Source organism: Hymenobacter saemangeumensis (genome assembly GCF_039541835.1).
In the GTDB taxonomy this organism is placed as follows: Bacteria; Bacteroidota; Bacteroidia; order Cytophagales; family Hymenobacteraceae; genus Hymenobacter; species Hymenobacter saemangeumensis.
In genome coordinates, this window is sequence record NZ_BAABGZ010000018.1 from 115344 (window position 1) to 171798 (window position 56455).

The 56455-nt window shown below is 58.8% G+C and carries 51 protein-coding genes and 2 pseudogenes (2 of these 53 only partly in view); 25 read left to right on the plus strand and 28 right to left on the minus strand.

The features are described from left to right. The 3 genes from ABD919_RS09520 to ABD919_RS09530 form a co-directional block, all read right to left on the minus strand. On the minus strand, positions 1 to 14 hold the beginning of the coding sequence (locus ABD919_RS09520; protein WP_345235765.1) for a DoxX family protein. 925 nt of this gene lie to the left of the window's left edge; only the first 14 of its 939 coding nucleotides appear in the window; it begins with the start codon at positions 12 to 14; the stop codon falls past the left edge of the window. 27 nt (positions 15 to 41) lie between these two features. After that, a complete protein-coding gene (locus tag ABD919_RS09525) occupies positions 42 to 1196 on the minus strand; it encodes a carboxypeptidase-like regulatory domain-containing protein (protein WP_345235766.1) in 1155 nt (384 codons plus the stop codon). A gap of 185 nt (positions 1197 to 1381) precedes the next feature. Next, the gene (locus ABD919_RS09530) at positions 1382 to 3382 is read right to left on the minus strand and encodes a prenyltransferase/squalene oxidase repeat-containing protein (protein WP_345235767.1); all 2001 of its coding nucleotides are present in this window, start codon (positions 3380 to 3382) and stop codon (positions 1382 to 1384) included. 1194 nt (positions 3383 to 4576) lie between these two features. On the opposite strand from ABD919_RS09530, the gene ABD919_RS09535 reads away from it, so the two are divergent. After that, positions 4577 to 4783: a hypothetical protein gene (locus ABD919_RS09535; protein WP_345235768.1), complete on the plus strand. Its 207-nt coding sequence runs from the start codon at positions 4577 to 4579 to the stop codon at positions 4781 to 4783. A gap of 210 nt (positions 4784 to 4993) precedes the next feature. Beyond that, positions 4994 to 5230 carry a hypothetical protein gene (locus ABD919_RS09540; protein ID WP_345235769.1) on the plus strand — a complete coding sequence of 79 codons (237 nt, stop codon included), beginning with the start codon at positions 4994 to 4996 and terminating at the stop codon, positions 5228 to 5230. A 137-nt stretch (positions 5231 to 5367) separates the two neighbouring features. On the opposite strand, the pseudogene ABD919_RS09545 reads toward ABD919_RS09540, so the two are convergent. After that, positions 5368 to 5533: pseudogene (locus ABD919_RS09545) on the minus strand (transposase); the annotation flags it as partial. Between the two features lie 1004 nt (positions 5534 to 6537). On the opposite strand from ABD919_RS09545, the gene ABD919_RS09550 reads away from it, so the two are divergent. From ABD919_RS09550 to ABD919_RS09555, 3 genes are all read left to right on the plus strand, one after another. Next, positions 6538 to 7812: a hypothetical protein gene (locus tag ABD919_RS09550; protein WP_345235770.1), complete on the plus strand. Its 1275-nt coding sequence runs from the start codon at positions 6538 to 6540 to the stop codon at positions 7810 to 7812. An 87-nt stretch (positions 7813 to 7899) separates the two neighbouring features. Next, complete coding sequence (locus ABD919_RS23960; protein WP_425556403.1) at positions 7900 to 8130, plus strand: helix-turn-helix transcriptional regulator; 231 nt, start codon at positions 7900 to 7902, stop codon at positions 8128 to 8130. 275 nt (positions 8131 to 8405) lie between these two features. After that, on the plus strand, positions 8406 to 9152 hold the full coding sequence (locus ABD919_RS09555) for a M28 family peptidase (RefSeq protein WP_345235771.1): 747 nt from the start codon (positions 8406 to 8408) through the stop codon (positions 9150 to 9152). Between the two features lie 303 nt (positions 9153 to 9455). Here ABD919_RS09555 and ABD919_RS09560 read toward each other — a convergent pair. The 7 genes and pseudogenes from ABD919_RS09560 to ABD919_RS09590 form a co-directional block, all read right to left on the minus strand. After that, positions 9456 to 10201, minus strand: a pseudogene (locus ABD919_RS09560) (IS5 family transposase). 62 nt (positions 10202 to 10263) lie between these two features. Beyond that, entirely contained in the window at positions 10264 to 10626 is a 363-nt protein-coding gene (locus tag ABD919_RS09565; RefSeq protein ID WP_345235772.1) for a hypothetical protein, read from the minus strand. 96 nt (positions 10627 to 10722) lie between these two features. Further along, positions 10723 to 11919, minus strand: coding sequence for a hypothetical protein (locus ABD919_RS09570; protein WP_345235773.1), 1197 nt, complete (start codon positions 11917 to 11919; stop codon positions 10723 to 10725). A gap of 86 nt (positions 11920 to 12005) precedes the next feature. Continuing rightward, positions 12006 to 12830 carry a type 1 glutamine amidotransferase gene (locus ABD919_RS09575; protein ID WP_345235774.1) on the minus strand — a complete coding sequence of 275 codons (825 nt, stop codon included), beginning with the start codon at positions 12828 to 12830 and terminating at the stop codon, positions 12006 to 12008. A gap of 133 nt (positions 12831 to 12963) precedes the next feature. Further along, positions 12964 to 14061, minus strand: a complete 1098-nt coding sequence (locus ABD919_RS09580) for a carboxylate-amine ligase (RefSeq protein WP_345235775.1) — start codon at positions 14059 to 14061, stop codon at positions 12964 to 12966. 52 nt (positions 14062 to 14113) lie between these two features. Then, positions 14114 to 15229 (minus strand): ATP-grasp domain-containing protein, encoded by a 1116-nt coding sequence (locus ABD919_RS09585; RefSeq protein ID WP_345235776.1) that lies wholly within the window; start codon positions 15227 to 15229, stop codon positions 14114 to 14116. 201 nt (positions 15230 to 15430) lie between these two features. After that, positions 15431 to 16135, minus strand: coding sequence for an alpha/beta fold hydrolase (locus ABD919_RS09590; protein WP_345235838.1), 705 nt, complete (start codon positions 16133 to 16135; stop codon positions 15431 to 15433). A gap of 169 nt (positions 16136 to 16304) precedes the next feature. Between ABD919_RS09590 and ABD919_RS09595 the strand changes: the two genes are divergently transcribed. Continuing rightward, entirely contained in the window at positions 16305 to 17825 is a 1521-nt protein-coding gene (locus ABD919_RS09595; protein ID WP_345235777.1) for a DinB family protein, read from the plus strand. A 419-nt stretch (positions 17826 to 18244) separates the two neighbouring features. Here ABD919_RS09595 and ABD919_RS09600 read toward each other — a convergent pair whose 3' ends face one another. After that, entirely contained in the window at positions 18245 to 18880 is a 636-nt protein-coding gene (locus ABD919_RS09600; RefSeq protein WP_345235778.1) for an AlbA family DNA-binding domain-containing protein, read from the minus strand. Between the two features lie 133 nt (positions 18881 to 19013). Then, positions 19014 to 19433: a DUF3127 domain-containing protein gene (locus tag ABD919_RS09605; RefSeq protein WP_345235779.1), complete on the minus strand. Its 420-nt coding sequence runs from the start codon at positions 19431 to 19433 to the stop codon at positions 19014 to 19016. A gap of 373 nt (positions 19434 to 19806) precedes the next feature. Here ABD919_RS09605 and ABD919_RS09610 point away from each other — a divergent pair, with 373 nt between their 5' ends. Continuing rightward, a complete protein-coding gene (locus ABD919_RS09610; protein ID WP_345235780.1) occupies positions 19807 to 20787 on the plus strand; it encodes an isoaspartyl peptidase/L-asparaginase family protein in 981 nt (326 codons plus the stop codon). A gap of 207 nt (positions 20788 to 20994) precedes the next feature. On the opposite strand, the gene ABD919_RS09615 is transcribed toward ABD919_RS09610, so the two are convergent. Together ABD919_RS09615 and ABD919_RS09620 are read right to left on the minus strand one after the other, a co-directional pair. Next, positions 20995 to 21912, minus strand: coding sequence for a cyanophycinase (locus tag ABD919_RS09615; protein WP_345235781.1), 918 nt, complete (start codon positions 21910 to 21912; stop codon positions 20995 to 20997). 60 nt (positions 21913 to 21972) lie between these two features. Beyond that, positions 21973 to 23793: a M1 family metallopeptidase gene (locus ABD919_RS09620; protein ID WP_345235782.1), complete on the minus strand. Its 1821-nt coding sequence runs from the start codon at positions 23791 to 23793 to the stop codon at positions 21973 to 21975. Between the two features lie 293 nt (positions 23794 to 24086). On the opposite strand from ABD919_RS09620, the gene ABD919_RS09625 reads away from it, so the two are divergent. The 3 genes from ABD919_RS09625 (at position 24087) to ABD919_RS09630 (ending at position 27855) form a co-directional block, all read left to right on the plus strand. Next, positions 24087 to 25862, plus strand: coding sequence for a L,D-transpeptidase family protein (locus ABD919_RS09625; RefSeq protein WP_345235783.1), 1776 nt, complete (start codon positions 24087 to 24089; stop codon positions 25860 to 25862). A 271-nt stretch (positions 25863 to 26133) separates the two neighbouring features. After that, positions 26134 to 26784, plus strand: coding sequence for a helix-turn-helix domain-containing protein (locus ABD919_RS23965; protein ID WP_425556404.1), 651 nt, complete (start codon positions 26134 to 26136; stop codon positions 26782 to 26784). A gap of 897 nt (positions 26785 to 27681) precedes the next feature. Beyond that, the gene (locus ABD919_RS09630; protein WP_345235784.1) at positions 27682 to 27855 is read left to right on the plus strand and encodes a hypothetical protein; all 174 of its coding nucleotides are present in this window, start codon (positions 27682 to 27684) and stop codon (positions 27853 to 27855) included. A gap of 101 nt (positions 27856 to 27956) precedes the next feature. Here ABD919_RS09630 and ABD919_RS09635 read toward each other — a convergent pair whose 3' ends face one another. Together ABD919_RS09635 and ABD919_RS09640 are read right to left on the minus strand one after the other, a co-directional pair. Next, positions 27957 to 28445: a hypothetical protein gene (locus tag ABD919_RS09635; protein ID WP_345235785.1), complete on the minus strand. Its 489-nt coding sequence runs from the start codon at positions 28443 to 28445 to the stop codon at positions 27957 to 27959. Positions 28446 to 28568: 123 nt separating this feature from the next. After that, positions 28569 to 30035 carry a DEAD/DEAH box helicase gene (locus tag ABD919_RS09640; RefSeq protein ID WP_345235786.1) on the minus strand — a complete coding sequence of 489 codons (1467 nt, stop codon included), beginning with the start codon at positions 30033 to 30035 and terminating at the stop codon, positions 28569 to 28571. A gap of 205 nt (positions 30036 to 30240) precedes the next feature. Here ABD919_RS09640 and ABD919_RS09645 point away from each other — a divergent pair, with 205 nt between their 5' ends. Beyond that, positions 30241 to 30753: an NUDIX domain-containing protein gene (locus tag ABD919_RS09645; protein ID WP_345235787.1), complete on the plus strand. Its 513-nt coding sequence runs from the start codon at positions 30241 to 30243 to the stop codon at positions 30751 to 30753. A 306-nt stretch (positions 30754 to 31059) separates the two neighbouring features. Here the strand turns inward: ABD919_RS09645 and ABD919_RS09650 are convergent, their stop codons facing one another. From ABD919_RS09650 to ABD919_RS09660, 3 genes are all read right to left on the minus strand, one after another. Then, the gene (locus ABD919_RS09650) at positions 31060 to 31683 is read right to left on the minus strand and encodes a carboxypeptidase-like regulatory domain-containing protein (RefSeq protein WP_345235788.1); all 624 of its coding nucleotides are present in this window, start codon (positions 31681 to 31683) and stop codon (positions 31060 to 31062) included. 78 nt (positions 31684 to 31761) lie between these two features. Continuing rightward, complete coding sequence (locus tag ABD919_RS09655) at positions 31762 to 32886, minus strand: hypothetical protein (protein ID WP_345235789.1); 1125 nt, start codon at positions 32884 to 32886, stop codon at positions 31762 to 31764. Between the two features lie 146 nt (positions 32887 to 33032). Further along, a complete protein-coding gene (locus tag ABD919_RS09660) occupies positions 33033 to 33629 on the minus strand; it encodes a hypothetical protein (RefSeq protein ID WP_345235790.1) in 597 nt (198 codons plus the stop codon). Between the two features lie 509 nt (positions 33630 to 34138). On the opposite strand from ABD919_RS09660, the gene ABD919_RS09665 reads away from it, so the two are divergent. The 3 genes from ABD919_RS09665 (at position 34139) to ABD919_RS09675 (ending at position 37821) form a co-directional block, all read left to right on the plus strand. After that, positions 34139 to 35038, plus strand: a complete 900-nt coding sequence (locus ABD919_RS09665) for a UDP-2,3-diacylglucosamine diphosphatase (protein ID WP_345235791.1) — start codon at positions 34139 to 34141, stop codon at positions 35036 to 35038. A gap of 136 nt (positions 35039 to 35174) precedes the next feature. Further along, positions 35175 to 36308 (plus strand): glycosyltransferase family protein, encoded by a 1134-nt coding sequence (locus ABD919_RS09670; protein WP_345235792.1) that lies wholly within the window; start codon positions 35175 to 35177, stop codon positions 36306 to 36308. Positions 36309 to 36378: 70 nt separating this feature from the next. Further along, positions 36379 to 37821 (plus strand): GH1 family beta-glucosidase, encoded by a 1443-nt coding sequence (locus ABD919_RS09675; protein ID WP_345235793.1) that lies wholly within the window; start codon positions 36379 to 36381, stop codon positions 37819 to 37821. 71 nt (positions 37822 to 37892) lie between these two features. Here the strand turns inward: ABD919_RS09675 and ABD919_RS09680 are convergent, their stop codons facing one another. Beyond that, a complete protein-coding gene (locus ABD919_RS09680) occupies positions 37893 to 38519 on the minus strand; it encodes a hypothetical protein (protein ID WP_345235794.1) in 627 nt (208 codons plus the stop codon). A 123-nt stretch (positions 38520 to 38642) separates the two neighbouring features. Here ABD919_RS09680 and ABD919_RS09685 point away from each other — a divergent pair, with 123 nt between their 5' ends. Further along, a complete protein-coding gene (locus ABD919_RS09685) occupies positions 38643 to 40181 on the plus strand; it encodes a 3' terminal RNA ribose 2'-O-methyltransferase Hen1 (protein ID WP_345235795.1) in 1539 nt (512 codons plus the stop codon). Between the two features lie 59 nt (positions 40182 to 40240). Here ABD919_RS09685 and ABD919_RS09690 read toward each other — a convergent pair whose 3' ends face one another. Continuing rightward, positions 40241 to 40789 (minus strand): hypothetical protein, encoded by a 549-nt coding sequence (locus ABD919_RS09690; protein WP_345235796.1) that lies wholly within the window; start codon positions 40787 to 40789, stop codon positions 40241 to 40243. Positions 40790 to 40859: 70 nt separating this feature from the next. Here ABD919_RS09690 and ABD919_RS09695 point away from each other — a divergent pair, with 70 nt between their 5' ends. Further along, positions 40860 to 43604, plus strand: coding sequence for a polynucleotide kinase-phosphatase (locus ABD919_RS09695; RefSeq protein WP_345235797.1), 2745 nt, complete (start codon positions 40860 to 40862; stop codon positions 43602 to 43604). 34 nt (positions 43605 to 43638) lie between these two features. On the opposite strand, the gene ABD919_RS09700 is transcribed toward ABD919_RS09695, so the two are convergent. From ABD919_RS09700 to ABD919_RS09710, 3 genes are read right to left on the minus strand one after another with little or no spacing between them, the layout of a single operon-like run. Then, complete coding sequence (locus ABD919_RS09700; RefSeq protein ID WP_345235798.1) at positions 43639 to 44133, minus strand: hypothetical protein; 495 nt, start codon at positions 44131 to 44133, stop codon at positions 43639 to 43641. A gap of 50 nt (positions 44134 to 44183) precedes the next feature. Then, positions 44184 to 44498 (minus strand): helix-turn-helix transcriptional regulator, encoded by a 315-nt coding sequence (locus tag ABD919_RS09705; RefSeq protein WP_425556405.1) that lies wholly within the window; start codon positions 44496 to 44498, stop codon positions 44184 to 44186. A 20-nt stretch (positions 44499 to 44518) separates the two neighbouring features. Next, entirely contained in the window at positions 44519 to 44860 is a 342-nt protein-coding gene (locus ABD919_RS09710) for a type II toxin-antitoxin system RelE/ParE family toxin (RefSeq protein WP_345235800.1), read from the minus strand. Positions 44861 to 44916: 56 nt separating this feature from the next. Here ABD919_RS09710 and ABD919_RS09715 point away from each other — a divergent pair, with 56 nt between their 5' ends. The 4 genes from ABD919_RS09715 to ABD919_RS09730 all read left to right on the plus strand — a co-directional run bounded on the left by ABD919_RS09715 (position 44917) and on the right by ABD919_RS09730 (position 48456). After that, a complete protein-coding gene (locus ABD919_RS09715; protein WP_345235801.1) occupies positions 44917 to 45678 on the plus strand; it encodes a nucleotidyltransferase domain-containing protein in 762 nt (253 codons plus the stop codon). Positions 45679 to 45765: 87 nt separating this feature from the next. Then, on the plus strand, positions 45766 to 46851 hold the full coding sequence (locus ABD919_RS09720; protein WP_345235802.1) for a nucleotidyltransferase domain-containing protein: 1086 nt from the start codon (positions 45766 to 45768) through the stop codon (positions 46849 to 46851). A gap of 28 nt (positions 46852 to 46879) precedes the next feature. Then, positions 46880 to 47860, plus strand: coding sequence for an ADP-ribosylglycohydrolase family protein (locus ABD919_RS09725; RefSeq protein ID WP_345235803.1), 981 nt, complete (start codon positions 46880 to 46882; stop codon positions 47858 to 47860). 41 nt (positions 47861 to 47901) lie between these two features. After that, complete coding sequence (locus tag ABD919_RS09730; protein WP_345235804.1) at positions 47902 to 48456, plus strand: protein-tyrosine phosphatase family protein; 555 nt, start codon at positions 47902 to 47904, stop codon at positions 48454 to 48456. Positions 48457 to 48463: 7 nt separating this feature from the next. On the opposite strand, the gene ABD919_RS09735 is transcribed toward ABD919_RS09730, so the two are convergent. Together ABD919_RS09735 and ABD919_RS09740 are read right to left on the minus strand one after the other, a co-directional pair. Further along, entirely contained in the window at positions 48464 to 49000 is a 537-nt protein-coding gene (locus ABD919_RS09735; RefSeq protein ID WP_345235805.1) for an RNA polymerase sigma factor, read from the minus strand. A 273-nt stretch (positions 49001 to 49273) separates the two neighbouring features. Next, positions 49274 to 50173: a hypothetical protein gene (locus tag ABD919_RS09740; protein ID WP_345235806.1), complete on the minus strand. Its 900-nt coding sequence runs from the start codon at positions 50171 to 50173 to the stop codon at positions 49274 to 49276. Positions 50174 to 50708: 535 nt separating this feature from the next. Between ABD919_RS09740 and ABD919_RS09745 the strand changes: the two genes are divergently transcribed. Together ABD919_RS09745 and ABD919_RS09750 are read left to right on the plus strand one after the other, a co-directional pair. Further along, the gene (locus ABD919_RS09745) at positions 50709 to 53747 is read left to right on the plus strand and encodes a PAS domain-containing protein (protein WP_345235807.1); all 3039 of its coding nucleotides are present in this window, start codon (positions 50709 to 50711) and stop codon (positions 53745 to 53747) included. A 38-nt stretch (positions 53748 to 53785) separates the two neighbouring features. Beyond that, complete coding sequence (locus ABD919_RS09750) at positions 53786 to 54196, plus strand: response regulator (RefSeq protein WP_345235808.1); 411 nt, start codon at positions 53786 to 53788, stop codon at positions 54194 to 54196. Positions 54197 to 54440: 244 nt separating this feature from the next. Here the strand turns inward: ABD919_RS09750 and ABD919_RS09755 are convergent, their stop codons facing one another. Next, entirely contained in the window at positions 54441 to 55220 is a 780-nt protein-coding gene (locus ABD919_RS09755) for a S24 family peptidase (RefSeq protein ID WP_345235809.1), read from the minus strand. Between the two features lie 205 nt (positions 55221 to 55425). On the opposite strand from ABD919_RS09755, the gene ABD919_RS09760 reads away from it, so the two are divergent. The 3 genes in view from ABD919_RS09760 to ABD919_RS09770 are tightly spaced (at most 12 nt apart) and all read left to right on the plus strand, a layout consistent with a single transcriptional unit that may run on beyond the window. Beyond that, complete coding sequence (locus tag ABD919_RS09760) at positions 55426 to 55695, plus strand: hypothetical protein (RefSeq protein WP_345235810.1); 270 nt, start codon at positions 55426 to 55428, stop codon at positions 55693 to 55695. 2 nt (positions 55696 to 55697) lie between these two features. Next, entirely contained in the window at positions 55698 to 56006 is a 309-nt protein-coding gene (locus ABD919_RS09765; RefSeq protein ID WP_345235811.1) for a helix-turn-helix domain-containing protein, read from the plus strand. A gap of 12 nt (positions 56007 to 56018) precedes the next feature. After that, on the plus strand, positions 56019 to 56455 hold the 5' portion of the coding sequence (locus tag ABD919_RS09770) for a hypothetical protein (protein WP_345235812.1). 154 nt of this gene lie beyond the right edge of the window; 437 of the gene's 591 nt are visible here — the first part of the coding sequence; the start codon lies at positions 56019 to 56021; its stop codon lies off the right edge, out of view.

Consider the following 56455-nt stretch of genomic DNA (forward strand, 5'->3'; position numbering starts at 1 on the left):
GCGAAACGCTTCATAGGTATTAGGTTGACCAATAAATTAGCCTAGTGCGTAAGCAGCGTGCCAAAAGCACCCTTTTGCTCAAACGCTTGGATTACTCCCTCTTCCAAAGGGGTTCGCTTGACAATAGAATTTTCTGCCCAAAAGGTGGGGTTGTAAGTTGTTCGCTTAATGGATACTAAATCAGATTTGTTGGCTTTGTCTACAGCAGAGGAGTAAGCAATCCCCGAAGGAACGGGCTGTCCATCGTAAAAAACCGTTAAGGAGTTTACTTGCAGGTTAACGTCATCTTTTTTGGGCCGAGCAATAACTGCTTGATAACGAACGCTGACATAATTGAGAATGGGGGCCCCTTTTTCGGAAGCTTGAAATACCATCTCAAAGAATGTGCGCTGGTCTTTAAACTGTGTAGAAGCGCTGTTTGAAGAAATTCGCACCCCTTCTGTTTCCATTTGAAACCGTAGAATTTGGTGGGTGATTGCGTCAATGGTGATGCTGCCCCGGTGATGGTTTGGGTTGATGCCCGGTTTACTGGCAAACTCTACTTCTACGAGTTGTTGCGTGCCATTTTCTGTCACCCCAACTAAGTTGAGTGAATAGTACCGCTCTACGTTAGGGCCTATCATCCAAATAGAACGACTGGTATCTGCCTGTGCATCGTATACGCCATAGAGTCGGGTATTAAGCGAAAAGTTATTTAGTTTAACTAAAGCTTTTTTCTCTGCATACCGACCTTGGGCTAAGGAAGTGCCTTCCACACCGGCATTGTTGGTTTTAGTGTTCCAAATCATTTCCAACACTTCGGTAGCATCCCCGTTGTGACGGGTTATCTGTCGATAGAAAGCCCGTCCATACGTTTTTTGCGAATAAAGTTGGCGTGATTTGTTATAAGCCTGCAGTAACAGGTCCGCTAAGTAGCTGCCAACGTGTATTTCGGGTAGAACCACAGATGCTGGAGTAAGCGAAATACGCAATACCGCAGCCGAGGTCACCACAATGGTATCGCGCCGATGACCTAGTTCGGAAACGAGTAATTTGCTTGACACAGGGACTTTCTGCAAAACAAACTCACCCTCCGCATTACATGTGGTGCCTATGCTGGTATTCAGCAACGACACACTTGCGTACGGGATAGGCTTATTCGTAACGGCATCAACTACTTTGCCTTCTAACTTCTGCCCCTGAGCCAAACGACTCAAACAAATTAGGAGGAATAGAATATGGTATCTTCTCATAAAAATTTGTCAAGCGTTTTACAGTTATTAAATTCAAATTCAGTAAGAGAGGCAAAAGTACGGAATGAAAATCAGAAGATTTGAGAATAAGAAAAATCAGTGAATTTTCTCATGAACTCAGAAGTTAACTTATTGTAAATATAAATAATTTATCCTGGCAGGCTCCTGCGATAAGCTGAAATTGCTTTCATCGCAATTACCGTTGAAAAAACGCGCATTTCATCTTCCACAATGATATTTGTTCCGCTGCTCGACAGACGCCAAGTGCTTACCTCCTTTTGCGGCTGCTGCACCTCCGGCGACGGGATTTGCATCAAGGCACTACTGCTCCAAGAGCCGTCCGTATGCTGATGCCGTAGAAGCCAATTGCAGGCTTTATCAGCCTGGGGTCGATAGCGGGCAAATAGTTCGGCGTCGCTGCAAATGGTGTCCAGCACCAGACCTGTATAATAGGCGCTCGAAGCCACAGGTGCCGGCAAGGCAGTTCCGAAACCGCCGTCCGCTAATTGTAGGTTGAGTAAGGCTTCGACGGCACTGTTAATCACATCAGCATACGCACCTGGGACGCTTTCCAAAAGCAGTCCTTTAATAATATATGTGGTACTATAAATTGGGGAGGTCCACCAATACGCCCCCCACATTCCTTCCGGGTTGCGCGCGTGCAACAAAAACTTCCGCACCTCGGATTGGCTTTCGGGATAGTCGTTGGTTCTGGCAAGAAAGTAGTAGGCCATAGCGCTAACGCAGGTATGATTCTGTAGCCACCCCGTCAAATTCGACTTTGACTTATCCAGCGATTGGTAAAGTTTCTGGTGGTCTGTATATGTACTGAACCCTCCGTCCTTGCGTTGATTGGCCACCCATGACGTGGCCTGTGGATACATTGGCTGACAGCTTAGATCAAGGGCAAGCAGCGCCGTAGTAGTGGAATCAACATCTGCAATCCAATCCGTGTTGTAGCCCCACCCACTGCCCTTTTGGTGGGAGTTCTGTAAAAAACGTGCCGCTTTAATTTTTGCTTGGCCACTGCAGGAGGGAATGTCAGCAATATGGGCTAGTACATAACCTGTGACCCATGAATTGCTAAGTCCCGCATTAGTATGAAAATCCTGCCAACTTCCATCCTCATTCTGGCTGTCGGTGATAAACGTCTCCGCCAAGCGAAGGCAACACGCCAGTTCGTTCGCCGCGTACGGCGCACCTTTAGCCGTGGCGTACCGCAGGGTAGTAGAAAAGCGGGACTTTGAAATTGCTCGCTTTACATGCGCTTCGTAGTAGAGACGCAAGTACATTATTGCCTTGTTTTGTCGAACTATGGTTTCCTGCCAAGCGTGTAGACCTAAAGCCTGCGCTATTTCCAAGGCCTGCGAAAAACAAGTATTTGATTGTTTCAACAATTTGTTTGCCACACCACTTAGGTGAAGATAACTGTGGCGTTTGGCTAATGGCCAATTATTAAGCTCGTACTGTTGCCTGCTTGCATGCTCATTTAAAGCCATGTGTGCCCAATTTATTTGAGCATTCTCAGCATCCTTGCGATAATCTTTTACATCATCCAAGAGTTGAAAACCTACGGAGAAATGGCGGTGTGCCTTCAATAATTGTTCGTATACCGACAGATATTTTTCTTCAGTAAGAACATGCAAAGAGTCAATAGCTATTTTGCCAAATGCTGACTTCTGTTCAGCGTGGGTTTCGTAAGCTGGCAGCGGTATAGTAATAGGATTTGCCTTGTCCTGAGCGACAGCATTAAGGTATTCATCCCTTCGGTTACCCCAATAACACCAAAAAATCGAATCAAGTGGGAATAAAGAAGAAAGCAACTTTATGGCCTCTTCCTGACAAATGCTGCTGACAAGGGGTGCATATGGTCGTTTAGTAGGGTGGGTAGAATCAACAATGTCATCTAATTCGATCAATGACCGATAATAGAAAAAGCCGGCTAGGCACAGTTTTTCGAGCTTCTCTGGCTCATGATATTGAAATGCCTCGTTAAACAAGAGCGGATAGTACAAATAGGCTGGCAGCGCCTTGGATATGAAGTGCTCATCGGTTACTAAATGCTTGAAAAAATTATTCAATGCCATTTTTCCCACATAAGCTATGAACTTATTTTTCCAGATGGTAAGTAGCGGCGCAGTAGCTTCCATGGATAATATAGGTTTTGTAAATAATGTAGCCCCTATGAACAATACATAGCACAATCATTAACTTTCTAGAGTGCAGGCTTAGTATTAGTTACTAGGTGCAAAAAGGGGAAGTGCACCAGAGTACACTTCCCCATACAGTGAACATACGGTTGACTACCAGTCGAAAGTGTGCGATACTGTAGCTGAGCAGGTACCGTTGCTGTTCACAGTAGCGCTGCAGGTTGTTTGCATTTCCAAACGCTCCTCGAGTTCCTCAATGCGGAAGAGGTCAATAGCTTGTTCGTTGAAATTATCCATGTTATTCGCGCCTATTGGCTTAAAGCAGTATGACATTACACTGCATTGTTTCAGGCTCTGCAAACCTACAGTAAGAATGGAGTGATGCATATTGAAAAAACGATAAATCGAAAAAGCGATTTTTTTACGTCGGTATGGATAAAGGCTTGTCTGATGTGTGTTATCGTGCTTTATATGCTGGCTATGGCAGACCACGCGCGTTGCTCGCCGACGACTGGCCCCGACGACTGTTAAGAGGTTACGGCCTACGCCTTTATTCTTGCATTCAGTACGGGGATGGCTACAGCACCCATATATGTGTACACAAAGCCGTGACACTGTGCCGTTACCCGTGGAGCTTCACGCTGATAATGACGCGCTCACCCGTAATGAGCCGTTCCATTCCCTGGCGCCAACAATGCCACAGTTCCCGACCATCGCCTACTTCGCCCCTAAGCGGATGCCTGAGCAACAGTGTAACCACTAGTGGCATTTATTTCTCTATAATTATTGATATAGGTTTTATATATTTATAAAAACCAATGCTTCCCAAAGTTGGACAGTAAATGGCGGGTATCTTAGTCAATGCCATGAACTCGTAACGTACGCGTCGTCGCTGCATTGTTGCGTTTAAAACAGCAGGGCGCTCGCCGCTCTGCTGAGCGGCACCCGCTGGCCGGGTTGGCCACGCGCTACCAGTTATCGGTGGAACAATTCCTTCGCTGAAAGCAGAAACTGCGCCAGCAGGCGGCGCAGGTCTTCACTGAGCCTGGTGCGGCCGTAGCAGCTGCACCCGACGTGGAGCCGCTTTACCCCACCATTGGCCGGCTGCAAATGGAGAACCAGTTGCTAAAAAACGCTGCCGCCATGTTCGTAGCCTAGCAACGCGCCCTGCTGCGGGCCAGTGCCGAAGGTTCAGTGCAGGCCCGCTGCCGGGTCCTGGGACTGGCCCGCAGCAGCTACTACGACCAGCCACGGGGCGAAAGCGCCCTGAGCCTGCTGCTCATGCAGCGGCTGGACGAGGAGTTCACGCGCCACATCTTCAAGGGCGTGGTCGGCATGCGCGACTACCTGCGCCAGCAGGGCCACGCCGTCAATGAAAAGCGCGTGCGCGTGCGCGTGTAGGGCATCAGGCCCTACCCGTAGCTGTAGCGGGACCGGCCCGCTACGGCCCGAATGAAGTGTGGAGCACCGGTATCAACTTTATGCCCCTGGCCCAGGGTTTCATCTACTTGGTGGCCGTGCTCGACCGACACGTGCGCCACGTGCTCAGCTGGGAACTCTCCAACACGCTCGTTGTGGGTTTTGCCTTATGGCCCTCGACCAGGCCTGTGCGTGGCAACGGCCCCATTCATCTACTACTCCTACCAGGGCAGTCAGTTTACCAGCCAGTCGTTCGAGCAGGCCTTGTTATACGCCGGCTTCCGCATTAGCCGCGACGGGCACAGCCGTGCCACCGAAAAGGCCTTCATTGAGTGCCTGTGGCGCTCAGTCAAACGGAAATGCGTCTACCTCAATCCCTCTACCTACGGCCAGTACCTCTACCAGAAGTTGTACGCCTACTTTACCTAGTACAATCACCACCGCCCTCAACCGGCCCTGAAGGGGCTAACTCCTGCCCAAGTCTTCGCCAAAACTCATGCCTTCAACCCTACTCAATTTGCTTAACATACCCCGCCTAAGCTGTCCAGTTTTTTGGGAGTAGTACACTGCAAGGTCGCTTTCGAGTAGGCATGCACGATTTCCACGCACACCTGCCCGCCGCGTTTGATCAGGCCAAAGACAATGGTTTTGCTGCCCGCCCGCGCCCGCGCTTGCCGCGCACCCGCCGTGGGCCGAAGTAGGACTCGTCCACTTCGACGTACCCTGCAACTCGACTGGCATCTGCAGTGAGCCCTTCAAGTGCTGGCGCAGGCGTTGGTACAGGCGCGTGGTGCCGACCCGGCGGGCTGTCAAACCCAGGGCAAACAGGCTCACGAGTTGCCGAAATTTAGCCTCCGAAATTTTTGCACTTTTGTAGTGCTAATTAAGTTTATAGATATCAAACGATTAGAATCAAATCTAAGACATTTGCTTTACTCGCCCCATTTAGAATTAGGTCTACCCATTAGGTAAGTATCCCTCAGCTTTGTAAGTTTGCCTGTACCAACAAACCCTCTCTTTCAAGGATTTGTTAGCTTCTGCTTTGTAGCAGACGCGGCGTTTCCACTTGCTCTCGTTCTACCCCCGTTTGCATGAATTGTTATTTAAGTTGTGGCGTTGCCACAATTCTACGAATCCCGCTGGCACACCCGGTCGTGCACCAGTTGTTTCATCCGATTCGCATATCGCCAAGGAAGGCCCGCCCAGCCACTACCCAAGTAGTCTGGCTTCGCTACTGTTCCGCCTTTACCAACAGCGGCAGAAATATTTTGAGACAGTCCGCTGCCTACTTTAGCATTGGCTCCTTAACTAGGATAACCGATTTATAGCTCCTGGAGCTACAAGTGCCCCTGTCATAACCTGTCATAATAGGGGAGGGACTAGCAGGTATCCGCTTCTGCATTTCTTTCACTGGTCAATCGAAAACCAACTGTCTTCACGGCAGGTGGTCTAGTTGGTGGATATCCCTACAGGTAAGGTTTGAGACTAGATATTCAAGCATAAAGCAGTTCAACTTCTTTTGTTTATCTAGCGCATAGCTCCTTGCTCGCTCACTAAATCTAATCGGCTGCAATTCAGCATAGCGCTCTGTCCAGTAGAGGGGTGCATAGCATTACCGAACAGGAGTGCATCAGAGTTGACTCTTTAGCTTTAACTCGTTGCCGAGTATTACTTGGTTTCAATAAAGCATATCATGCTCTTTATAATTTAAAGTGCCTCTGTGAAACGTCTTTTATATGAAGGTTGACGAATACGCGATACCCGTTATTTCCCCTGATGTGGAAATAGTTCCTTTTGACAAGACGACCTATCTGGTTTTGCAGCACCTGTATAAGCATCAGCTTCGCATCAGCTCTCAGTTGTACCGAGTGCTGGAACTGGTTGATGGTCGGCGCAACCTACACGAGATTGCGAGTGAATTAAACAAAGAGACTCATCTGATCGAGCCAAATGGTTTATTAGAATTATTGTACACCGGTCGTTTGACTCAGTGCGGAGTCATTCAGACCAGCAACCCGGTTGCGCCCCGCGTCAGCACCTCTTATTTGAAGCTTCGCTTGACCTTAATAAAGTCTCGTCACATAATGCCGCTGGCGAGGTTGTGCAGCTTCCTTTTTACACCTAGATTCTTTTACATTTCCGGTGGGCTGATGCTAATCGGCCTCGGCTGGGCGTTTCTACACTTTGTCAACTTTCGCTCATTTTCCGTTCTCATCGGCAGCAATTCTGTTAACTCATTTAGCATTGCCTTTCTATATGGCATGTTTTACCTCAGTACCCTTCTGCACGAGTTAGGCCACGCGAGCGCCTGTCGGCGGTTTGGAGCAACCCCGGGGGATATAGGGTTTGGCTTTTATCTCGTCATGCCAGTGTTCTATGCTGACGTGAGCGATGCGTGGCGCGTGCCGGCTCCCCAACGGGTCATCATTGATCTAGCGGGGCTCTACATGGAAATCTTGCTGTGCACAGTGCTTTGCGGTGTCTTCTTGCTTTACGGCAATATCGCCTTGCTGTACATGTGCCTTATTCTACTGCTGCGAACTTATGGTAATTTGAATCCTTTTTTGCGCATGGACGGATATTGGGCGCTAGCGGACGCTCTAGGAAGGCCAAATCTGCGCCAAGATTCAATTCGGAAGCTTTTATCTTGTTGGCATTGGTTGAGAAAGCGGGAGGCGTCTCCATTTCAAAAGCTTTCCGACTACTTGCTATTTCTTTATGCGCTCTGTTCCCAGCTTATGATAGTAGCCTTGCTTACGACAGTGTTGTTTTTCAATACCAAGTCAGTTCTATTGCTGCCTTCCCTAGTATGGAGCATTGGCGTTAAAATAATCCGCAGTTACCCCGATATTAACCTTACTTGGTTATATACCGCAATATTAGAGCTTATACCTCCCATTCTATTTTATGTTCTTTTAATCAATTTTCTAGCTAAGCCTGCCAGAGAGTTGTCTAAACTGCTTCAGTCTTTTTTAGTCGGCAAAAGCAAGGCTACCCCTATCCCAAGCTGACAAGAAAGCGCTTCTTGCCTTCCTGCACCCCCTAGCTCGCTCTGAGTTATATGCCCTTTGCAATTAATTCCTTCCTTTTTCTTTCCGATGAATAGCAAAACATTTTCTACCAAACTCATTAAGTTACGGCGAGAGCGAAACTTCACACAACAGCAGGTTGCCCATCTGCTAAGCATAAGCCAAAGCACGTATTGTTCATGGGAAATGGGTTCCTGTTTCCCTAACATGCGCCACGTCCCATCAATTGCCAATACTTTTGCCGTAACGATACAGGAGCTATTTGATGAAAAAGGAGAAAACCTCTCCCAACTCAAATGACGAGGAAAGCCACAGTGACGGCTGTCGGTGCCCTCGTCCTGACCCTGGGCATCGCAGTTGGCATTACCCGCAATCGGCCTTATGACCACTTACAGGTTGTTGCCCCCCATCGCCTGCAAGACCGCAGGGTGAACCCCACCTTTTCCAAAGATTCAGCTTACTCCTACCTTGTGCACCAGGTATCGTTTGGTCCCCGCACGCCACACGCTGCCACCCGGGCTGCGTGTCGCGCGTGGTATGTCCAACAACTTCGGCGACAAGGAGCATTGGTGCAAGTGCAACCATTTAGCTATCGGTCTTATAATGGAAAGACAGCTTACGGCCAGAACGTCATTGGCGTGTACAATCCACGAGCTAAACGTAGAATTTTATTAGCCGCACATTGGGATACCCGATGGGGAACAGACGAGGCCGATGTAAACAAAGACCAGCCCAACGATGGAGCAAACGATGGAGCGAGCGGCGTTGCAATACTGCTCGAATTAGCTCGCCAAATCAAAAAAATGGACTCGTTTGATTTAGGCGTGGACATTATTTTTTTTGATGCGGAAGACCAGGGGGTGCCTAAAGGCCGTGAGCAGGAGGATCCGCAGAACCGTTCATGGTGCATTGGATCCCGCTACTGGGCACACCTTCCACACCAACCCAATTACCAAGCCGAATATGGGATTCTGCTCGATATGGTAGGGGCCCAAAATGCTGTATTTTACCGAGAGGGTATGTCGGCTCAATCCGCCCCTGAGTTGCAACGCAGGGTTTGGGCCATCGCACGTGCGCTCGGCAGTACGAGCTTCCGAGATAGCTTATCCGTTAGCGTCATCGACGACCACCTCCCTATAATAAATGCGCTGCATATTCCCATGCTCGACATTGTAGAGCTTAACGCCAAAAAACCACATTTTGGGGCATACCACCACACCCACCTCGATAACCTGGGCATCATTGATAAGGAGACTTTGCAGCAGGTGGGTCGAGTGGTCCTCCAGGTTGTTGTGTTGGAAAATCAGCGAGCTAAAGAATGAAACCAGGCAACTTTTGTAGGGTCCAAGCCAAGAGTATCCAAGTTGTGAAAGACTATGAGGCCAACTCTACCAGCGGCTGCCGCTAATTCCACCAAGCGGGATTCAATGCCTGGTCGCAATGTCACTTCTGGTACTTGCTGTACGAATAGGCCTACGAGGCGTCTGGTCAACGGGTGGCGCGGTTGGAAAACGAGAAAACACGTCGCATCGGAAAGCATAGCTTAGAGCGTGTTAATGACTTAGGAAGTTGCTCTAATTGGCTTTGAGGAGCATCAAGCAGGCCAAGACGAGGTAATAAATGCCTTACAAGGTCGTAGTCAGTCGTTCGTAATTGTGCGCTAATCGCCGGAACAGGGCGGCCCAGGCAAAGGAGCGTTCCACGACCCAGCGCTTGGGCCGCAACACGAAGCCCCGCTTTGCTAGGGGTAATTGGACGACGTGCAAGTCAATGCCGTGCTGAGCCGCGGCTAGTGCCGGCTCTTGGCCCATGTAGCCTTGGTTGGCGTAGGCCGGGGTAACGGTTTTTCCCGTGACGGCCTGCACTTCGTCGGCCAGGGCGGCCTCTTGGGCCCAGTCCTGGGCCGTGGCCAGCATCACCAGCGCGTCCGGTAAATGGTCCAGCGTGTCGAGTGCTACATGGACCTTGCTGCCTTTGCGCCGTTTTGCCCCATCGTATCCGGCCCGGTGCCCGCTCTCGGGCGTGCTCAGCAACGTACGCGAATCGAAAATCACGGCACTAGGGTCGGCGGTTCACGTCTCGTTCAGGCGCAGCACCTGGCGTAAATCGTCGGTCAGCGCTTCGAAGACGCGAGCGTCGCGCCAGCGGGCCCATTGCGGGGAGCATGTGACCCAAGGCGGCAAATCATGAGGCAAATACCGCCAGGTGCAGCCGGTGCGCATCACATAACGCAGGGCCTTGCATAGTGCACGCAACGGGAACAGGTATTGGCACTGGGCGGCGTCCTCGAACACCAGCAGTAAGTACGGCAGCAAAAAGGCCCATTCGTCGTCGGTTAAGTCGTGGGATAAGCGCGACGGGTAGGTTCCATACCCGCTAATTTCGCTCACAAGTCCATAGCACGGTCTAACCCAAAGCTGCTGATGGTAGTAGTTATTTTTTTAATCTGACTTCAATTCTAGTACTTGGTGCATCATCATTGAAGTCTTGTTCAATGTATCCACGCTTACTAAAATTTATCATAAATTCTCTTTCACATTTTTTTGTCATAAACACCCCTTTTGAACCTGCTGAGAAAGAAAATACGCCTGTTGAGTCCGTGTAATCTGTTTTAATAAAATCACCCTCCTCAAAAAAATTAATTTTCACGCTATCGATTGGCTTACCTGTACTATCGTCTAAAACCATTCCATGGATAGCTGGGGCGCAAGGAAACCAACAAGATGAAAGTCCAAGTAGACATAACGATAATATAAATGCCCATTTGTTAAACTTGTTTTTGAGCACATTTTCCATTTGCATTTATTATTTACTAGCGCTTTCGACTGAATGTAAGGTAATGCCCAATTGGTAATCAGAAAGGAGGCTGCGTGCCGTGCAGTCACATTCAAGTTATGAACCTACCTCAAACAGCGGGCTGCTACCACCTACCCAATCCTTGTTTTTATTGAAGTCCACCCCAATCATCTCACCCCGGCTGAGGCGGCTCAGACCCAGCATTAAACGGGGCTGGGCTTGGTCAGCCGGCCAGATGTAAAGCAGCCGGATTTCGCATTTCACCAAGCCATCGGGCGACTGCACCACCGGCTCGTACTGCACTTTGCGCTGCAATAAATAATGCTGCTTGTCGGGCAGGGCATCCAATTCCTCTGCGGTAACGTGCAGGCGTACACCGGCTCCGGCGAAGGAAAATAGCGGCTTCAGCACGTAGTTCTCCAGGTCGGCAGGGTAGGAGCTGAGCTGGTGCAGGAAATAGCTGGGCGGGAAGTACGGACCGCTCAAAAAGGGCAGCGTGTACTTACTGATGCGGAAAAACCAGTTGGGGTGTCCAATCCAGGTTACGTCCACGTCGTCGGTTAATTTAAACTCGCCCGGCAGGTCGGGGTAACGCTCCAGCTCATCAAAAATTACGCGGTTGTAAATGCGCTTAATTGGTATTTGGCGACCTTCTTTCTCATAGAATAGTTGGCGGCCTTTTTTGCGAATTTTAGTCAGGCATACGGCTTCAATATTCCACAGTTTTTTGGTTAGCGCGAAGTCAATCCTGGTTTTTTGTTTCTCTGGAAATATTTCCAGCAGAATAACATTTTCCGGTGCTTCGTTGCCTAGTAAAAACTGCCGCATTGCCTCCTGATAGGAATCGAAGTTGGCTGTTTCGATAAAGGGTGAAACTCCGTCGGCAACCGGAAAATGTTTGGCGTACATGCCTGGCATCCAGGCCTGGTAGGCGTAGAGAGAAGGGAAGCCCTGCATCTCAATTAGCTGGGGCTCCAGCTCGCCCTGGGCGTCGCGGCACACTGCAAAGTCAAAGGTTAAAAACTCCGGACGGCCCTCCTCGCCGGGAACGTGCTGGTGCGCGGGAATTGCGTTCTGGGTTAATTCCTTGAAATTATCCTGCTGAATTACGCTGATAATAGACTCCCCCGCCGCAATTAATTTATCGCGCAAAACCGCGGGAATAAACACCGGAGTTTCGGCAATGCGGAAGTCCAGCTGCCCAGGCAGCTGCCGGGCTATATCCGCAAGCATTTCCTGGTATCGTTCGGTTGAGAATCCGGCGTTGTATGTCTGGCGGTGTGAAGGAATCATAAGGCTGAAATGAAATTGCGCAAAGCAGAAAGGGCCGGTGCCGGGGCCAGTTCCTGCTTTGCGCAATTTGGCAAAAGAAATCAGAATTACGCCGCTGCCAGCTCCCCCAGTTGGGCCAGGGCCCGGCGCAGGAAGGTCGGCACAATCACCGACTCGGTCAGCTCGATGGTATCGGGGTCAGCCAGCAGGCGCACCATTTCGTAGTACTTGGCTTCGCCGTGGTTGGCAATAACCTGCTGCTTTTTCTCATCCGTCAGCATGTAGCGCAGCATGCCTTCGCCATCGGCTTCGGGATGAAACTGGGTGCCAATAACTTCGGGCGTGAAGCGCACGGCCATCACGGCGCGGGCCAAGGGTACGTGGGGCCGCTCTTTCTCCATGCACAGCACCTCGGCTCCCAGCTCCTCCAGCCGGTCCATCTCCAGGTTGGTCAGCTGGTAGTCGCGCGAATCCACGATGAAGAAGGGCTCGGGCAGGCCCTGCATAACCGGCTCGGCCAAGCCGCTTTCAGTCAGGTGCACAGGCAGCACGCCAAAGGAAGTGGACTTGCGCTGGCTGATTAAGCCAATGCCCAGGTGCCGGCTTACCAGCTGAAAGGAGTGGCAAATCAGAAAAAGGTGCTTTTTCTGCTCATGCTGCCGGTTGAATGCCAGCAGGCTGTCGATAAACCCAAAGTAGCGCGGCTCCCATGCTTCGTCGGAGGGCAGGGGACTGCCGGGGCCGCCGGTGGAGAGGTAGATGTCGTAGCTCAGGTCGGGCACCTGGTTTTCGGCCCGCACGTTGAACGTGTCGATGTGGAAGGCAAGCTGGCTTTCGACGGCGCCGCGGTTCAGCAGCTGACGGATACAACGCATGCCCTCATTGGGCGCGTTGTTGTACATATCCAGAATGGCTATGCGAATAGGAGTCATAGAGGGTAAGGGGAATAGGACTACAGCCGGAGCGTGGTCCAGCGAACTAGTTGATAGCCACCAGGTAGAATAAGGGCAAAAAAGAGAAACGCCAACCATACGGCTGGCGTTTCACAAAAGTAGAAAAGTCCAATTAAAGCCCGTGCGTAGTTTCCGACAAAATGTAGTCGACCACCTTGCTCAGGTCGCCGGTTTCCCGGAATACTTTCAACTGCCGGTCGGCGCCGGTGCCCATTTCCAGCATTTTCAGCACGTACTCTACCTCGTGCCGGCTGCCGAGCTCGTCAACCACATCGTCGATAAAGTCGAGCAGCTCCAGGATGAGCAGGCGGGTGGGTACTTCCTCCTGCTTGCCGAAGTCTATCATGCTGCCATCGAGGCCGTAGCGGGCGGCGCGCCACTTGTTTTCCTTGATAAGGGCGCTGCGGTAGATGCGGAAGTTAAGGTTCTGGCTTTTGAGCTTGTAGATTTTGGCTACCAGTGCCTGCATCACCGCCGCTACGGCAATGGTTTCGTCGGGCCGCATCATCTGGTCGCAGATGCGGTACTCGATGGTGTCGAAGAAGGGGTGCAGCCGCACGTCCCACCAGATTTTCTTGCCGTTGTCGATGCAGCCCGTCTTGATGAGCAGCGCAATAAACTCGTCGTAGTCGCTGGCGCTGTGGAAGTAGCCGGGAATTCCCGTGCGCGGGAAGCGCTCGAACACCTTGGTACGAAACGACTTATACCCCGTTTCGCGCCCCTCCCAGAACGGGGAGTTGGTGCTGAGCGCAAACAGGTGGGGCAGGAAGTAGCGCAGGGCATTCATCATGTACACGCCGATGTCGCGGTTTTCGATGCCCACGTGCACGTGCATGCCAAAAACCAGGTTGGAGCGGGCAGCTTCCTGCAGCTCCTCCACGATTTTGTCGTAGCGGGCATCGGGCGTGATGGGCTGGTCCTGCCAGCGCGAGAAGGGGTGGGTGCCGGCCGCGGCAATCTTGAGCCCGACGCGGTCGGCCAGCTCCACTACCTGCCGGCGCAGGTGCAGCACCTCGGCCCGGGCTTCATCGATGTTTTTGCAGATGACGGTGCCGACTTCCACCACAGCTTCGTGCATTTCAGCCTTCACCTGTTCGTGCAGCGTGATGCGGCCGTCTTCCACAATCTTGGACATGTGGGACCGCAGCTCCCGCGTCTGCGGGTCGATTGTCTGGAATTCCTCCTCGATGCCGAGGGTAAACGTGGGCATGGCCATACTGGTCAGCGTTCTAGCAGTGGGCAGGCAGGAGTGATGGGCTGGCTTACTTGGCCTTGGCCGCCGCTTTGGGAGCCGCTTTGGCTTTGGCAGCGGGCTTCTCAGCAGCAGGCTTCTCAGCCGCCGCTTTAGGGGCAGCCGCTTTTTTGGCCGGAGCAGCCTTCGGTGCAGCTGCCGCTTTAGGCGCGGCGGTTTTGGGAGCGGCAGCTTGGGCTGCCATAGCCGTGGGGTGCACAAAAGTGCCCCAGGTCAGGTTGTCCTGGCCGGGCTTTTGGGCCTGGGCACGGGCAATGGCCATGTTGGCAGCGGCTTCTACTACCCACTCAAAGTTGGCCTGGCCCACAGAGTTCACGTCGGCGTCGGGGGCGGGGTTGCCGAAGTCGATGGCCAGCGGAATGCCGTCGCGCACGGCAAACTCTACGGTGTTGAAGTCGTAGCCCAGGCCATGGTTGAGGCGCAGCACGTAGTCCTTCATGGTAGCCAGCAGCTTCTGGCCGGCTTCGCCCGTGGTTTTCATCTCGGTGGCATAGCGCAGGTGGGGCTCGTTGCGGGGCTCATAGGGCATGATGAGCACGTCTTTGCCGCCGATGCAGTAGCAGCGGAAGTAGTCGGTGAAGTCCACGGCTTCCTGAAACAGCATCACCAGTTGCCCGGTCTCGTCGTAGGCGCGGAAAAACTCCTCGGGCGAGTTCAGCTTGTACACGTTTTTCCAGCCGCCGCCGGAGTGGGGCTTCATGTAGGCCGGGAAGCCGATGTGGGCAAAGGCTTTTTCCCAGTCCATCATGGCCAGGTTGCGGAAAGAGCGTTCGGAGGTGTCGGCGGGGCGCTCCTTGCTGGGCAGCAGCAGGGTTTTGGGTACCGGCACACCCAGGCGCACGGCCAGCGCGTTGTTGAAGAACTTCTCGTCGGCGCTCCACCAGAAGGGGTTGTTAATGACGGCCGTGCCCATGAGGGCGGCGTTCTTCAGGAAAGCGCGGTAGAAGGGCACGTCCTGGGAGATGCGGTCGATGATGACGGCGTAATCGGTAGCAACGTGCTGCTCTACCTGGTCAATCTGCACGAATTCCGCCCGGATGTCGGCCGGTGCTTTCTCGTTTACCCGGTCGACGAAAGCTTGCGGGAAGGTGTTTTCCTGGCCGAAGAGGATACCAATCTTTTTCATAGTGTTTAGGTCTTAGTTAGGTCTTAGGAACTTAGGTGTTAGGTCTTAAGATGTTGGTTTTGGGTCTTAGTTTTTGCCCAGTGGTAAGGTTTTAGAGTAGGCTTGTCTGGTTTGATGTAGGCATAAAAGGGGTAAGCCGTCTGCCTGTCAATGACAGAGGTGCTAGAACTTACTAAGTCCCAACACCTAAGTCCCTAAAACCTAAATTGTATTCAGGTACTGCGGAAACATCTCCCGCCACACCGGCCAGTCGTGGTTGCCGAAGGGCTTGATGTCGAGGCGGTGGTTGATGCCTTTGTGGGCCAGCAGGGCCGACATGCGGCAGGTGTCTTCCTTGCAGAAGTCGTGCTCGGCCGTGCCCAGGATGATGTTCATCCAGTGAAAATGCTCGCTGTGGGCATGGGGCATGTACTCGGGCGGGTTGTTGAAGTACACGTTGTCGTCGTGGTGGCCGTCCACAAACTGGCGGATGTCGAAGGCGGCGCCCATGGTGAAGACGTGGGCTACCTGATTGGGGTGGCGGAAAGCGAAGTTGAGGGCATGGTAGCCGCCGAAGCTGCAGCCGGCTACGCCAATCTTGTCCACGTTGCACTCGCGCTGCAGCATGGGCACCAGCTCCTCACTCAGAAACTGGTCGTAGAAAACATGGTTCTGCACCCGCACAGCCGGCGGCAGGTGCTTGGCATACCAGGAGTAGCGGTCGATGCTATCGATGCAGAACAGCTTCACGCGGCCGGCTTCCACCAGCGGGCGGGCGGCCTCAATCAGCTTGAAGTCGCGGGCTTCATTGTCGTGCCCGCCGGAAGTGGGGAAGATGACAACCGGATAGCCCCAGCTGCCAAATACCAGCATGTCAATGTCCTGGCCCAGGTGATGCGAGTAAAAGCGGCGGTGTTGTTCCTGCAAAATGAGATGAGCGAAGAAGTGAAAAAAGGCACGCTGCATACACAGCGGCTCGGCAAACTAGTAAAAAAATATTGGCTCCGCGCAATTCTTAGATAAAAAATAACCCCATCAGAAGCATGTGCCCGCAGTGGCTTTACTTTGTTTGATGGTTTCAAAACATTCCAGCGAAATGCAGCCGGCCAGTAGCGTGCGGCTCTGCGCCGAGGTAATTGAGTCGGCCCTGCTCGGGCGAAAGGTTGAGCTCAGCATTCTGCTGCCCCCCGGGACTGAGCCCCAGGCGATGCCAACGTTGCCGGTGCTCTATCTTAACGATGGCCAGGATATAGAGCGCCTGGGCCTGCAGGCTACCCTGGCCGAAATGTTTGCCAATGGCCTGCTGCAACCCTTTGTGCTGGTGGGCATTCATGCCAGCGAAGCCCGGCAGCAGGAGTATGGCACCGCCGCGCAGGCCGACTACCTGGGCCGGGGCAGCATGGCCGCCGCGTATACCCGTTTTGTGCTCGAAGAATTGCTGCCCTTCGTGCAGCTACATTATAAGGTATCGGCCAACTCCACCGAAGCCGTGTTCGCCGGCTTTTCCCTGGGGGGGCTGTCGGCTTTTGACTTAGTATGGCACCACCCCGCCGCGTTTGCACGGGCCGGGGCGTTTTCGGGCTCGTTCTGGTGGCGCAGTAAAGCCCTGGATGCCGGCTATACCAGCGCCGACCGCATTATGCACGGCTTGGTGAAGGCCGGCACCCTGCACCCCCTGCATCGGTTCTGGCTGCAAACCGGTACCCTCGACGAGCAGTCCGACCGCGACGGCAATGGCGTCATCGACTCCATCGACGACTGCCTGGATTTGATTGAGGCGCTGGCAGGGCAGGGGCTCGACCTAAGCCAGCGCCTGCGCTATGTCCAAGCGGAAGGCGGCCGCCACCATCCCGACACCTGGGGCAAGGTGATGCCTGATTTTCTGCTCTGGGCGTTCGGGGCTACTGCGGCGGCCCTGCCCACACCCATTCCAATGGTGCGCCTGCAGCTGACGCCCGCACAGCCTTTGCCCGAGGAGGCACTGATTTCAACCGGCGCCGCAATGGCAGCTGAAGAAAGCGGCGCTCAAAATGACTCTACCGACGAACCACTGCCACTCACCCCTGAACCAGCCCACCGTATGCAACTTGCCCGCCCCGTCGAAGGCGACTTTCTGCCTTACTATGAAAAGTATATCAGCCTCGTGCCCGAAGACGCTGACCCGCGCCTGATGCTGCGCGAGCAGACGGCCGAAGTAGAAGCCGCCCTGGGAGCCCTCAGCGAGGAGCAGGCGCAGCTGGCGTATGCCGAGGGCAAGTGGACGGTGAAGCAATTTTTGCTGCACCAGATTGATACCGAGCGCATTTTTGCTTACCGTGCCCTGCGCTTTGCCCGCGGCGACAGCCAGACCCTGGCCGGCTTCGATGAAAATGAGTATGCTGAAAACAGCGGCGCCAACGAGCGCAGCATGAGCAACCTGCTGGCGGAATACCGGGCCACCCGCGCCGCCACCCTGGCCCTGCTTGAAAGCTTCACCGACGAGCAGCTGCTGCGCAGCGGCACGGCCAACGGCGCCCGGGTTACGGTAAACGCCCTGCTGTACATCCTGCCCGGCCACGAGCGCCACCACCTGAACATTTTCCAGGAGCGCTACCTGCCCGTGCTCGGAGTTCGTTAAAATTTCTACCTTCGCCACTCACAACAAGGGGCCCGCCAGCCTCGTTTGAAGCCTGATTTTTTACTGAACCTCACCACTCAACCTCCTTTCAAGTATGGCCAAAGCGCAAGATGCCCGCAAAGAAAAAAAGAAGGAACCCGCCAAATCCATGAAGGAGAAGAAGGCGGAGAAAGACGAAAAGAAACGCCAGAAGCAAATGCGGCAGGAATAGATTGTCTGAACCACGGATTGACACGGATTTTTCGGATTACACGGATTTTGTGAACGGCGCGAACGTGAAGTCGTCAGCCAGATAAAAAAGCCACATAAAATAAAAGGGCCACCCGATGGGGTGGCCTTTTTATTTTTCAATGGGACATAAGGAAATCGTCTACAAAATCCGTGTAATCCGAAAAATCCGTGTCAATCCGTGGTTCAGACTAAAGCGTGTAGTACGGCTCCTTTTCCTTGTCGTGGTGGCGGATGTAGCCGTGTAGTACCAGCTTTATCAGCGTTTGGTAGGCCCGGCGCTTGCCGAAGTTCACCATTTTCATGAACTGCGGCAGGGTGATGCGCGGGTGGGTTTTGAGGTAGTCGAGCACGGCCAGCTCCTGGCGGTTGAGGGGCAGCTTTTCGAAGCGGGCGGCGGGCTGCTGCCGCTCCAGCACTTTTTCGGTGAGGCCGCTGGTTTGCACGCTTTCGTCGCGCACGCGCACGTAGCCGCGCCAGTCGCCGGGTGCCACCTGGGCCCGGTGGGGCTTGTTGATGCTCTCAGCCACTGCTACCACCACCACGCTGCGGCCCTCGTCTTCAATCTCCTTAAAGCGCAGGGTGGTGAGCGGGGGCTCGATGTAGTGCGCAGCCGCCTCGCGCATCACAAACATCTCCTCTTCGGCATCGCGCACCCCCACAATGCGGCCGTCGTCGTCGACGCCCACCAGCACGTAGCCGCCGCGGGTGTTGGCCAGCGAAGCCAGCGTGCGCGAGATGCGGTGGGGGTGAGTGGTTTTCTTTTTGAATTCCAGCTCTTCGCCTTCTCCGCGGCCAATGAGCTCCAGTAATTCCCGTAGGTTCATGCCAGCTATACGAGGGATGTAAAGCAAACGTGCCGCCCCCGGCAATCGGGGGCGGCACGCCGCGTGAGGGTGGTGTCACGTCTATCAGTACGCAAATACCGGTCGGTTCACGAAGGGCGCGGGGCCCTCAGCCTTAGAAAGGCAGGTCGTTGTCGTCGTCGCTGGCAATGGGAGCTGCCGGCTGGGCACGCAGGCCCGGGTTCTGGTTCTGGGCCGCCGGGCGGGGAGCCGCCTGCTGCTGGCCGCCGCCAAAGTTGCCACCGCCAGCACCGCCCGAAGCGGGCTCAATGCGCCAGGCTTCGAGGTTGGTGAAGTAAATCATCTGGCCGTTCTTATTGAAGCCACGGCCGCGCAGGTTGAAGGTTACCTTCACCTCGTCGCCCATTTTGTAGGGGTCGATGAGGCTGGTTTTGTCCTGCACCATCTGGAATTTGATATGCTCGGGATATTGGCCATCCTGAACCTCAAGCACGAATTCCCGCTTGCGGAATTTTTCGCTTACCTGCTGTTCGTCAAAGATTTCATGCAGCCGGCCGGTTACGTCGTATGCCATAAAAGGGGTGTTTTGGAATGTTAAACTATACCCTCAAACGTACGAAAAAAAACTCTAGTTCGCCTGCCAAAGCACTTTCTTACGCTTTTCAGCCACGCCTTAGAGCTTTGCTTTTCAGGGCTGGCCGCCGTGTGGCTGTGGCGTTTAAAAGTTGGCCTTGGCAGGGTAGGAGAGCTGTAAGTTTTATACAGCCGGTTTTTCAGCCGGTAGGTGTAGTAGGGATAGGGCCGGACCGGAACGCGGCATTACACTCTGCTTTTTGTTCTCACGCCTGGATTCTCCCAATGTCAGGCCACGTTCCGGTTTGCAGCCAAAGCCGACAACTACCTTTACGGTGCCCCGTTCAACCGGGCATTCCACTCCTTATTATATTATGCTCGCATTAGCACTGCACGGTGGGGCCGGCACCATTGCCCGGGCCTCGCTTTCCGACGAAGCAGAACAACTTTACCGGGCGGCCCTGCAGGCGGCCCTCGACACCGGCTACGGCATCCTGGAAAGCGGCGGCGCGGCCCTCGATGCCGTGGAAGCCACGGTGCGCAGCCTCGAAGACTGCCCCCTGTTCAATGCCGGGCGCGGCTCGGTGTTTACCCACGAAGGCCACCACGAGATGGATGCTGCGCTGATGGACGGCCGCCTGCGGCGGGCCGGGGCCGTGGCCGGGGTGCGGCAGGTGCAAAACCCCATCCGCGCCGCCCGCCTGGTAATGGAGCAAACCGAGCACGTGCTGCTGGCCTATCCCGGCGCCGATGCCCTGGCCATTGAGCACGGCCTGCCCGTGCAGCCCCCGGAATACTTTTTCACCCAGCACCGCTACGACCAGCTGCAGGAAGCCCTGCGCGAAGGCCGCGTACGCCTCGACCACTCCCGGGCCCAGGCCGAGCCGGCCCCGCTGGAAGAGCCGGGCCACTTCGTGGAAGCCACGGCCGACCCGAACTGGAAGAAGGGCACGGTGGGCGCCGTGGCCTGCGACCGGCACGGGAGCCTGGCCGCTGCCACCAGCACCGGGGGCATGACCAACAAGCGCTACGCCCGTATCGGCGACTCGCCCATCATCGGGGCCGGCACCTGGGCCGACGCACGCTGCGCCATCAGCTGCACCGGGCACGGCGAGTACTTTATCAGGGCCGTGGCCGCCTACGACATCGCCTGCCTGATGGAGTACAAAGGCCTGAGCCTGCAGGAAGCCTGCCGCATCGTGGTGCACGACAAGCTGGCGCCCGCCGGCGGCGAAGGCGGCCTGGTGGCTGTCGATGCGGCCGGCAACGTGACTTTGCCCTTTAACTCGGAAGGCATGTACCGGGCCAGCCGTACGGCCGTGCAGGCACCCTACGTGGCTATTTACAAGGAATAGCAGGAAATGCTGCGCAAACAAAAGGCCGCTGCCTGTTCGGGCAGCGGCCTTTTGTTTGCGGTTTAGGCGTTAGTAAAATAAGTTGTGTCCCAACCTGGCTTAGGCTTCGCTTGAGTAGGCCTTTACAAGTAAGCCAATTGTATCGTTTTTATTTGTCAGTGAGATGCTTACACGTAGGCTAACAACTAACAACTAACAACTGACAACTTAAAGGGCAGTGCTGGCGATGGCCGGTGAGTGCTGGGCCTTACCAGTCATGGCCTCTTTGCTGACATAGAATTTCCGTTCGCGCATGTCGTAGACGTTGCCCTTGGCCAGTACGTGCATGGTGACATTTTCCACCGAAATGGCAGCGCCTTTCTTCGCTGCGGCGGCATTGTTGTGCTGAATGGTGTGGCCATCCATGATGATAACCAGGTTGGAGCCAATGGTTTCCACAAGGTTGCCTTCGGTAATCAGCACGCCGGTGTCTTCGCCCAGGCCAATGCCGATGAGCTTGGGGTAGAGGGCTACCGACTCGATGAGGCGGCCAAAGCGGCCCCGCTTCACGAAGTGGGAGTCGACAATGGCCGACGGCAGCAGGCCCAGGCCGGGGCCCATCTTTACGGCGCCTTTGAGCAGGGCATCGGGCACGGAGCCCCCGCGAATCATGTGCTGCGACATGGCCATGGCGCCGGCGCTGGTGCCGGCAATCACAAAGTGCGGCTCGGCGTAGTAGCGCTGCAGCATGCGGTCGAGGAAGTCCGTCTCGCCAAACATCTCCCGCAGGCGCGACTGGTTGCCGCCCGAGAACATGATGACATCGGCGGCCAGCATGCGCTCCAGGTACTCGGGCTGCCGTGCATCTTCCGGCGTGCGAATATCCATCACGCCCACGTTCATGCAATTGAGCATCGCAAACGACGACACGTAGATGGGGCCTACTTCCTGGGGAATCATCGAGGCGGTGGTGATAACCTCAATTCGAGGGTCGGCCTTGCCCGACTCCAGCACGATGCGCTTGAGGATGCCGAGCTCGAAGAAGTTCAGGTAGTACTTGCGCTTGGTGCGCGTGGAAGGGTAGGTCCCCTTGTCTTCATTGCCACCCACGGCAATGAGCTTACCTAAAGGAATGCGAGTTTTCAACTTATAAATGACTGATACGAGGCGAAAGATAAAAAGCAGCGGGAATTCAACAGCCCCCGCTTACTTCAACAGAGCATCAAGCGTGCCGGTTGCGACGGAGTGGTAGTTGGCCCGCGCCTCAGCATAAAGCTGCCGGGCCTTCCCGGCCCCGCCCGGCGTAGCCAATATGGCTTTGTAGAGCGGAACGATGAACTTGCGCCGGCCTACATGCAGCAGAAACTTTCGCAGCGGCACCTCGGCCGGCTGGTACCCGGCCCGGATGGTGTGGGGAAACCAGGCGGCCAATACCTCGGCATTGCCCGAAGTGCTAAAACCAAAAGCCGCGTCGATGCCAGCCAGCTCGTCGGCCGGGAGGGCAGGGGGGAGGCCGTGCAGAAAATGCACCCACTCGTGGCTGCTCCATTCCACCGTATCCGTGGCCAGCTCGGTCGGAGCGGTACCGGCGGCCAGTCGGGCCAGGGCTGCTTCCACCTGGGCGAAACGGGTCGAAGAAATGCTCGGGGCGTTGTCGGGCAGGCCGGGGCCGTCGACCCATTCCGCCAGGCGCAGCTTTGCTTCCAGCCCGGGCTCCCGGTCCAGCAGCTCGCGGCGCAGGTAGTCCAGGAAGGTGGCTGTGTCCATGGCCTGAAAGCTGAAGCGGGCGAAGTACTCCTTAATGAAGGTGTCGAGGCGGGGGCGGCCCACCAGGCTTTCCAAGGTCAGCAGCAGGTAGCAGCCCTTCTCATACGCAATTTCGGTGAGGCCCTCATCCGGGTCGCGGCCGGCCAGCTGCAGGCGCAGGTGGGTGTCGGGGCTGAGCGGGCCAATTTCCTCAATGGTGTGGTCGAGGCCGGTGCGCCCCAGCACCTGCAGCATCTGGGCATAGTCGCGGCCATACAAATGTTCCATGATGCGCCGCTCGAAGTACACGGTAAAGCCCTCGTTTAGCCAGAAGTCGTTCCACGTTGCATTTGTAACCAGGTTGCCCGACCAGGAGTGGGCCAGCTCGTGGGCAACCAGACTGGTCAGGCTGCGGTCGCCGGCCAGGATGGTGGGTGTTACAAATGTTAACCGGGGGTTTTCCATCCCTCCAAAAGGAAAGCTGGGTGGCAGCACCAGCAAGTCGTACCGCTCCCAGCGGTAAGGGCCATAGAGCTGCTCGGCGGCGGCTACCATGTTTTCGAGGTCGCCGAACTCGGCCGTGGCCAGGGGGAGGGTGGCGGGTTCGGCGTAGATGCCGGTGCGGGAGCTGAGCGGGGCAAAGGCCAGGTCGCCCACGGCCAGCGCCATCAGGTAAGCCGGGATGGGCTGGTCCATGCGAAAGTGGTAGGTGCCGGTAGCATGAAGCTCCTGCGGATTGCTGGCGCTCATCAGGGCCAGCAAGTGCGGCGGCACGCGCACCGTAGCCTCGTAGGTAAACCGGATGCCGGGCGAATCCTGACAAGGCAGCCAGGTGCGCGCCAGGATAGCCTGCGACTGCGTGAAGAGGAAAGGCTGGCTGCCGCTGGTCTGCTCCGGGACAAGCCACTGCAGGGCCGCGGCGCCGGGAGCCGTGCGGTAGCGGATGCGCACGGCCGCGGCCCCGGGCGCCAGGCTAATGCGCAGCGGCGCCCCCAGCAGCGGGTCGGCGGGGCCCAGCTCAAACGCAGCCGGGGCGGATGCTGCCAGCCCGGGGCCGGTTTGCTCGACGCCTTCGATGACAAGGTCGCGCGCGTCCAGGACCAGCTCTGAGCCAGCCCCGGGGTTGGCCAGCTGCCAGGTAGCAAGGCCGGCCAGAGTACGGCTCTCAAAGTCGACACTTAGCTCCAGTACCAGATGGCTCACCCGGACCGGGCTGCGGCTGGCATGGCTGTGGGGGTCGGCGGAAAGAGGGGCGGAAGCGTGGGGGGTGGGAAGGGGCATGGATGGGATAATGAAAGAAAAGGAAAGGGCAGGCAAAGCCGGCAGCGCCGACAGCATGGAGGCGCCACCGGAACTTTGCCATTCACCCAAATGTAGGACTAAGCTTCGCGGGAAGGTGGCAAAATATTTTGGTCTGCTCCTGCCTGGGAAGAGGCCCGAGCGCCGGCTTCATGTAACTTGCGCCTTGGTCGGCCAGAACCGACTGAAGGCAACCAGCCGGCAAGCTTGACAGTACAAGCAATGCCGCCGGCGGGTGCCGGGGGCTTCTGTCCCTTTTTGCTACGACTCAATCCATGATTTTTTTCGTTCGCTATACTACGTTGGTGTGGGTGCTGCTGGCTGGCATGCTGGGCTTGCCGGCCCTGCTCTCCTGTGGCTCCGACCAAAGCAGCGCCCAAGGCAGCAGCAACACCGAGGCCGGCTCCCGTCCGGCGGTAGTGGGTGCCCAGCCCCGGCTCGACAGCACCTACGTCATCAAGGCCCTGCAGGCCGAGCCACGCTTCAAGGAGCATACTTTGGCTGCCCGGCGCTTTTACCGGGAGCGGCAGTTTGAGCTAGGGTGGTTTAAAAACCATCAGCTGGTGCCGCGGGCCCAGGACTTGCTAAGCATTATAGCTAAAGCACGAGATGAAGGCCTGGAGCCTAAGGACTACCAGGTTAAGGACTTTAAAAAGTTGTTTGCGGACTTCGAGCAGGCCCGTGGCGATACTGCGCGGCGTAACAGCCTGGAGCGGGAAATCGATGTTGCCCTTACCGGAACCTACCTCAACTGGGCCTCCGATTACTATCGTGGGGTGGCCAATCCGCGCGATATGAAGAGCGCCGACTGGAAAGTGAAGCCCAATAAGATTAAGCTGCACAAAGCCCTGCTAACGTTTTTGGGCGACCGCAAGAGTCGCTATAACTACTATGAGTTTGCGCCGCTGCACCCCGAATATGCTTACCTGAAGAAAGCGCTGCAGGCCTACCGGGCCCAGGAGCGAGCCGGAGGCTGGCCGGTATTGCCGGCTTCGCTGAAGCTCAAGCCCGGCGAGTCCAACCCCGCAGTGCCCGCCCTGAGGCAGCGTCTGCTGGGTACGGCCGGAGCAGCGGGCGGGCAGCCCGCCGAGGCTCCGATGACGGCCACGCCGGTATCGACCAACCCCGGTGGCGCGGGGGCCCCGGCCCCCACTGCCGACCAGATTTACGGTCCGGAGCTGGTTGAAGCCGTTAAAAAATTTCAGCAGGACGCAGGCCTGAAAGCCGACGGGATAGTGGGCGGCGAGACGCTCAAGCAGCTCAACGTTCCCATCGGCCAGCGCATCGACCAGCTTATTCTGAACATGGAGCGCTGGCGCTGGCTGCCCAAAAAGTTTGAGGACAACTACCTGCTCGTAAACATTCCGGAGTACAGGCTCTACATGTACGAGAACGGAAAAGAAGCTTTCACCATGCGCGTCATTGTTGGAAAGGCGCTCAACGCGACGCCGATTTTCAGCGACAAAATGGAGTACGTGGTGCTGTCGCCCTACTGGAATGTGCCGTTCAGCATCATCGACAATGAGCTTCGGGAGAAGCTCGTGGCCGACCCCGCCGGCTACCTCAATCGCCTGGATATGGAGGTCGTAAAAGGCTCCGGGCGCAAGGCCGTCGTCGTTGACCCCACGAGCATCGACTGGGCCAACGTGACAGAAAAGAACTTTAAGTACACGCTCCGAAAAAAGCCCGGACCGAAAAATGACCTGGGGGATGTCAAGTTTATCTTCCCAAATTCGAACGACGTGTACCTGCACGATACCCCGCACGACGCCCTTTTTTCCCAGTCGCAACGCAGCTTCAGCCACGGCTGTGTGCGGGTAGAGGAGCCCATCAAGCTGGCCACTTACCTGCTGCGCGACCAGCCGAAATGGAGCCAGCAAGCCATTCAGGATACCATTGCCCGGCGTCGGGAAAAGTACGTTACCATGAAGGAGAAGCTGCCGGTTTACCTGGTGTACTTTACCGCCTGGGCCGATGCCGATGGGCACCCGCACTTCCGGGAAGACATCTACGGCCACGATAAGCAGCTGGCTCGCGAGCTGTTTGATTAAGAAGAACGCCACCCCTTAAGGGATTGATAGAGGCAGCTTCGTCTGCCACAAAGCAACAGCCCGGTCGCTCCCCAGCGACCGGGCTGTTGCTTTATAGTCTCAGCAAAGCGTAGTGCAGAGGGAAAGAAGTTAGTTTACAATTGTATTCACAAAGGTAAACTGGAGTAACAAGGTAGTGGCTCGGTTAACATTTGTATTACATATGTAAACGGTTCGGGTTCCTCTGTCATTTGAAATATTTGCCCCACATTTGTAAACCAAAATGGAGCACATGGTCGACCGCATCCGCCTTATTCTGCAAGCCCGGCAGCTTAGCCCAACTCAGTTTGCCGATGCCATCGGGGCAGCGCGTCCGGTTATCAGCCATATTCTGTCGGGGCGTAACAAGCCCAGTCTGGAGGTCGTCCAGAAAATACTGGCCGCCTTCCCCGAGCTTTCCATGGCCTGGCTGCTTAATGGCATAGGTGAAATGACCCTTGGCACTGCTGCGGCTGACGCAGAAAGCCCATCGGAAAGTGCACCTGCCCCCGTTTCGCCACCCGCAGCCCCTACTCAGGGCCAGGCCCCCAGCCCGGCGCCACCCCGGCGAGCTTCCCGGCCTGTGCCTGATGCGGCAGAGACCGTGCCCGTTGCGCCCAAGCCCCGTAAAACGTCACCAATGCCCCCGCTTCAGCGCTTTACAGGCGGTAGTGGGCCGGCTATTCCCGTGCCCGAGCCTACTGCTCCTCCCAGGCTCAATACTAGTCCAGCAGCTCCAGTGGAGGCTGTGCCACGGGAAACAGAGCCCCTGCCGGGCGCGCTGACAGCCCAGGCTATGGGCCAGCCAACGGCGAACGCGCTGATGGCGTCTGCTGAAAAGCCCATTCGCCGCATCGTTATTTTTTACCAGGACGGCTCCTTTGCTGATTTCCGGCCAGAGTAAGCATTCGTTGGAGTTTAGTAAAGTAAACACATGGGCCGGCTCAGTATGCCTTGATTTTCCATGTCCTAACAGCTGGATGGAGTAGTACAGGCAGCTGCTGCCGAGTAGGTTTCCGGTAGTTCCTACTGGCCCTAAATGGCCTTGATAACTGTGTCTTCAGTGAGACGCTTGCGCATGCTCTCCAACCTTGCCCAAATTATGACTGAGGTATTATCTAACTTGGCAGAGTCCTTGGACGGGCTTTTTGCGAGGTCTGTAGCGCCTGGGTAGCCCCCCCCTTTGAGCTTGCTTGGCAACCGAAGCTTAGCGGATGCGTGCTAATTTCTGTGGGTGGCTCAATAGACGACTTAAGGTTGAATTTATTTTTTACATAACATCCTGTAAATCAAGTAGTGATTCTGTGCTAATGAAACCTTCTATTTTGGTTGAAACAGCAGTGTCGATACGTCTGGGTGCAACAGGTTTTTCAAGGGGTATAATGGCTGCCCTGGTTTTGGAGAAGCCACTTGTAAGCAGGTAAATGAGATTAGTAGTGCTAAGAATATTGCCCCGCGCAGAGGTAGGAAAAGTGCAATTTTAATGACATTGCTCCCTGGAAGCTTAGCTAAGAAGATGAGCCTGGCAGCAACAGCTTTTACAGGGGGCGGGTGCATTTTCTTGAGTAATACGAAAAAACAGGGAGCCAAGTAGCAGCGCTATGGCCGAACGTTATCAGGTGAGCTTGGAAAGCAGGAGCCGGCATGCGAGGCAACAGGTAGCGGGAAGCGAGACTTACTAATTGTAAATATTGGCGCACGCTCACTGCTGCGCTCAACCCGGCTGTTAACACGTTTAGTGCGGGAGGTGCTCCTACTCGAAGCAGTTGGCAGTTTGCCGGGCAGTGGCTACCTTCGCGGCATGAAACTGACCCGCGTGAATCTTCTGCTGGCCGCCTTTGCGGCTTTGTTCCTGACGGCTTCCTGTTCCCAAGCTCCCGAAGCTGAAGCTGACCCTAACGCTGATGCGGCCTACAAGCGTGGGCACCGCGCCGAGCTGTACCGTGAGGCCCAGCGCAGCAACGTTACTCACTAATAACGACTGGTGAATTAGTCACCTCCGGAAAAACAGAAAGCCCCCGCCAACCAAGTTGGTGGGGGCTTTTCGCGTGTAAGTCAAGGTAGGGAAGCGGTAGCTTAGCCCAGCAGCGCCGCTACAGGCTGAGGAGCAGGGGCTGGCTCCAGGCTGGGCAGGCTGATGCTATCGAGCAGCTGCTCCTCAAGTAGGGCCGCCCAGGTGCGCAGGTAGAGAACCACGTCGTCGCGCTGGTTATGACGCAGGGCATTGCGGCGCTCAAACGGAATGGCGGCCCGGATGGCCGGGTCGGAGAGGCGCTCGAGGTGGGCCAGGTCGTGACGGGTAAAGCCCAGGGCCAGCATCTCGTCGATGGTTTCATCGATGGGCAGGCCGCTGGTGGGGCAGTAGTCGCGCAGCTGCTGGTCCCAGTCGCCGTAGCGCTGCATGGCGCGGGCATGGATGTCGCCTTTGCTGAGCTTGGTGATGGTCTGGGCCAGGTGGCCGCAGTTGCAGCTGCCCATGTGGCCCCACTGGTAGGGTGCCTGGGTAGCCAGGCGCTGAGCCGTAGCACGCAGGGCCTGAATGAGCGGAAGCGAGGAAGTAGCCATAAAAGTTGGAATGCGTTGGACTTGCCTGAAAAAGCAAAACGGGCCGGAAAAAGTTTTCCGGCCCGCTCGGGCAATACCTGCTAAAAGCCAAATCCTGACTTTACCGAAGCGCTGGTTACTTCTTTAGAAGGAGCCCCGGCGGGAGCCCCCTTCGCCGCCCCGCGAAGGGCGGCGGCCACCGCCCCCGCCGGCCTGCACCCGGGCGCCTCCGCTGCCGAAGCGGCGGTTGGTATCGGCCGAAGAGCCGGCGGCCGGGGCCGCGGGCCGGCTGCTGCCACCCGAGCGCCCCCCGCCCTGCGAGGAGCTGCCTGCCGGACGGCCGCCACCCTGACCGGCATTGCCGCCACGGCCGCCGCCCTCACGGCCGGGGCGGGGCGGGCGACCCGCCGGGCCTTTGGGCCGGATGATGCGCTCGGTGCCGTGCAGCGACACCGGCCGCACGGCCGTGGTCACGTAGGGATGGTCGGTATCGACGTCAATCTGGCGCTTGATAAGCTTCTGAATATCCTGCAGATAGGCCCGCTCTTCCTCTTCAACGAAGGAGAAGGCCGTACCGAAAGCACCAGCCCGGCCCGTGCGGCCGATGCGGTGTACGTAGGTTTCGGGCTCGTTGGGGATTTCGTAGTTGATGACGTGGGTCAGCTCGTCGACGTCGATGCCGCGGGCGGCAATGTCGGTTGCCACCAGCACGCGGGTGCTGCCGGCCTTGAAGTTGGACAGGGCCCGCTGGCGGTGGTTCTGGCTTTTGTTGCCGTGAATGGCTTCGGCCTGAATCTGGTACTGGGCCAGGGCTTTCACCACTTTATCGGCGCCGTGCTTGGTGCGCGTGAACACCAGCACGCGCTTGATGCCCTTGTCTTCGAGGATGTGGCGCAGCAGGGCGGGCTTGTCGCTCTGCTGCACCATGAACACCGACTGTGTCACCGTCTCAGCGGTGCTGCTGACGGGCGTCACGGCCACGCGCACCGGGTTGGGGCGCAGGATGGTGGCGGCCAGCTCCTGAATCTGGCCCGGCATGGTGGCCGAGAAGAACAGGGTCTGGCGCTTGGTGGGCAGCTTGGGCAGAATGCGCTTGATGTCGTTGATAAAGCCCATGTCGAGCATGCGGTCGGCCTCGTCGAGCACAAACACCTCAATCTGGCGCAGGTCGATAAAGCCCTGATTCATCAGGTCGAGCAGGCGGCCGGGGGTGGCAATGAGGACTTCCACGCCGCGCTTGAGGGTTTGCACCTGCGGGTTCTGGCCCACGCCGCCGAAAATGACGGTGTGGCGAATCTGGCTCAGGTGGCGGCCGTAGGCGCCGAAGCTTTCATTAATCTGGATGGCCAGCTCGCGGGTGGGCGTGAGCACCAGGCAGCGGATGGCGCCGCGGGCGTGCTGCTGCAGCTGCCCGGTGCGGTGCAGCACCTGCAGGATGGGCACGGTAAAGGCAGCCGTCTTGCCGGTACCGGTCTGGGCCACGCCGAGCAGGTCTTTGCCCTCCAGCACGTGCGGAATGGCTTGCTCCTGGATGGGGGTGGGGGTAGTGTAACCTTCCTCTTTTAGTGCTTTGAGGATGGGGTCAATCAGGTTTAACTCGTCAAACGTCATCAATAGAAATAAATGCCGCGTGGGTACGCGGCGGCCGGGTCGGCGGCCTGTCGGAAAGGTGCCGTGGTCCCTCGAAAAGAGAAAAATGTGGGAGATTCGCGCCAGCAAGCGTCAGCCGACGCAGCGCAGGGCCCGTAAAAGCGGGGCCCGGGCCACTCCGACGGCGGCCCAATTCTACGCAAAGGTACTACATAGCCCCCCGACCATGGAGATAGTTCAACGCAGCCGCGTTTACGATGGATTTTATAAGCTCAGCCAGCTCGTGGTGCAGGACGGTGAGCAGCAGCTCAAGCGTGAGCGGTTTGAGCCGGGGCATGCGGCGGCGGCGCTGGTGTACGACACGGCCCGGCAGGTTTACCTGCTTACCCGGCAGTACCGGGTGGGAGCCGAACAGGAAATGCTGGAAATTGCCGCCGGCATGCGCGACGGCGATGAGCCGGCCGATGCCACTATCCGCCGCGAGATTCAGGAAGAGCTGGGCTACGAGGTAGACAAGCTGGAGGAAATTGTGACCATGTGGCCCTCGCCCGGCGGCAATTCTGAAACCATTGCCGTGTTCTACGCCGAGGTAAGCCGCAAAACCGGCGAAGGCGGCGGGCTGGAAGAGGAAAACGAGCAGATTGAAGTGGTGGAGCTGAGCTGGAATGAGCTTCTGGCCCAGCCGATTCAGGATGCCAAGACGCTGATTGCCGTGCAATGGGCGCGGCTGCGGGGGTAGCCGGAGCCGGGCTCTGGCCACTGGAAAAGGAGCTGCTGCACTGCCTCTTCTGGCGCGAGTTTAGCGCAGCATAACTCGTGTCGGCTGTTCGGGCGAGGCTGTGCCTCGCATCAGAACAACTGCTTGGCCAGGCGGTGCAGGCCCGGCTTGCCGCTACGCGGCAGTGGAGGCGCAGCCTCCACCTCATGGCTGGTCACGAGTTACGCTGCGCTAAACTCGCGCCAGATAGGGCAGGTGGCTGAGCAGTGGCTGCGGGATAATTGATAAGCCCGGAAACCTGATTAATCAGGGCTGAAAAGAAGGTTGCTACTCCTCTTTTCGACCAAACCAGCGTTTCAGACTCCATTTTACCTGTTCCATCAAGGTAGGCTTTCGAATTGAAAACCCCACGAAACTGTGGTCTATTGTCAGGAACGCGTCGTGCTCCAGCTGTCCCTGGCTTTGACGCGGTATTGCCCACTGGACTTTGCTGAATCCCAGGCTTATAAAGACGACGAATGTGGAGTCGTTGCTGTTCAAGTCAGCTGGAATAGACAACTCATAATGCCCCTTCTCATCGGTGAGGACGCCTTGATTGGTGGCAAGTAAATACACCGAAGCGAAAGGTAGCGGCTCGGGTTTGCCTTTGGCAGAGGTTGTCATTACCGTGCCGCTGAGCTTCAGACCAGCAGTTGTTACGGCAGCTGTTTGGGCCGGGGCTTGAATTGCAGACAAGCCAAGGGCGAGCGTTGTGGCGGCCGCCAGCTTGGCGCAGGCCCCAGGGGGAGGCGACTGCCCCCAATGCGCCAGCTGCGCCGGGGTGTACATGCCGCACAGGGCATTGCCGTGCTGGGCCTGAGTTTGGGCAATTGCGGCCCAGCTCATGGCCGAGAAGTCGTAAATCTCCTTGTCACACTGCCCGCAGAGCCGGCCGTTTTTGGTAGGCTGCATGGCAAGCCATTTCTGGTCACAGGGTCGAGGCTTGGGCAGTGCGCTCATCATCAGGAATGAGATTTCAAGTGCTTAAAGCTAGTGAGGCTTGTTCTGCCACGGCGTCATCGTCTCGGCGTGCAGCAGCAGCGCCTCGGCCATGGGGCTGACCGACAAATCAACGAAGCGCACGCCGTAGTGCAACTCATCACCCTCCGTTATTTCCCGGCTGCCGATGCTGATGACCCGGCGCAGGCGCTGGGCATTGCGCCCGTCGCCCAGGGCCACGGCGTTGCCAAAGGCGAAGGCATTGGCCGGAATGCTATAGCCCAGCACCAGCGGGCCGCTGTCGATGTCGCCGAGGCTGGTTTCGTAGCTTCCCGCCCGCTCCCGGTAGAGGCGGATGGGGCCGAAGTTGGTGCTGAAGTGCTGCTGGTACCGGCGGTACTGCTCGGCCGCAAAAGCCGGGTCGCAGCGGTAGAGGAAGAAAATGCTCCAGCCCAGGTGGGAGCCGCACGGCTCCTCGGCTTCCTGGTGGCGGGTGGCGGGCTTGGAAAGCAGCAGGCCCGTGCGTGGGTCGGTCAGGTGCTGCCGGGCATAGGCTACCCATTGCCGGCAGAAGGCCTGGTAGGAGCTGCCGGTCAGGTCGCTGTGCAGCTGCAAGGAGGCCAGGGCCACGGTGTTGTCGGGCACCCACACGCCGCCGGGATAGGAATGCAGGCAGTGGCGGGGAGCGGCCACGAGCCGGCGGTGCAGGCTGGCCGAAAGCGAGTCGTGCAGGGCGCGGTACGGCGAGGCCGGGTACAGCAGGCGATGGCAGCCCAGCATCAGGTTGAGGTGGCCCAAATACAAGACCGAGCTGATGGTGTCGGCGCCCTCTGCTACGTCCGGGTCCCGAAACGCTTGGGCAACGGGGCCGCTCAGCATGCGGCGGATGGCCAGCTGGGTACTGGTGGCAGCCTCAGCCCGGAAGCTGCTGTCCAAGCGGGCCATGTTGGTGAAAGCGTATACGGAGTAGGACAGCGTAAACAGGCCCCACTCCGCATTTTCCTGGGTTAGCCGGGTCAGCTCCGAGTCCAGGCCTGGCGGGGTGCTGATGACCCGCACCAGATAATTAGCCTTTAGGCGCAGCTCTTTGCGTGGCGGAAGCTGGTAGCTGGGCCAGCTAAAGACCATGAGTAAGCCCAGCAGCGCCAGGACAGCAAACAGGGCTTTGCGTTTCATGCGGCCAAGTTAGCGGTACGCTGGCTGGAAGCTGCCGGCCTTGCGGCTCTGGGACTAGCCTAAAGCAAGCGAGGTGCCCGCATAAGCTATGCAGGCACCTCGGGCTGGTGTATGTACCGGAAAAATACACTCCTGGTTTGTAGGGCTTACTGCGCAGCGGCCGGCACTGTCATCTGATACTCAAACGTCTGGTAGAGCTTGGCGTCGCGGATGCTGACGTTGAGGGTTTGGGCTTCCATTTTGGGGAAGGGAATCTGCTGCTTGGCCTGGTAGAGGTCGCGGCCGAAGAAGCGACCGGTGCCGGCGGCGGGAGTATGGGTAAATACTTCCTTGCCTTCCTTAGTGGTGGCCGTGATGGTGAGGTAGGAGGGGTTGGCGTTGGGGGAGCCCTGGCGGCGCATGGTCACCAGCAGAATGCCGCCTTCGGGCAGGGCAGCCAGGCGGCGCTGGTAGGTGGTGTCGGCCCAGCTGTGGATGCGGCGCAGCTCGGTGATTTCGGCCAGCAGGTCGGCGTAGGGGCGGTAGCCGAGGCGGGTGAAGCTGCCGTCGATGTCCTGGTCTTCCTCGGTGTTCTTGGTTACGTTCTGCACATAAGACGACTCGGCGTCCTTTTGCGGGAACAGGTATTTCTTGCGGCCCTGGGCGGCCTTGCCGGTGGGTTGGGCAAGGCTAGCGAAGGAAAACAGCAGGCCGGCAACGAACAACGTCCCAAAGCGGGCCGACGAGTGAGTAAACAGGAGCATAGGGAAGGAGCTGGGTAGTGGGTAATTCAAAATTCGGACTACAAATTTAACTATTCCAACGCGAATCCCAAGAAGGTAGCGCAGGGAAAACAGGGGGCGTTAAGTTGATATTGCCCTGTTATCCATTTCTAAGGCATTTTTTCACTTAACCGTAACGCCGCCTTAACGACAGGATTACGAAGCGTCCGGAATTTTGCGGAGTAGTATTTTTTAACTATTCCAATTCGCGCTATGTACTTTCCCGTACTGTACCGAGGCTGGCAGCGGCTCTGCTGCTGGGTGGCCTATGGTATCTTTCAGCTCGCGCTGTGGGCTGCGTTTGGGCTGCATAACGTCGGTAGCCTACGGTCGGCCCTGGGCGGCGGGGGTGGGGCTGATGGCGAGCGAGCTGCCAGACCCATCAAGCCGCGGCTGTACCGACCGGCGCGGCGCGATGGTTTCCCATTTCCCACCACGGCATGAGCAAGGCGGGAGCTTTTCCAGGTGGCAGGGGGACTGAGGCAGTGCGTTTGACCAGGCGTAAAGCCCGGCGGGGCAAGCGCCGGGTGCAGGTGGCCGTGGTGTCGGATGTGCACCTGGGTACCTACGGCTGCCACGCCGCGGAGCTGCTGCGCTACCTGAAAAGCATCAAGCCCGAGGTGCTGGTGCTGAACGGCGACATTGTGGATATCTGGCAGTTCAGCAAAAGCTACTGGCCCCCGGCGCACATGCGGGTGGTGCGCTACCTGACCGGGCTGGCCGCCAAGGGCACGCGCATTCACTACCTCACCGGCAACCACGACGAGCTGCTGCGCAAGTTTGCCGGCCTGCGGCTGGGGCAGTTTCACCTCGACAACAAGCTGGTGCTCGACCTGCCCCACGGCCGCACCTGGCTATTCCACGGCGACGTGTTCGACGTGACCATGCAGCACTCGCGCTGGCTGGCCCGGCTGGGCGGGCACGGCTACGACCTGCTGATTCTGCTGAACCGCGCCGTCAACTTCGCGCTCGATAAGCTGGGCCGGCCCCGCGTGGCGCTGTCGAAGCGGGTAAAAGAGCGGGTGAAGTCGGCAGTGGCCGCCGTGAGCAGCTTTGAAACCACCGCTGCCGCCATCGCGGCCGATGAAGGCTACCGCTACGTGGCCTGCGGGCACATTCACCAGCCGGAAATCAAGCCCCTGGGCGCAGCCAAGGGCGTCGTCACCTACCTCAACTCCGGCGACTGGGTGGAAAACCTTACCGCCCTGGAGTACAGCGCCGAGGCGGGCTGGCAGCTCTACCACTACCACGACGACCCGCGCATGCAGCTCGCCGACGAGAAAGAAGCCCCGGATGCCGCCGAATCTGCCGCTGATGCCGATGCCGCGACCCTGCTGGAGGGCCTGCTTGTGGAATTCAAGATTAAATACGGTGATGAGGTGATGGGGTGAAAAGGTGATGGAGGTGATGGGGTAAAAAGAACGTCATGCTGAGCGGAGCAAAGCGAAGCCGAAGCATCTCTACCACGAGAGTAAACCCTGTTGATTGGAATTACTGCCGCAGGCAAGATGCTTCGACAAGCTCAGCATGACGTTCTTTTTACCCCATCACCCCATCACCCCATCACCTTTTCACCCCATCACCTCATCACCTCCTCACCCCATCACCCCATCACCAAACATGCGCATTCTTTACGCCATACAGGGAACCGGCAACGGGCACCTGAGCCGGGCGCTCGACATTGTGCCGCTGCTGCAGAGTCGCTGCGAGCAGCTCGACGTGCTGGTGAGCGGCCCGCCGGCCGACTTGCCGCTGCCGTTTCCGGTGAAGCACCGGGCGGGGGGCATGGGCTTCATCTTTGGCAAGAAGGGCGGCATCAACTTCGTTAAAACCTTCTGGCAGTTCAACTCGGCGGCTTTTCTGCGCGAAATCCGGCAGCTGCCGGTGCAGGACTACAACCTGGTGATTAGCGACTTCGAGCCGGTGTCGAGCTGGGCCTGCAAGCTGCGGGAGCTGCCCTGCGTGGCCCTGAGCCACCAGAGCGCAGTGTTGCACCCGCAGGCACCCCGGCCCCAGCGCGAGGACACCGCCGGGCGGGCCGTGCTGCGGCACTATGCCCCGCATACTGCGCAGTACGGCTTTCACTTTCAGCGCTATGGCCCGGAGGTGTTTACGCCCGTCATCCGCCGGCAGGTACGCGAGCTGCAGCCGACGAACGAAGGCCACTACACCGTGTACCTGCCGGCCTTCGACGAACAAACCCTGGTGCAGCGCCTGCGCTACCTGAGCCGCAGCACGCGCTGGGAGGTGTTCAGCAAGCACAGCCAGCAGCCGGCCGAGCACGGCAACGTGCGGGTGTGGCCGGTGAGCGGCGCGGCCTTTACCGACAGCCTGTCCCGCGCGGCCGGCGTGCTGTGCGGCGCCGGCTTCGAAACGCCCGCCGAGGCCCTGTACCTGGGCAAAAAGCTGCTGGTGGTGCCCATGAAGCAGCAGTACGAGCAGCAGTGCAACGCTGCCGCCCTGGCGGATATGGGCGTGCCCGTCATCAAAAGTTTGAAGGATAAGCACCTGGCCGTTGTCGACCAGTGGCTGCACGCTGGCCAGGCGTTGTCGGTGGACTACCCCGACCAGACGGCGGCTATTCTGGACCAGCTGCTGCGCGAGCAGCTGCCGGGAGCCGGCACCCCGGCGCGGAAAAAAGCCGTACTCGAAACGAGCTGACGCTCATTACCTCATTCGCTTATGGGCTGTTACCTTCCGCGGAACAAGTAGCTGCCCATTCACCTGCCCGATGTTGGATACCTTACTGCCCCCCGCTTTCTACCCTGCTTCGGCCCCGCTGCCATTTTCCCGCGCCGATTTTGGCCCCGATTTCCACTGGGGCGCGGCCTCGGCGGCTTACCAGATTGAAGGGGCCTGGCAGCTGCAGGGCAAGGGCCCCAGCATCTGGGACGACTTTACGCGGCGCCCGGGCCGCATCCGCAACGGCGAGCACGGGCGCGTGGCCTGCGACTTCTACCACCGCTTCGAAGCCGACCTGGACCTGGCCCGCGGCCTGGGGCTGACCGACTACCGGTTTTCGGCCGCCTGGGCGCGGGTGCTGCCCGAAGGCCGGGGGGCCGTCAACCGCCGGGGCCTGGACTTTTACGACCGGCTGGTGGATGCCTGCCTGGAGCGCGACCTGCAGCCCTGGCTCACGGTGTACCACTGGGACCTGCCCAGCGCCCTGCAGGCCCGCGGGGGCTGGGCCAACCGCAGCGTAGTGGGCTGGCTGGCCGACTACGCCCAGGTGCTGGCCCGCCGGCTCGGCGACCGGGTGCAGCACTGGCTGGTGCTGAACGAGCCCATGGTATTTGTTGGGGCCGGCCACCTGCTGGGGGTGCACGCCCCCGGCCGGCGCCACCTGGGCGCCTTTCTCGCCGCCGCCCACCATGCCGCCCTGGCCCAGGCCGAAGGCGGAAGGGCCCTGCGGGCCGTGTTGCCGGAAGAGACCCAGATTGGGACTACCTTTTCCTGCTCCTACGTGACGCCCCACCGGCCCGGCAACAGGCGCGACCAGGCCGCTACCCAGCGGGCCGACGCCCTGCTCAACCGCTTTTTTGTGGAGTCGGCCCTGGGCCTGGGCTATCCGGTAGGGGAGCTGCCGGCCCTGCGCTGGCTGCTGGAGCGCTACGTCGAGCCCGGCGATGAGCAGCGCCTGCGCTTCGATTTCGACTTCTGGGGCGTGCAGAACTACACCCGGGAAGTCGTGCGCTTCTCACCCTGGCTGCCGCTGCAGTGGGCTTCCCTGGTGCCGGCCAGGAAGCGCGGCGTGCCCTTTACCGACATGGGCTGGGAGGTTTTTCCAGAGTCGGTTTACCAAATGTTAAAGCAATTTTCGGCTTATCCAAATGCGCCAAAACTAGTGGTAACTGAAAGTGGCTCAGCCTTTCCAGACAAATGGGTAAACGGCCGGGTACACGACGCGGCCCGGCGTGCCTACCTGCAGGCGGCCATTGGGCAGGTGCTGCGCGCCCGGCAGGAAGGCGTGGACGTGCGCGGCTTTCTGAGCTGGACGCTGACCGACAACTTTGAGTGGGCCGAAGGCTATGGCCCTCGCTTCGGCCTCGTGCACGTCGACTACGAAACCCAACAGCGCACGGTGAAAGACTCGGGCCTGTGGTACCGCGACTTCCTGGGCGGGCAGGTGCTCGAGCAACCCGGGGCCACCAATCTGATGCACCATACGCAGTAGCTGTTTTTCATGGTTTGTGACATTTTCTGTGGTGACCAAGCAAGGTGTCACAGCAGCAGCTGTCACCAGCTTTATATACCCAGTAGCAAGTCCCGGCAGCTCATGAACCGTTCAATCATTCGTTCGGGCTGCTGCTCGTCGAACTCATCGAAGCCCAGCACGAAAGCCGGGGCGGGCTGCACGAAGCGCAGGGCTTCGTTTACCGTGTCGAGGTAGGAGCGGAACAGCGCCGGCTGGGCCTGGGCCACGGCGGTGGCCTCGTCCCAGCGCAGGGCGGCCTCGCTTTTATGCACCAAAAAGGGCAGCACGAACGGGATGAAGCGGCTGAAAATGGGATTTTCTACGCTGGTCAGCCGGGTGTCGGGCCAGATGTGGAAGTCGGCAAAGGAGTCGGGCGGGGCCAGCAGGAAGCGGGCTTTGTCGCGGGTGATGGCCGCAAACAGCTCGGCGCGGTCGGGCTGGGCGTAGAGCTGGGCATAGGCCGCGTACCACACCGAGATGCCGCCCGGCCCCAGCAGCTGGTAGGGGTGAAACGAGCTGCCGACGCTCAGCCCGCCGTGCTCGCCGATAATCAGGTCGTAGAGCTGGCCAAACTGGGCCATGTCGGTGGACTGGCGGTAGGGCTGGGGGCTGACGCCGTAGAGGTAGCAGCAGGCGAAGTCGGCGCGGGAGGGAAGAGCGGCAGGAGTATCAGACACGGGCAGGCAGGGATGGAAAGCACAAAAGTCGGTCTTTTCCCGCTTTTCCGCGTGCTGGTTGTCCGTTTGGGCCCGCGACGGAGCTGCTTTGCTACCTTAGCCTTTCGCCCGCAACGCCTTCCCATGCTGCTGACCATCACCACCACCTACCAGCCTGCTACCGACCTGGGCTACCTGCTGCACAAGAACCCTGCCCGCCTGCAAAGCCTGGACGTGGCCGGTGGGCAGGCCCACATCTTTTACCCCGAAGCCACGCCCGAGCGCTGCACCGCCGCCCTGCTGCTCGACCTCGACCCCGTGGCCCTGGTGCGGGGCCGGGGCGGGGCCAGCGGCGAAGGCTTTGCCCTGGAGCAGTACGTCAACGACCGGCCCTACGTGGCCTCGTCTTTCCTGAGCGCGGCCCTGAGCAAGGCCTTCGGCACGGCCATGAACGGCACCTGCAAGGACCGGCCCGCGCTGCCTGCCCAGGCCCTGCCGCTGGAGGTGAAGGTGGCCGTGGTGTCGGCCCCCGGCCCCGACTGGCCTCGCCGCCTCTTCCAGCCCTTGGGCTATGAAGTGGCGGTGGAAGCCACGCCCCTCGACCCCACCATGCCGGAATGGGGCGACAGCCGCTACTTTACCCTGCACCTGCGCCACCAGGGCCTGCGCCTGCAGGACGTGCTCACCCACCTCTATGTGCTGCTGCCGGTACTCGACAACGACAAGCACTACTACATCGGCGAGGCCGAAGCCGACAAGCTGCTGCACCGCGGCGAAGGCTGGCTGGCCACCCACCCCGAGCGCGGCTTCATCACCCGCCGCTACCTGCGCTACCGCGCCCTTTACGTGAACCCTTTGCTGGAGCGGCTGCTGGAAGGGGATGAAGAAACTGAAAAGCCCGCGCCGGAAAACCTCACCCCCGGCCCCTCTCCAAAAGAGAGGGGAGCCAGTTTCGAAGAAGTGTCGTCAGGCTCCCCCTCTCCTGGGGAGAGGGGGCAGGGGGGTGAGGTTCCCGACGAGGGCGACCGTAAACTTTCCCTGCACGACCAGCGCCTGCAGCAGGTAGCCCACGAAATCTACCAGCTAAGCCCCAAGCGGGTGCTGGATTTGGGCTGCGGCGAAGGCAAGCTGCTGCGCCTGCTAATGCGCCAGGCCAAAATCGAGTACATCCTGGGCATGGACGTGTCGCACCAGGCCCTGAGCCGGGCAGCTCAGCGCCTGCACCTCGACGAGCTGGCCCCGCGGCAGCGCGCCCGCATCGACCTCATTCAAGGCTCCCTGCTGTACCGGGACCCCCGCCTCAACGGCTTCGACGCGGCGGCGCTGGTGGAAGTAATCGAGCACCTGGACGAAAACCGCCTGGCGGCCCTCGAAGCCGTGGTTTTTGGGCAGGCCCGCCCGGCGCATGTCTTCGTCACCACCCCCAATGCCGAGTACAACCAGCTGTTTGAGAAGCTGCACGCCGGCGAGTTCCGCCACGACGACCACCGCTTTGAGTGGACCCGCGCCGAGTTTGCCGCCTGGGCCGCCGGCGTGGCCGAGCGGCACGGGTATCAGGTGCGGATTGTGGGGATGGGCGAGGAGGCTGAGGGGGTGGGAGCACCGTCGCAGCTGGCTGTGTTTGGTTTATTAACCGCTGCTCCTGAGTCTGATAAAAGCAGCAACTCAGTAGTAGATGCGTAATTCAGGGGGCAGAAGAGTGCGCTGAGTTGGTTGGTAAAAAAGTCGAGTCAACTGCTGGGTTATTCCTCGCCCAGTCTTTGTGCGATGACGTGTTGCATACCCTTTCTTTCAGTCTTGCGTCGCTCGGGTCTTATATGCTTATTCCATCTATAAGTATCTGACTGGAAATGCATGGGTCCGTTCCAGGCAAGGTCACAACCCTGTCTAAGCATTACTCCATTTAGATGACAAGTAGCAAGGCCACAGTTATGCTTTGAGTAGGTGCCAAAATTCCGGTGAGATATGCGTTTGCTCTCCAGGATTTTCTGCTGATTTTGCTTAATGTCCTCCCAGGCCTGTTGCTCATCGGCTTTGGTTAACGTCTCGCCCAACGTACTCACCTCGAAATAAGTCCTGGGGTCTTTCAGCTGCAAAAACTCAAACGTCTTCGCAAATGCCGCAATAGCCACCCGACGCAGCTCCTGCTTCTCCTCAAGGTTCAGCTTAGTCGTTTCTATAATGGAGCGAAAAAGTCCAAGGGTGTTAAAGTCCGTGAACTTCTGATGGTTCTCAATCAGGTGCAGATATTCCCCGTAGGTGAGCGTGCTGAATTTCCGGCCTAGTTTCATCGTGCTGCTTTCTGAAGAGGTGCTGCTGCCTAACCTTGTATTCGTCAAATCTACCCGTTTCCTCTTTGCTATGCCCCAAGATACCCTGAAAGTCCCCGAGCTGTCCCTTATCCTCCTCATCGGCAGCACGGGGGCGGGCAAGTCCACCTTTGCCCGGCGCCTGTTCAAGCCCACGGAAGTGGTGTCGTCGGATGCCTGCCGGGCGCTGGTGGCCGACGATGAAAACGACCAGTCGGCCAGCAAAGACGCCTTTGAGCTGCTGCACTACCTGGTGGGCAAGCGCCTCAAGCGCGGCCTGCTGACAGTAGTAGATGCCACCAATGTGCAGGAGGAAGCCCGTAAGTCGCTGCTGGCCCTGGCCCGGCAATACCACGTGCTGCCGGTGGCCATCGTGCTCGACGTGGCCGACGCCGTGGCCATCGAGCGCAACGCCAACCGGCCCGAGCGCCGCCACGTGGGCCGCCACGTAGTAGCCAGCCACCGCCAGCTGCTGCGCCGCAGCCTGCGTAACCTCCGCCAGGAAGGCTTCCGCCACATTTACCACCTGCGCAGCCCCGAGGAAATCGACGCCGTGCAGTTCATCTACCGCGACCGGCTCTACAACAACCGCCAGGAGGAAACCGGCCCCTTCGACATCATCGGCGACGTGCACGGCTGCTACGACGAGCTGCTGCAGCTGCTGGAAAAGCTGGGGTACCGGGTGATAGAGGAGCCCATACTGGATGGGCGGGATTTGGGGGTGCGGGTAGCCCCGCCCCCCAGCCCCCTCCCCGGTAGGGAGGGGGAGCCGGACGACAAAACAGCAGTATCGTCTGGCTCCCCCTCTCCTGGGGAGAGGGGGCTGGGGGGTGAGGTGCTGTTGGGCGAAGTGCCGCGCCGCAAGCTCATCTTCCTCGGCGACCTCGTGGACCGCGGACCGGCCTCGCCCCAGGTGCTGCGCCTGGTGATGAGCATGGTGCGCGAGGGCACAGCCCTGTGCGTGCCCGGCAACCACGACATCAAGTTCCTGCGCCACCTCAACGGCAAGAAGGTGACCGTCAACCACGGCCTGGGCGAGACGCTGGCGCAGATGGAAGCCGAGCCCGAGGCCTTTGCCGGGCAGGTGCGGCAGTTTCTGGACGGGCTGGTGAGCCATTACGTGCTCGATAAGGGCAAGCTGGTGGTGGCCCACGCCGGCCTGGTGGAGGAAATGCAGGGCCGCGGCTCCGGCGCCGTGCGGGCCTTCGCGCTGTTTGGCGAAACCACCGGCGAAATCGACGAGTTTGGTTTGCCCGTGCGCTACGAGTGGGCCCGCGAGTACCGCGGCCGGGCCATGGTGGTGTACGGCCACACGCCCGTGCCCGACCCCGAGTGGCTCAATAACACCATCGACATCGACACCGGCTGCGTGTTCGGCGGCCGCCTCACCGCCCTGCGCTACCCCGAGCGCGAGCTCGTAACCGTGCCCGCCTCTCGGGTCTACTGTGAGCCCGCCCGCCCGCTGCACTACCGCGCCGCCCAGCTGCAGGACAGCCTTCAGAACAGCCTAGCTGCTGACAACGAACTACTGACAACGCAGCAGGAGCAGGACGACGTGCTTGACATCCGCGACGTAACCGGCAAGCAGTACATCGAAACCCGGCTGATGAAGGGCGTGACGGTGCGCGAGGAAAACGCCGTGGCCGCCCTGGAAATTATGAGCCGCTTCGCCCTGCATCCCAAGTGGCTGCTCTACCTGCCGCCCACCATGTCGCCCACCGAAACCTCGGAGCTGCCCGACCTGCTGGAGCACCCCGCCGAGGCCTTCGCCTACTACCAGCGCCTGGGCGTGGAGCGGGTGGTGTGTGAGGAAAAGCACATGGGCAGCCGCGTGGTGGTGGTGCTGGGCAAAGACGAAGCCGCCATCCGCCGCCGGCTGGGGCTGGTGGGCGAGGGCATCGGCAAGTGCTACACCCGCACCGGCCGCAACTTCTTCAACGACGCCGCGCTGGAAGCCGCTTTCCTCGCCCGCCTGCGCGATGCCCTGAGCAGCGCCGGCTTCTGGGAGCGGTTCGATACCGACTGGGTCTGCCTCGACGCCGAGCTGCTGCCCTGGTCGGCCAAGGCCCAAGAGCTGATTCAAAACCAGTACGCCGCCGTGGCCGCGGCCGCCAATGCTGCCCTGCCCCAGGTAGAAGCGGCCCTGAGCGAAGCCGCCGCCCGCGGCCTCGACGGGGCCGAGGCCCTGCTGGCCCGCAGCACGGCCCGGCGCCGCGCCGCCGGGCATTTCGCCGAGGCCTACCGCCGCTACTGCTGGCCCGTGCACTCGCTCGCCGACCTCAAGCTGGCGCCCTTCCACCTGCTGGCCACGGAAGGGAAAACCTACTTCGACCGCGACCACGCCTGGCACATGGAAACCCTGCGCTCCCTCAGCCTGGCCGACCCCGAGCTGCTGCGGGCCACGCCCTACCGCGTGGTGCCCCTGAGTAACCCGGCCGAGGTGGAAGCCGCCATTCAGTGGTGGACCGACCTCACCGCCAGCGGGGGCGAGGGCATGGTGGTGAAGCCCTACGACTTTATCCCGCAAAGCGCCAAGGGCCTGGTGCAGCCCGCCCTCAAGTGCCGGGGCCGCGAGTACCTGCGCATCATCTACGGCCCCGACTACCTGCTGCCCGGCAACCTGGAGCGCCTGCGCCAGCGCAACGTGAAAGCCAAGCGCAACCTGGCCCTGCGCGAGTTTGCCCTGGGCGTGGAAGGCCTGGAGCGGTTCGTGGCCGGCCAGCCCCTGCGCCGCGTGCACCAGTGCGTGTTTGGCGTGCTGGCGCTGGAAAGCGAGGCAGTGGACCCGCGGCTGTAGTTTTAGGATGATTTAGATGCCGTGAAAGTTGATGCTACAACTCCTCATTATCATCAAGTTCCGCTTTTGTAATGCTGATATAATTGCCGAATACGGTGTCTTCTAAATCTGCGGCAATTACTCTTTTAGCAATTTCAAAATCAACCACAGCAACACTCACGTCCATCTTTCCAAACCCATAACCGTTGCCGTCAAAAGCACCTAATCCAGTATAAGCAAGTAAATAGTCAAGATGGTCGCCTAAACGATGGAGCTTTTTCAGTTTGTTGGGAGTCATATTTTCAGCCTCATACTCAATGACGAGAATATCCTCCGTTGTTGATTCTGCAAAGCCTTCCTGCCGTATAGCATTGATTCTTTCTTGAATTAATGATTCAAAAGCTCTCTTGCTCCCGGCTCTTACTATTTCTTTCGAATCATTTTCACCAATAATTCCCTGGTTGATAACTCCAACATTAGAGGTTTGCTCCCATGCTTGCCAATAGTGGAGAGTTTCCCCCTGTTTCTTATAGAGCTTTATTGTTTCCATGAAGTCGTATTCAGTAAATAGCTTTTGCTACGGCATAAACCTTAGTTGAATCACCTTACTAACTGTACGCCTTGATTTAACAACTCCACGCTAAAGCTAACCTTTGCATTTAGCGCTTTAAACACCTTCATTACCGTATCAAAACGCGCATCGGTCAGGCTGTTTTCCAGCTTGGAAATCTGCGCTTTCTGCACGCCCACCAGCTCCCCTAGCTGCTGCTGGGTCAAGTTGCGCTGCAGGCGGGCTTCTTTGATGGCTTTGCCGAGCAGGTCAAGGCGGAGTTCTTCCTCAAAGGCATCACGCTTGGGCGTGCCGATGGGGCCGATGTGCTTGTCCATTATCTCGTCCATCGAATACGTTTTTATTTTTTGCGGAGAACTCATGGTTAGGTGGTTTTTTGTGCGAAGTATTGTTTGCGAAGGCGTTCAGCTTTAGCCAGGTCTGCTGGTGGTGTTTTGCCTGTTTTCTTGACCAGGCCGTGCGTGGCTACAACGACGGTGACTGTTTTGCCAGATTTATCCCAAAAGGCAAAAAGCCGATAATACGTCTTGTTGTACAGGGTTCTGAACTCCCATATGTCGTCGGTAAGCTTTTTGAACAGTTCCTTATCAGAGTTCAGTTGAGCGCTACGCATATTGTACAGCACCTTATTGCGAGCCTTATCATCAAGCTCATCAAGAAATAAGGATGCTTCCTCCAAAAACTCAATCTGAAACTTTTCCTTCATCAGTCTACAATTTTTTCAAAGGTAAGGTTTCCTGTTAAAGAAACTGCCTCGTTGTTATGGACACCCGCATCCAAACCGCCCTCACCCAGCTCGAAGCCACCCACGGCATCCGCATCCTCTACGCCTGCGAGTCGGGCAGCCGGGCCTGGGGCTTTCCCTCGCCCGATTCCGACTACGACGTGCGCTTTATCTACTGCCATGCGGCCGAGTGGTACCTGACCCTGGACGAAGGCCCCGACACGCTCAACTTTCCCGTGGACGAGGAGCTGGACCTGGCCGGCTGGGAGCTGCGCAAGGCCCTGCGCCTGCTGCGCGGCTCCAACGCGGCGCTGTTCGAGTGGCTGCAGTCGCCGGTGCTGTACCACGAGGCGCTGGATTTCCGGGCTCGTCTGACCCCGCTACTGCCGGCGGCCTTCAACCTCAAAGCCGGCCTGCACCACTACCTGGGCCAGCTGCGCCGTGGCGTGGAGGAAGATTTAGTTGGCGAAGACGTGCGGCTGAAGCGGCTGTTCTACGCCCTGCGCTCGGCCCTGGCCGCCCGCTGGATTCGACTGCGGTACACGCTGCCGCCCATGGAGTTTGCGCCCCTGCGCGAGCTGCTGCCGGCTGAGCTGGCTGCTGATGTGGACGAGCTGTTGCAGCGCAAGGCCATGGCCAATGAGAAAACCGTAGTAGCGCGGCCGGCCGCGCTGGCTGCTTTTTTGCGCGAGGAATTCGCGGCCGGGCAGGCGGCGCGGGAGACCTTGCCGGTGGCACGTAACGCGGCAGCTGGCGCGGCGCTGGACGAGCTGTTTCGAGAGCTGCTGACCGCGCAGTAACGCGGAATTCCATTCCGCGCCCTGCACGACACCCGAACAACCCAACGTTCTGCCGTCGCGGACTAAAAGTCCGCGCTACTTTCGTTTATGACCATTGCCGACCTGCGCGAGCAGAACCTAATAATTTTCGAAGCCATCAGCGGCAGCCGCGCCTATGGCACTAACCTGCCGCACTCGGATACCGATTTGAAGGGCGTGTTCGTGCTGCCCGAAGACGAATTTTTCGGCCTCAACTATGTGCCGCAGGTAGCCAACGACAGCAACGACGAGGTGTTCTACGAGCTGCGCCGCTTTGTGGAGCTGCTGCTCAAAAACAACCCCACCGTGCTGGAGCTGCTGGGCACGCCGGCCGACTGCGTCATTTATAAGCACCCGCTGTTCGAGCAGTTTCAGGCGGCTGACTTTCTCTCCAGGCTCTGCCGGCAAAGCTTTGCCGAGTACGCCGTGGCCCAGATTCGCAAGGCCAAGGGCTTGAACAAGAAAATCAACCACCCCGAGCCGCCGGCCCGCAAGTCGGTGCTTGACTTTTGCTACGTGACCGTGGGAGCCGGCGCCCAGCCCGTGGCCTACTGGCTGGCCCGTAATAGCTTCGAGCAGGGGCAGTGCGGCCTGGCCAACGTGCCCCATCTCACCGATTTGTACGCCCTGTTTGTGGATGCCACGCCGCAGCGGCAACTGGGCTACCGCGGCCTGCTGCGCGACCCGGAAACCTCGCAGGACGTGCTGCTTTCAGCCGTGCCGAAAGGGGAGGAGCCCCTGGCCTACCTATCGTTCAACCGCAACGGCTACAGTACCTACTGCCGCGTGTTCCGCGAATACTGGGACTGGGTAGAGAAGCGCAACGCCGAGCGTTACCAAAACACCGTGCAGCACGGCAAAAACTACGATGCTAAGAACATGCTGCACGTCTTCCGCCTCTTGCAGATGGCCGCCGAAATCGCCGAAACCGGCCAGCTGCAGGTGCGCCGCCCCAACCGCGAGTTCCTGCTGCAAATCCGCCGCGGCGAGTTTGAATATGAGACGCTGGTAGCCGAAGCCGAAACGCTGGTGGCGCAAGTAGAAGCCGCCTTCGCCCAGTCCGGCCTGCCCGAAGCGCCGGATAAAGCGGCGGCTGAGCAGTTGCTGATTCGGGTGAGAAAGGCCTTTTACGCCAGCCAGGCAGTTGCCTCCTAAGTAGGGCAATCGCGCTTACCTTGCGCCCATGCATTCTTCCTTCACTTCTGCCACCCGCGCGGCCCTGCTGGGTCTGGCCGTAGGCGACGCCCTCGGTGTTCCCGTCGAGTTTGCGCCCCGCGCCAAACGCCTGCTCGACCCCGTAATGGGCATGCGGGCCTTTGGTACCCACCACCAACCCGCCGGCACCTGGTCCGACGACTCTTCCCTGACCTTCTGCCTGGCCGAAACCCTGGCTAAATCCGGCCCGGGCGGTATGCCTGACCTAGACGACTTTGCCCGTCGCAGCATCAACTGGCTGTATAACGCCTACTGGACGGCTACCCACCAAACCTTCGACGTGGGCAATGCGACCCGCGCCGCCATCGACCGCCTGCAGCGAGGCATAGCGCCCACCGCGGCCGGCCCCCGCTCGGAGTTCGATAACGGTAATGGGGCACTAATGCGCATCCTGCCGCTGGTATTTCACGAGACCTGGCGGGCCGAGGAACTGAAAATGGACGCTGCCTGGAAGCTAACGGAGGCAGTAGCCAGTGTCACGCATGGGCACCCGCGCTCCACGCTGGGCTGCTTTCTGTACCTCCTCGTTGCACGCGGACTGCTGGCTGGGCTGACTCCGACTGCCGCCGTTGAGCAGATGCGTCGAGAAGCTAATGCATGGTTACTGCAAACCGACATTGCGGCTGTTGAAGAGAAAAAGCATTATGCCTGGTGGGTTCTCTCAGGTGAGCTTGCCAGCCAGCCGGAAAGCAGCATTTCTTCTTCCGGCTACGTGGTGCACACCCTGGAAGCGGCCCTTTGGTGCCTGCTGCAACACGACTCCTACGCTGCCACCGTGCTGCACGCGGTGAACCTGGGCGAAGACACCGACACCACGGGCGCCGTAGCCGGCGGCCTGGCCGGTCTGGCCTACGGGGAAGCCGGCATTCCGGCCGAATGGCTGCAGGTGCTGGCCCGCCGCGCCGACATCGAAGACCTGGCCACGCGGCTGGCAAACCAGCTGGGATAATGCCCATTGCTTGGCAGCAGGGGTTTCGCTACCTTCCTGCCATGAACACCACGCCCACCCCCCGCCCCCTGCCCAATTCCTACTGGGCCACGCCCACGCTGCTCGCCTGCGAGTACCCCGGCGCCAAGCTGGAAGCCGACGCCGCCCGCCGGCTCGACGCCCTGCTGGCCGCCGGCATCCGCGACTTCTACGACCTCACCGAGGCCGACGAGCTGCTTCCTTACGAAGCCCAGCTCCGGGCCCGGGCCGCCCACCTGGGCATTCCGCCCGAGGCCGTGCGCTACCGGCGCTTTCCCATTCGCGATGTAAGCGTGCCCTCGCCCAAGCGCCTGGAGGAAGTGCTGCACGCCCTCGACGACAGCGCCGACGCCGGCCGCCGGGCGGCGGTGCATTGCTGGGGCGGCATTGGCCGCACAGGCACCGTGGTGGGCTGCCACCTCATGCGCCGCCACGGCCTGAGCGGCGACGAAGCCCTGGCCCGCATCGCCGAAGAGTGGAAAGGCGTGGAAAAAGCCCCCCGCGCCCCCCGCTCGCCCGAAACCGACGAGCAGGCGGCCTTCGTGCGCAGCTACCAGCCCGCGGCCCACGCGCGCTAAGCCCGCCTCAGCGCAACAGGGCCACCAGCTCCCGGATGGCCTGGCGGGAGTGGGTTTTTACGGTGCCCAGGGGCATCTGCAGCGCCTCTGCGGCTTCGGCCTGGGTGAGACCGTCAAAATACAGCAGGTTGATAAGCCGGCGGTATTCCGGCCGCAGGCGGTCGGCAAACTCGCGCACGCCCACGTGCTCGGGGCTAAAGCTGCTGGGGGCCGCTTGCCGGCCGGCCGCGCTGTCGTCGAGCGTCTGCGTGCGCCGGGAGGCCTGCACCCGGCGGTCGCGCACGTGGTCGATGGCCGTGTTGCGGCACACGCGCAGGGCCCAGGAAAACAAATGGCCCTTGCTGGCATCGTAGCTGGCGAAGGAGCGCCAGATTTTCAGCATGGAGTCCTGCAGCACGTCTTCGGCCGAGGGGCGCTGGCCCACGATGCGAAGGATAACCGGGTACAGCAGCTTGCCATACTGCCGGTAGAAAACCGCCATGGCGGCTTCATCGCGGGATTGCAGGCGGTAGATAAGCTCCTGCTCGTTTGCAAACAATGCCATCAGCAAGGGGGTAGGTGGAAGAAGGACGCCAACCTACGGCCTTGGTTTTCGTTTGGATTTAGCTTGTTATCAATTGTTTATCAATTAGTTGATTTATTTGCAAATCAAAAAAAGTTCCAATAAACCGAAATAAATTTTCGGCTGGGGCCAGTTAAAGCTGCTGCCTGCCCGGCCGGCAATGAACACGAAAACGCCCCTTTGGTACCAGCCAAAGGGGCGTTCTTACGAATGGAGTCCGGCTTTTACCAGCCTCTTTTCTGGTTGCTGAATGGCTTAGCTGCCGTTTTTGGCCAGGTAGCCGGCCGTTGCTTTCTGAATTTCCTTGTGTGCGAAACGTATTCTGTTCAAGGTGCCGATTTGCACGTTGTAGCGCTGTATTTCTTTATTCACCAGCCGCAGTCCTTCTTTTATTTCATTACGTCGTTGCTTAAGCGCTGCCGGGAGCTCCTGGCTCTCCGGGGCTGTCGCGGTTAACGTGTTAAAGTCCTTCACCGCTTTGGCCAGCCGCTCGCCGGCAATGAGCTTCTCCGCCTGCGCGGCATCGCGAATGATTTTAGTGGCTACCAGTGGGTCAAAAGTATTGTTGGCCAGCATGCCGTCGAGCTGGCTCGTCGAGAGTGGGGCAGGGGAAGGCAGGGGCGCGTCCAGGTCAAAGCCCAGCAAGTCGACCGTAAGCATGGTTAGGGACTTGCCATAGGCTGCCACTTTTTCATTTAGCTGCGTGGCCTCTTGCTTGCTCCACCACGAGTTGCTCAGCAAGTCGCTGTTGATGGCATTCAGCTCGCTTTCTGCCTTATGTGAAAGTGTGCGTGCCTGCAGTGCCTTGAAAACCTGCCCAGGCAGAAAAACCTCCTGGTAGTTTTTAACAGCGAGAAGGTTCAGCTGCTTTTCCGCCTCCTTTTGCTGGGCTTGTGCCTGTTGCTCATCCTGTGCCGGGCTGGCAGCCTGTTTGCGCTGCTGCTCTTGCACGAAGCTCGCCTGCTGCTCGATTGCCTGCTGCTCCCTTTGTTGCTGAAGCGCCTGGGTTTTTTCGAGCTGCTGGGGGCTCGCCCGGCGGCGCATCAGTAGTTGATGCAGCATCATTTGCTGCTGCTGGGCCAGCATTCGCTGCTGGAGCTGCGCATTTTGCTGGTTGTGGTACTGCATGGCCTGCTGGCTTTGCTGGGCCTGCATGCGCTGGAAGTTCTGGTGGGCTTGCTGCTGCGTTTGCTGCTGCACCTGGTAGGGGCTGGGGCCGGGCCTGGGAGGCGCAGGCGTATAGGCCGGGGTGTAAGCAGGTCGGGAAGGGCTATACATGGGCCGGTACTGCGCAAAAGAGCGCAGTGGCAGGAGTACGAGCAAGAGTAAGGCTATTCGCATTGTGCCAGACAGATAAAAGAGTTGAAAACAGGTTAATTCACAGCAGCTTGGGCAAGGTAAGGAATACGGCTCACTCCTGCTGTATAGGCTGCTTGCCTGATTATTGGCGTTCGAAAGAAAAATGCGCCCAAAGCATTTTCGAGCCCCGCACGAGGTCTGGCTGCATTATTCTAATTCGGGTGGTGGGGCCGACCCTGTTGCGAAAGCACGCAGTTATAGGGAGGGGTTGGAGGCTCTGCCTTGGTTGTTTAACAACACCCGGCGCTGCCAAGCCGTAGGCTTATATTTCGAACTGTTTGCACAAAGCTTATTTGTACCGCCCACCCCCTTGGCTTCCCCGCGCTCCCCCTTGCCCGCTGCCGATGACCTGCTGCACGACCTGCTGGAAGTGTCGCTCACCGGCGTTATTCTGTTTCGGCCGGTGTACGCCGCGCCCGGCGGAGCCATCGAGGACCTGGCCTACGAGCACCTGAACCCGGCCGCCCAGCGCATGCTGCGGCTGCCCGAGCGGCCCATCGAAACCTTTCTGACGCTCTATCCCGGGGCCCGGCAAGAAGGGATTTTCGCCTTTTATGCGGCAGCCTTCGAATCGGGCCAGACCGAGCGCCTGCAAGTCAACTACCAGCACGACGGCCTCGACGGCTACTTTCACCTGGTGGCCCGGCGCAGCGGCGAGCGGCTGCTGGTGAGCTTCACCGACACCAACGACCAGCCCCGCTCGGAAGTAGAGGCGGCCCTGCGCCAGAGCCAGGCGCGCGAGCGTCAGACCCACGCAGAGGCCGACGCCCAGCGCCAACGCCTGCTCAACATCATTGCCGAAGTTCCGGCCCTGATGGCCACGATGCGCGGCCCCGACCACGTATTTGAGGTGGTAAACACCGGGTTTCAAACAGCCTTTGGCAGCCGTCAGCTGGTGGGGCGCTCCTTCCGGGAGGTGGCACCCGAACTGGCTAGCCAAGGCATCTTCGACTTGCTCGACCAAGTATACCGCACCGGTCAGACGTATTACGCAACCGAGGAGTTAGTGTATCTAAACGAAGGCGGAGAGCTTCGGCCGGGCTACTATAATTTCATTTACCAGGCCACCTACGACGCCGCTGGCCAGCGCGATGGCATTCTGAATTTTGCCTACGAGGTGACGGAGCAAGTGCTGGCCCGCCAGCAACTTGAGGCCCAGCAGCAGCAATTGCGCCAGCTCAACGAGGAGCTGGAAACCCGCGTGCAGCAGCGGACCCAGGAATTAGAAGCCAGCCACCAGGCCGCCGAGGCGCTGCAAGCTGAACTGCTGGCCGCCGCCCAGCGCCAGGTGCAGGAGCGCGAACACCTGTACCAGTTGTTCGCCCAAGCCCAGGTCATCGTGCTGCTGCTGCGTGGCCCCGGGCACCGCGTCGATTACGTGAACGCGGCCTGCGTGCAACTCTTCGGCAGCCGCTTGGCACCGGGCCGCCGCGTCATCGAGAGCATGCCCGAAGCGGAACAGCAGGGCTTCGTGGCCCTGCTCGACCACGTGTACCAGACGGGGGAAACGTTCCGTGGCGACGAAGTGCCCTTCACCGTGCACAACGACGACGGCGAGCCGAGCCAGACGCGGTACTTCAATGTCACCTACCAGGCCTACCGCGAGCACGGGCAAATCGTCGGCCTTCTCAATTTTTCCTTCGACGTAACGGAGCAGGTGCTGGCCCGCCAGCAGCGCGAGGAGCAGCAGCAGTTGCGCCTGCTCAACGAGGAGCTGGAAGCCCGCGTGCAGCAGCGCACCCAGGAGCTGGAAGCCAGCCACCAAGCCGCCGAGGCGCTGCAAGCCGAGCTGCTGGCCGCCGCTCAGCGCCAGGTGCAGGAGCGCGAAGACATCTACCAGGTGTTCGCGCAAACCCCGGCCATCGTGCTCTTGCTGCGCGCCCCCAACCACCGCATCGAGTACGTGAACCCGGCCTGCGTGCACCTGTTTCGGGGGCGCTTGCTACAGGGCCGCACCATCGTCGAAAGCATGCCCGAAATGGAAGCGCAGGGCTTCGTGGCCCTGCTCGACCAGGTGTACCAGACGGGGGAAACGTTCGTAGGCAATGAATTGCCCTTCACCGTGCACGCGGCGGACGGCCAGCCGAGCCACACGGCGTACTTCAATTTCAGCTACCAGGCCTACCGCGAGCAAGGAGAGATAGTTGGCATCTCCATCTTTGCCTACGACGTGACGGAGCAGGTGCTGGCTAGGCAGCAGCAAGAGGCCCAGCAGCGCCTGCTCGAAACGGTGTTTGTCCAGGCCCCCGTGGCCATCTTCGTCCTACGCGGACCGCAGTACCACGTGGAACTGGTCAACCCGCTGATGGCGCAAATGCTGGGCCGCCCGAGTCCTGAATTGCTGGGCCACCCGTACTTCGAGGTGATGCCGGAGCTGACCACCGGGCGCTACCCGGCCCTGATGCAGCAGGTCTGGGACACCGGCGAGGCCGTGGAAGAGCAGGAGTTGCCCGCGCAGCTGAGCTACCACCGGCCCGGCGAAACGGGGTATTTCACATTCGTGTACCAGCCCCTGCGCGACGCGCCAGACGGCCCCGTCACGGCCATAGCCTGCGTGACCATCGACGTGACGGAGCAAGTGCGTGCCCGTCAGCAGGTGCAGCAGCTCAACGAAGAGCTTGCCGCCATCAACGAGGAACTGACGGCCACCAACGAGGAGCTGCACGAGAGCAACAGCCAGCTGCTACGCACCAACGCCGACCTGGACAACTTTGTCTACACGGCCTCGCACGACCTGAAATCGCCCATTACCAACATCGAGGGGCTGTTGGCGCTCCTGCCGGGGCTGCTACCCGCCGCCGTGCTCGCCGATGAGCACGTGGCGCCGGTGCTCGACCGCATGCAGGAGTCCATCGAGCGCTTTCAGCGCACCCTCACGCACCTGACCGATGTGAGCCGGCTGCAAGCCGAGTTTGCCCAGCCCACCGAGCCCGTTTCGCTGGCCGCCGTCATCGAGGACGTGCGTCAGGACCTGCACTTCCAATTTTTGGCCACCGGCGCCGTGCTCGAAGTAGCCGTCCAGGACACCCAGCCCAGGGTGTTCTCCCCCAAAAACCTGCGCAGCCTAATTTACAACCTCCTGAGCAATGCCCTCAAGTACCGTCACCCCGAGCGGCCGCCCCGGGTGCGCATCAGCTGCCAGCCGGCCGGCAATTCGCTGGTGCTCACGGTGCAGGACAATGGCCTGGGGGTAAGCGCCCAGCAGCAGCAGCGCCTGTTTCAGCTCTTCCAGCGCCTGCACACCCACGTCGAGGGCTCCGGCGTCGGGCTCTACGCGGTGAAAAAAATCGTGGAGAATGCGGGCGGTACCATCGCCGTCGCGAGCCAGGAAGACGTAGGCACAACGTTTACCCTCACCTTCCCGGCCTAGGAGTGGGCTTTTTTATCTTTTTTCATGATGCCCCAGCCATGCCCCGCTTAGCCAGTGTACTGCTGGTCGATGATGACACGACCGCCAATTTTCTCCATAAGCTGCTCATTCAGCGGGCCGGTGTGACCGAGCACCTGTTGGTGGCCGAGGACGGGGCTCAGGCCCTGCGCACGCTGGCCGACACCTGCCAGCAACCGGACCAGGCGCAGTGCCCGGCGCTGATTCTGCTCGACATGAACATGCCCGTCATGAACGGCATCGAGTTTCTCCAGGCTTACCAGCACTTGCCCGCCGCCCAGCGGCAGGGCATCGTGGTGATGCTGCTCACCAGCGCCTCCGTAACGCGGGACCTGGACCTGCTGCGGGGCCTGCCCTTCCATGGCATCGTAGAAAAGCCCCTGACGGCGGTCAAGCTCCAGCAGCTGCTCGACGACTATTTTCCGGCCTAGTGTGCCGTGGGGGCACCCGCTGGAGTTGGGCTTCTAATGCCTCTGAAAACAAAAACACCCTGAAAGTGCAAGACTTACAGGGTGTTTTTGTCAAACGGTAGCGGTCTGGACGGAACCAGAATAGAATACTATTTCCCCCTTGTAAGTCCTTGCTTGCTTGTGAATTAAAAGAAAAAGTGTAAGTGTAAAATATCAGTTGGGGGCGTCAGTGGGGGCATGGGGCCACTAACGCTGAATTGCCGCCTTAACGGAGCCGCATCGACTCGCCGCTGCGGGAGCCTATCCGGTCCATCATATCCAGCAGCCGGCCGCGCACGTCCGACGAATCCCGCGCCATCACTTCCAGCAGACCGGCCACGCGCTCAAACACCTCTTCGCGGTTGGCTGGCACCCGCGTCGTCAGGATGCCCCGTACTTCCCAGATTTCCCAGATGGTTTCGCGGGGTATCTGGTGCGGCGAGAAATACGAGTTGTCCGACAGCAATTCAACTTCCTGGTCCTGGGGCTGAATCGGCCGCGCAATGCGCCTTATCATCAGCGTGTCCTCGGTCACCACCACATATACATGCCGGGGCTTGAGCATGCGCCAGTCGTCCACGCAGCGGGCCACCACAATGTCACTCGTCCACAGCGTCGGCTCCATGCTGGAGCCTTCGACCTCAAAGGCCCGGTGCGATTTCCCCGAGAACTGCGGCAGAGCCAGCAGCTCCAAATCCATTTCCTGCAGCACCTCCGGCTTTTCCCGCGCCAGCTGGTAGCCTGCCTGAGCCGGAGTCGGCACCAGCATAATGCCTTCCTGCCCGGTCATGTCCAAGGTCACCACCGCCGGCGCATTCTGCCCGCCGTAGCGGTGTCCTTCCTTATGCTCCGCCGGCTTGTGCTGAGTTGGAGCGCTGGCCGGCTTGTTCAGCATTTCGCCCTTGCCCAGCAGCAGCCAGGCCGGGTTTACTTCCGGATAGTGGGAGAGGACTTCAACCAGCGTGTCGAATCCGGGCTTGAATTTGTGGCCAATAAAATTGTACAACTTAGTTGGACGGTCATGTCCAAGCTTTTTTGCAGCGCCATATATGGAATCGCCATAGTGCTCAATTATAGCGGCTAAACGGTCGCCAACTTGCTGTTGTTGTTTCATTTTGTTTTATGATGCGGTAAAATTTATTTGTAGAGACAAGTTTGTTGTTGTAAACTTGCCCTGTCACTATCACAAAGCTAATCAACCGGCAAACAAAATGGAACATATTGCAAAGAAAATTTCAGAACAGCGCCACCTCTTTGGGAAGCGTAGCGACTACACGGCCCGCATCGTAGCCAACTTATCCGCTAAGGGCAAGGAGTTTACGCGGCAGCAGGTCTACAATGTAGTATCTGGCCGCTACTTCAATTTGGACGTTGCCGAAGCCTTCTTTGAGGAGTTGGCCGCTGAAATGAAGCGCCGCGCCGACCTCGAAGCGCTGGCCAGCCGCCAGGATGCGCTTATGTCCACCCCCAATGTCGCTTAGCCATGCAGGTTGCCTTAATTGTCCCCGAACAGGAGTGGCGGCAGCTGGTAGCCGACGTGCAGCGCCTGAAGTCCAGCGAAGCAGAAGTGCAAGCCGCCCAGGCCCGTCCCGCCCCCGACCCGCTGCTAACCGTGCGGCAGGCCGCCGCCTTTCTCAACATCACGCCCGAAGGCATCCGCAAGGCCCGCCGTGCTGGCCGGCTGACGGGTGTGAAGCTCAACGAAAAGGAGTGGGGCTTTCGGGAGTCGGAGCTCACCCGCTACTTGTCCCGCTACAACCGTCCATTTCCACCGCTCATGCGAGCGGCCTAATCATCCCTTGTCATGTCCCAGCTACTCACCGGCGTCGGCCCCGACGCTCCCGAGGCCACGGCCTCTGTCATCACCATCCACAAGGCCAGGCTTAAGGACTTGCACCTCACCTGTGAGTTCACCGAGCAGCGCAGCGAAGAAGCACCAGCCCGCGCCTTCGCCCTGACTTGCCACGAGCAGGTTCACCCCGACCTCACCCACCGCCTCAGCCGCCTGGTCCCGCACCTGTGCCTGCTCACCGAGCAGCTAACCGAAACACCCGACTTCTGGCCCGACGAGGCCGAGGAACTCCCCGCCCGCTTTGAGGCCTTCACCGTAACGGGCTTTTCCATGGGTAAGGGCCAGGGCGGCGTCACGCTCATCGGCCAGCGCACCCTCATCGGCGGCAAGGTGCTCAATCTGACCAGCCCCTACGTCAGCTTCGAGGACGAAACCGACGCGGCCTATTC

What these genes read in the sequence shown, in the direction of transcription:
- ABD919_RS09530 (WP_345235767.1), bottom strand. Translation starts at nt 3,382, where the DNA reads ATGGAAGCTACTGCGCCGCTACTTACCATCTGGAAAAATAAGTTCATA.
- ABD919_RS09550 (WP_345235770.1), top strand. Translation starts at nt 6,538, where the DNA reads ATGAAGGTTGACGAATACGCGATACCCGTTATTTCCCCTGATGTGGAA.
- ABD919_RS23960 (WP_425556403.1), top strand. Translation starts at nt 7,900, where the DNA reads ATGAATAGCAAAACATTTTCTACCAAACTCATTAAGTTACGGCGAGAG.
- ABD919_RS09565 (WP_345235772.1), bottom strand. Translation starts at nt 10,626, where the DNA reads ATGGAAAATGTGCTCAAAAACAAGTTTAACAAATGGGCATTTATATTA.
- ABD919_RS09570 (WP_345235773.1), bottom strand. Translation starts at nt 11,919, where the DNA reads ATGATTCCTTCACACCGCCAGACATACAACGCCGGATTCTCAACCGAA.
- ABD919_RS09575 (WP_345235774.1), bottom strand. Translation starts at nt 12,830, where the DNA reads ATGACTCCTATTCGCATAGCCATTCTGGATATGTACAACAACGCGCCC.
- ABD919_RS09580 (WP_345235775.1), bottom strand. Translation starts at nt 14,061, where the DNA reads ATGCCCACGTTTACCCTCGGCATCGAGGAGGAATTCCAGACAATCGAC.
- ABD919_RS09585 (WP_345235776.1), bottom strand. Translation starts at nt 15,229, where the DNA reads ATGAAAAAGATTGGTATCCTCTTCGGCCAGGAAAACACCTTCCCGCAA.
- ABD919_RS09595 (WP_345235777.1), top strand. Translation starts at nt 16,305, where the DNA reads ATGCAGCCGGCCAGTAGCGTGCGGCTCTGCGCCGAGGTAATTGAGTCG.
- ABD919_RS09600 (WP_345235778.1), bottom strand. Translation starts at nt 18,880, where the DNA reads ATGAACCTACGGGAATTACTGGAGCTCATTGGCCGCGGAGAAGGCGAA.
- ABD919_RS09605 (WP_345235779.1), bottom strand. Translation starts at nt 19,433, where the DNA reads ATGGCATACGACGTAACCGGCCGGCTGCATGAAATCTTTGACGAACAG.
- ABD919_RS09610 (WP_345235780.1), top strand. Translation starts at nt 19,807, where the DNA reads ATGCTCGCATTAGCACTGCACGGTGGGGCCGGCACCATTGCCCGGGCC.
- ABD919_RS09620 (WP_345235782.1), bottom strand. Translation starts at nt 23,793, where the DNA reads ATGCCCCTTCCCACCCCCCACGCTTCCGCCCCTCTTTCCGCCGACCCC.
- ABD919_RS09625 (WP_345235783.1), top strand. Translation starts at nt 24,087, where the DNA reads ATGATTTTTTTCGTTCGCTATACTACGTTGGTGTGGGTGCTGCTGGCT.
- ABD919_RS23965 (WP_425556404.1), top strand. Translation starts at nt 26,134, where the DNA reads ATGGTCGACCGCATCCGCCTTATTCTGCAAGCCCGGCAGCTTAGCCCA.
- ABD919_RS09630 (WP_345235784.1), top strand. Translation starts at nt 27,682, where the DNA reads ATGAAACTGACCCGCGTGAATCTTCTGCTGGCCGCCTTTGCGGCTTTG.
- ABD919_RS09635 (WP_345235785.1), bottom strand. Translation starts at nt 28,445, where the DNA reads ATGGCTACTTCCTCGCTTCCGCTCATTCAGGCCCTGCGTGCTACGGCT.
- ABD919_RS09640 (WP_345235786.1), bottom strand. Translation starts at nt 30,035, where the DNA reads ATGACGTTTGACGAGTTAAACCTGATTGACCCCATCCTCAAAGCACTA.
- ABD919_RS09645 (WP_345235787.1), top strand. Translation starts at nt 30,241, where the DNA reads ATGGAGATAGTTCAACGCAGCCGCGTTTACGATGGATTTTATAAGCTC.
- ABD919_RS09650 (WP_345235788.1), bottom strand. Translation starts at nt 31,683, where the DNA reads ATGCAGCCTACCAAAAACGGCCGGCTCTGCGGGCAGTGTGACAAGGAG.
- ABD919_RS09655 (WP_345235789.1), bottom strand. Translation starts at nt 32,886, where the DNA reads ATGAAACGCAAAGCCCTGTTTGCTGTCCTGGCGCTGCTGGGCTTACTC.
- ABD919_RS09660 (WP_345235790.1), bottom strand. Translation starts at nt 33,629, where the DNA reads ATGCTCCTGTTTACTCACTCGTCGGCCCGCTTTGGGACGTTGTTCGTT.
- ABD919_RS09670 (WP_345235792.1), top strand. Translation starts at nt 35,175, where the DNA reads ATGACGTTCTTTTTACCCCATCACCCCATCACCCCATCACCTTTTCAC.
- ABD919_RS09675 (WP_345235793.1), top strand. Translation starts at nt 36,379, where the DNA reads ATGTTGGATACCTTACTGCCCCCCGCTTTCTACCCTGCTTCGGCCCCG.
- ABD919_RS09685 (WP_345235795.1), top strand. Translation starts at nt 38,643, where the DNA reads ATGCTGCTGACCATCACCACCACCTACCAGCCTGCTACCGACCTGGGC.
- ABD919_RS09690 (WP_345235796.1), bottom strand. Translation starts at nt 40,789, where the DNA reads ATGAAACTAGGCCGGAAATTCAGCACGCTCACCTACGGGGAATATCTG.
- ABD919_RS09695 (WP_345235797.1), top strand. Translation starts at nt 40,860, where the DNA reads ATGCCCCAAGATACCCTGAAAGTCCCCGAGCTGTCCCTTATCCTCCTC.
- ABD919_RS09700 (WP_345235798.1), bottom strand. Translation starts at nt 44,133, where the DNA reads ATGGAAACAATAAAGCTCTATAAGAAACAGGGGGAAACTCTCCACTAT.
- ABD919_RS09710 (WP_345235800.1), bottom strand. Translation starts at nt 44,860, where the DNA reads ATGAAGGAAAAGTTTCAGATTGAGTTTTTGGAGGAAGCATCCTTATTT.
- ABD919_RS09715 (WP_345235801.1), top strand. Translation starts at nt 44,917, where the DNA reads ATGGACACCCGCATCCAAACCGCCCTCACCCAGCTCGAAGCCACCCAC.
- ABD919_RS09720 (WP_345235802.1), top strand. Translation starts at nt 45,766, where the DNA reads ATGACCATTGCCGACCTGCGCGAGCAGAACCTAATAATTTTCGAAGCC.
- ABD919_RS09725 (WP_345235803.1), top strand. Translation starts at nt 46,880, where the DNA reads ATGCATTCTTCCTTCACTTCTGCCACCCGCGCGGCCCTGCTGGGTCTG.
- ABD919_RS09730 (WP_345235804.1), top strand. Translation starts at nt 47,902, where the DNA reads ATGAACACCACGCCCACCCCCCGCCCCCTGCCCAATTCCTACTGGGCC.
- ABD919_RS09735 (WP_345235805.1), bottom strand. Translation starts at nt 49,000, where the DNA reads ATGGCATTGTTTGCAAACGAGCAGGAGCTTATCTACCGCCTGCAATCC.
- ABD919_RS09740 (WP_345235806.1), bottom strand. Translation starts at nt 50,173, where the DNA reads ATGCAGGCCCAGCAAAGCCAGCAGGCCATGCAGTACCACAACCAGCAA.
- ABD919_RS09750 (WP_345235808.1), top strand. Translation starts at nt 53,786, where the DNA reads ATGCCCCGCTTAGCCAGTGTACTGCTGGTCGATGATGACACGACCGCC.
- ABD919_RS09760 (WP_345235810.1), top strand. Translation starts at nt 55,426, where the DNA reads ATGGAACATATTGCAAAGAAAATTTCAGAACAGCGCCACCTCTTTGGG.
- ABD919_RS09765 (WP_345235811.1), top strand. Translation starts at nt 55,698, where the DNA reads ATGCAGGTTGCCTTAATTGTCCCCGAACAGGAGTGGCGGCAGCTGGTA.